Here is a 48,025-nt window from a genome sequence, read left to right as displayed (position 1 = left end):
AGATAGCCGCTTTCATGCGGCAGTTGTCCTTGACTGGCTACAAGGAATTGTCCTCGGATCAGTGCCGAGAAGTCGCCAATTTTGTGGTTTTAGAAACTCGAAACTATGACGAAAGACTCGATCTTCGCCATCTCACGAAAGCTTACGAAGACCGCCGCCAGTGGGAGCATGGCGAATCGCAGACAGCATGGCAGGATCTTGTCCGTACAAGTCTCAAGAAAATGCTGACGAGCCGAGCAACACCCAGGTCGAAGGCGGAAGAAATCGACGAACAGCGTGACCGGGTGAAGCGTGCCATTGAAGCATTTCCAGATGATAGGAAGAAGCAAATGGAAGAAGCAGACCTAAAGAAAAGCACCTTTTACAAACGGCTAAAGGAAGTCAAGTGATAATGGCATGGAAACGTGGAACGTAGTAGAGGCAATTGTCCACGTTTCCAGCTTTCCAACATTTCCAAATCAGTGGTCTCAGTCGGTGTCGAAAATTGTTGCTTTTACATTTTCGTTAATGCACCTAAAGTCATCCTAGGTATTCGTCATATTTTCGCCCTATTTCGCAAGGAGAAGTTATTTAATGAGTGATTTGTTACTTCCAATTGACTCGGTAGTGTGTGGCTCCTCTGAGGAGGTGCTTTCAAGTTTTCCAGATTCTTCAATTGACCTATGCGTGACGAGTCCGCCCTATGACTCCCTACGTAACTACAACGGATATTCGTTCGATTCCGAACGGGTTATTCGTCAATTGTACCGGGTACTAAAACCCGGCGGCGTCGTCGTTTGGATCATAGGTGATGCGGTCAAGAATGGTTCTGAATCCGGTTCGAGTTTTGAACAGTTCCTACAATTTAAGGATCAGGGGTTCCGAATCCATGACACAATGATTTACGAGAAGAAAGGGATTCGTTATCCGGATACGAAGCGGTACTACCAATGTTTCGAATACATGACGGTATTTTCGAAGGGGAGCCCAAAAACCGTCCGTCAAATTCGTGATCGAGAGAACCTATCTGCTGGAAATGTAAATAGGTATACGAGGCGTGAAAAGGACGGCACCCTAACGAAGATCAGTAGGCAAACCACGACGAAGAAGTTTGGCGTACGCAGAAATATCTGGTCGTACGATACCGGGATTTGGCACACGGCTCCTGACAATCTTTGGCTGTCCCATCCAGCAGTCATGCCACTAAGACTGGCAGAAGATCATATCTCCACTTGGTCAAATCGTGGTGACGTTGTCCTTGACGTTTGCTGCGGTAGTGGTCAGGTCTGCCTTGCCTCGTTGATCCATGACAGACGATACATCGGTATCGACTGCTCAGCAGAATACGTGGATCTTGCGAATAGAAGGATCGACCTTTATCAACGAACGCTAGATCATGATACTCTCGAATCCATCATCACACTCGAAGAACTGTGGTGCGAAGCGGATCTCACCTAATAGCGACCTGCAAACGGATCTAGATCGCCAACGTAAACAAATCGGAAAGTCAGCCATGCGATGCTCTTTTGCTAATTCAAACGGCTTTAGAAAATTTCGCCAATTTTTTCGTCAGAAGAACTATTTACTGTGTCCCAAAAGCGATGCTCGGCCACCTCCGACGGTGGCCGAGCAGAAAGGTTTCAATCCATGAATAATCCAAAACTATATATGCAGAAAGAAGTCAGAAAAGACTTCCAAGAATCACTTCGACTTCGAATTTACGATGACTGGTTCGCAGAAAAGCGGTACGTATCACTGCTTGTATTCAAAAACTCGTGTCCGCTCAGTCATCATGAACGACTGACCTATAGCTTTGTTCGCTGGCTGCACTGGATCGATCCAGATCAATCGAAGCCTTATTCTAAAATTGCACCTCGACTCGCAATTAGCGAAAAGGCAGTATCAGGGGCAGCAAGATCCCTTGAGAAGCGAGGGTTACTGTCCGTTGCTAATGGCCCATCGAATCGGGCTGTATTACGTCTCACCGACGACAATCCAGATTGGCTCGTCATTGGAAGTAATGGGCTACCAGCAAGCAATCGGCTATATCAACCTGGGAAGTTCGCTGACTCCATGGTTCGTTTGACAAGCTACGATGCGGCATTGCTCGCATCTTTATATGGGTTAGCGATAAAACGTGGCTCAATGATGATCCAGAACGCTAAGTCTGGATTGGCATCAATGACCTCCCTGTCAACGAAGACCGTTGCATCATGCCTCACCAAGCTTTCGCAAATCGAGCTGGTTCAATGCTTCGGAAGCAAGATCTGTTTGCTTCGCCCTTCGGAACTCGCACTTCGACACTTCGTTGACTGTGGGAACGAAGATAAAGCCCGGCCAACGCCGAACAATTATTTTAGGCTCAAGGACGACTCGTCCATCAATGTCCGACTCAATTGCCATCTTATTCAAGCACAGAACTTGCAATTCAGTTCGGGATGGAATGAGGAGCAAACGTACGCATTCTGGAAAAACGTTCTTGGCAGAGATCTAAAGGGGTTGTCTTTAGATGATCGTCTGTCGTTGCTTGAAGACTTCCTGATCGAGCGATATCCGTCTCTTTGGCTAGCCGCCGAGGATCAACATCGGGAAACGGGAAAGGCCGGAAACTGTCGATACTTATTAGCGGCTTCTACAGAAGACTTAATCACCCGACTCCGAAGAGAGAGGGGGTATTAATGAGCTACGCATCTAAACTACGGAGCCTGCTGACTACGATGAATGATGATCGTTATTACTCCGAGATCTGTCGAGACATCGATAAGCTCGGCTGTCAGATGGAAGAATGCGGACACGCAACTTCAGACATCCGGAAGTTCTTGCGAAGAGTGATTGGGCTTTTTGGTGGACCCCGTATGGGCGAGTACCTGTTTGAATACTTTATTAATAGCTGGGGGGCGAATACGCTTGCCAAAGCTGAAACTAAGTTCGACCGTGCAAATTGTCCAAATAGCTTTGGTTTGTTCTGGAGCCTTACTTTCGAGCCAGATGGCGACTTGGATCACTGTCGGAAGCATGTAGACATAGTCCATTCACAACCGCAGCTTACGTTGGAACAGTTTAAGGCTCGCCGACGGCGAGAAGAAATGCGAATTCGACGCATCTGGGAGAGACGAGGAACGCCATTGCCCGACGACTGGCGTCTCTATCCCAGCGATTAATAGTTCTGAAGATATTCCTAATAGTTACGACAAGATTCGATTCAGTTCCGAGGATATGCCGTTCCAGTTCTAAAGATATGCCCGCAATAACTACCTTAAATAACTACTAACTAAAACCACCAAAATAAGTCCCTACCGCTAGGGAGCGATTTGCCTTCGGCAAAGTACTGGGAGATCTGCTCAGCACAATAGAGGAATCAAGTACTTGCAGTGATGAGTACTCCCATTTCCGAGCATGGTGCAACTACCAGCATTTACCAGAAGACTCGCTCCGCTCGTCCTCCTGCTACTTCATGATGACAAATACTCCAGGCTTGAAGTTGAGGTGCTTGTCACCCTGCTAACAATAGCGGAATTTTGCATCCACGCTATTCCAGGATTCCACATTTCCAGCAATCCACCTTTGAAAAAGCTGGATGTCCGTTGGGACGACTCCACCGGTGCATCTTCGAAGTACGAATGAGGTAATGAGCAGGTTCTTTCTAACTTGTTTTTGTGTAATTGCTTAGGACCCCCTGTATTATTTCTTGGCGGGAAGCAAGGTCTTTCCGCCTGATGATCATTCGAGGTAAGCACATTGAATTGTTTCGAGCCCGTTGGAGTTCAATATCACTCAGGACTTTTGTAAGCCAAACGTAGAAATCTGCACTCGCTCTAATACACTTAAGTTTCCTGTGAATAGAATCTCATCTTCCTCTGATTCATCGCTGCTTTCTCCCCAATACTTTTCAGCAAGACTTCTCCATTGAATTACTGAGCACGTACGCAGCGGCGTTAGATGCTCCTGACTTACCTTATGAATAATTCCTGACACCTTGACCTTGAATATTTTTCGCTCGCCCAGAAACTGAGTACCTTGCTCTTGAGTTTTCAACTCATCCCACCAGTATTTGACACACCTTGGGTCATCTGGCACTAAGAACGAACAATGCATTCTTGAAGGCAATTGAGAATATTTTTCGAGCCGAACCGCCTCAAAAGCATATTCTCGGACACCAAGCACGGATGTATGGATTCCGTCCAATGTTGACTTCAAAAGCAACATCAGCTTCTCATACTCTTCTCGTTCAATTCTGTGTTGCTTTCGTTCAACAAGGTCGTCATAGGTTTTGGTCAGTGCCAGATTCACATATTCAGGCGTGACCGTTTGTGCTGGAGAAAACTTGATCCTTGCTGACTGCCAATCCTTTGTGAACCTATTTCGATCGACGCCAATCGAAAACGTGTCTCCTTCGGCCCATTTAGAGATCCAAGGTTCGATTCGGTAGAAAATTGCGTTGTCAACTTCAGGCATAGTATTTAATGCAAGTGCTTTGAGCGATTTCTAGTTTAGGCATTGAGATAAATACTCCGTCCCTCGCCCTGATAGCTGTCATAGATGTGCTGGTAAACCACGTCGCACTTCTGCTGGTACAACTCAGGGGAGTACGCTCTCGGTAACTCGTCGAGAACGGTCTTAACGGTGGTGTAAACGTCAGCCCGTGTTCGCTGCTTCTTTCGCCAGTCGAGAACGAGCTTGGCTTGTTTCAAAGTTTGTAACAGGGCACGGGCGACCTTCTTGACCTCTTCCTTCTCCTTGTCCGTCATGTCGATTTCGGGCTTGGTGAGAATGTCGAAAAGGGCTAGTTCTTCCTCGGTCAATTGTTCGGAGACGCCTCGCTTCTCTTCCTCGGTCAACTCCTTCACAAAGTCGGTCAGTTTGGCGAAGAAGCCATCGACATCGAGTCCCTTGTTGTACTCTTCAATCAACTTCTTGAACTTTTCCATCAGGTCGGTGCGTGTCTTGTTCAACTGCACCATCTGTTGCAGCTTGGTGCCGACAGCTTGTTTGAGTTGTTCCGCCTGTGTTCGCTTGCGACCTTTTTCAAAATGGGCTTTCAATGCTTCAAAGTCGATCTGGCTGAGGTCGATCAGCGATGTCTCTTCGGTTGTGTGGATCACGTAGCCCTTGGTGGCAATGGACTCATCCAGCAACTCACCGACCTGATTCATGATGTCGTCGATGGTCGCTTCTTCGGTGAAGTTGCGAATCTTTTCAGCAAGGACCGCCAGACAAGTCTTGATCGGGGCGAATTCGTTGGCGGACGGATCGGGCAGGATGGCTTTGAACAAGCGGACGACCTGACTGACGAGCGATAGGAATTTCTTCTTCAACTCGTCGTTGACGATGACTTGTTCCACGGCGTCATCGACCGCTTCTTCAACCTGCTTGTCCACGAGATTCGTGGCAGCATCATCGAGATAAGCGACCTTCTGAAAGCCGTCTGCCTTCAGGATGGCGTCCACATCTACGTCACGGTCTTTGCAGAAGTCCAACGCTTCTGCGATGGCGAGTCGCAGGTCTTCGACCAACTCGTCCTTTTTCTGGATTGGGCATTCGCCCTCTTTGACGCCGCCGCCCGAAGACGAACCGTAGATTGCCAGTGCCTTTTGCAAGTTTCGGAACACGCCAACGTAATCAACGATTAAGCCGTTGTTCTTGTCCTCGAAAACTCGGTTCGCTCGTGCGATGGTCTGCATGAGCGTGTGGTTCTTCATCGGTTTGTCGAGGTAGATCGTCGAAACCGAAGGAGAGTCGAAACCGGTCAACCACATCGCACAGACAAAGACCAAGCGAAACGGATCGTCGGCGTCCTTGAACTTGGTCTCCATGTCCTCTTTGACCATGCGGACCCGATGTGGCTCGATGTCGAGTCCCTTTTCCTTGAACGTCTCGACCTCGTTCTGTTGCGAAGACACGATCACAGCCATGTCGGTTTCATGCATGAAGGCGATCTGGCGTTCCAGTTCAGGTCGCTTCAGTTTATCAGCAACCGCCAGTTGTGCCTTCAATCCACCGAGATACGCCGTCCAGTATTTTTGTACCTTGTCGTACATCTTGACGGCGGTCACCTTGTCGATGCAGATGACCATCCCTTTGCCGCCTTCCTTACGACCCATGAAGTGCGACACAATGTCCTCGGCCACCTTCTCCAAACGGTCGTCACGAGTAATCAGGTGGTACTCTCGTGCAAACTCCCGTTCAAGCTTTTTCTCCTGCTCTTCATCGAGTTCCGCCGCCTCGATCAACGCTTCCAAGTCTTCGTTGAAGTTCTCGTTCGCCAGTTGCAGCTCGGGGATGCGGTTTTCATAGAAGAGTGGGACCGTCGCCCCGTCCTCGATGGACTGCTGGAAGTTGTAGACAGAAACGTAATCGCCGAAGACCTCTTTGGTTTTCTCTTCGCCTGCCATCAGCGGTGTGCCAGTAAACCCGATGAAGGCAGCATTGGGTAGAGCATTCCGCATGTTGAGGGCCAGTGTGTCGTACTGGCTACGGTGAGCTTCGTCCGTCATCACGATGATGTCGCTGCGTTCGGAGAGCTTCGGGTATTTCTCGCCCTTCTTTGCCCCGAACTTCTGGATCAGCGTGAAAATGAACCGATGATCTTCCTTGAGAAGTTGCTTGAGATGTTCGCCACTTTCTGCCTGACAATCTTCGGTAACGATTCCTGTATTTGCGAAACCCTTGTAGATTTGCGAATCAAGATCGGTACGGTCGGTGATTATCAGAAACGTCCAGTTCCCCGGCACGGTTCGCAGCACCTTCTGCGAAAAAAACGCCATTGAAAAGCTCTTGCCGCTTCCCTGCGTGTGCCAGAACACACCAAGTCGCCCCTGATTTTCCTTGATGTCGTCCAGAGCTTGGACAGCATTGTTCACGCCGAGATACTGGTGATTCTTACCGACGACCTTGTACACGCCGCCGCTGGCGTCCTGAAACAGCGTGAAGTTCTCCACAAGATCAAGCAGGCGTTTCTTGTCGCACGTTCCCCGAATCACCGTCTCCAAGGAGACGATCCCCTGTTCCCCTTCGTCGTTGATCCGCTTCCAATCGGCGAAGTGTTCCCAGCCAGCAGTAACGCTACCGACCTTCGCCTGAGATCCATTGGACAGGATGATCAGAGCGTTGAACCAGAACAGTTGTGGGATCGTGCTTTTGTAGTCCTTGAGATTGTGCTTGTAGGCATGTTCGATCTTGCCGTGACTCTTCTTTAACTCGATGAAGACAAGCGGCAATCCGTTCACGAACCCGATCAGGTCAGTTCGCTTCTTGTAAATGCCGCTGGGTGAAGTAATCCAAAACTGCGAGGCAAGGAAGAAGTCGTTGTTCTCTGATTCTTTCCAGTCGATGATGCGGACCGTTTCATCGACTTCTTCACCCTCATCGTTCTCGAAGCTGACCTTCACGCCTTCCTTGAGCAGTTTGTAGACCTCTCGATTCGCCTGCACGAGACTCATCGCCGAGCGATCTTGCAGGAGTTCCTCGATAGCAAGAGTGATCGGTTCGCTGTCGAGTTCAGGATTCAACTTTTGTAATGCGGACCGCAATTTGGGAACCAGCACGACATCCTCGGTCGTTTCCCGTCCCAGAGTCGCCCCACTCGTTCCGACTGTCTCGTGCCAGCAGTTGGCGATTTCGTACCCTAGCTCAGCAAACAGAGCGATGGCAGGTTGCTCAACAAGTGCGTCTTCCGAGTATTCTAAGCTGGACATGACTCGCCTCCCGTGTTTCTCCCCGTACAACGGGCGGAAATGATCTCATCAATTGTCAGACGGAGACCACTACTCGAACCCCAGCCATTCCATTCGTTACTGTGGTAGAAGACCTCCAACTGTGGATCATCCAATGCACTCGTAACGGTACACAGTCGATAGCTCTGTCGATGCTTTTGCATCATTCGGTATTCGTTCGGCGTTAACTCGACGGCGATGTCTGGACCAGATAAACCCTTTACTTCGATCCTCAACATGCGGTCGCCAAGTGTTGCCTCCAAATCCCAGCCAACATTGTCCGACTCCACGGATCGCACGTCGTATCCATTCTCCGTGTAGTATCTCGTAACGGCATCGATAGCAGCCGATTCCACTCGCTGTTTCCGATGCACATCTTGTGTGCGGCCAATGTTTCGCCTTGGATTGATCGTGCCTTGAATGGCAAGGAGAACCTTTTCCCGAACCTCTCGATGAAGCGGAATTTCAGGATCGTCGGCGTACCAAAGATTCGCTTGACCAAAAGTCCCTTTGCCTCGCCGTGGGATATGGATGATTCGTTCATCCTTTAAAAGCAACACGGCCTTTGAAGCAGGGCCGGATGTGATATAGCCAACCGATTCAACTTCCTCCTGATCTGGATTCCGAAATACTCGTCGAGCGTCACCGGGGCTGGCCTGCGGACTACGATAAATCGTTGCGTCGTCGTACCAGCCAACGACATAAGCACCGCCTTCGGGAGCAGTGGCAATCCAGACGGCAACCACCCCATCCAGTGAATCGCCATTTGCACCAGAGTCGATTCGTTGTAAAGCGATCTCACGGAATTCTTCGGTGTTTGGCTTGGTGCCGGGCATCGCCCATCCATAGACCCTGCCATCGAAGGGAAGAAAGTTGAATGCTTCGAATCCGAATTGATGCTTCTCAACGAAGGAGCCGCCACCTTTGATCGTGTCGCCAGCATTGAGTCCTCGATAACGCTCCATCCAACCGATCCGAAAGAAGATCATTGGCTTAGCAAACACATCATCGAGGAAATCAACACTCATGCGGATACTCCTCCAATCTTGGCGGGTTCGCTCGCTTCAAATCCGAAGAGTGGCGAGTCACCCTGCAATGCCGCACTGACCGCCTCCGAAGTCTCTTCGTTCTTCGGAAGTGCTTTGAGCGGTTGGTAGGCTTCCTCTTCGGTCACCGTGATCTCGATGACGTAAAAGGGGAAGTTTGATGGACTTCCGAGTGCTGACCACAAGAGTTCAAGTTGCTGCTTGATGGCGTCGGCTGTGGCTGCTCTCGGGGTGGGTGAGGGCTTGAAGATGAAGTAAGCCAATCGAGGATTCTCACCTGCTGCGGCGGCAGAAGCGGCTCGATGGACCATCTGGTAGATCGACGACTCGAAATCGGCAGGCTTCAATTCCTTTTCTACACGCTGTTGCAAAAGTTGTAACCAGCCATCCAACACCAGCCTGCGATTCGCCTCGTCCTTACCTTTGGGGATCCACTGCCTAACGGTGTCATACATCGGCTCCGTCCATTTTGCTTCGATGGCTAGGGTTTCATCGCTGGACTTGACCATGACATCGGTGTGCGAAGCGTTTCCCTTTCCCAGATCCTGTCGGACGGTGTATTCGAGATAGATGTCGCTCTCGATAGGCATTCCAAGTTCTTCAATGATCCCCGTGAACGTCTCTTGCTGATGAACTAACATCGACAACATCGGAATGGTTGATCTGGTAGGCGATTGAAATTCCTTCGTGCTATAGAGTGGCACGATTTCCTTGAAGGTACTGAACAATGATGGGTTTCCGAAGTGGATGCTCATGTGGTTGCCTCCTCCAACTCCTCGGCCAGTTCGCCGGTATCGATGTCGAGGGATTCAACATCGAGTTGACCAGAGATCAGCTTGGGAAGCAGAAGGTCACGAGTGGCTCGAAGGTTATCGTTCTTTCGATGCAACACTTCCTTCTCTTTTGCCATCTGCATCGCCACTTCCGAGAATTCTTCAACCAAGTGTTTCGGTGGCACCGGGAGTGTAGGAATTGAAAGTGCATCAACGGGAAGCATGTTTATCGTTGTCCCATTAGCGTAACCAGAAACCGCCCGCTGGAATCCCTTGCTATTGAACAAGTGGAGCAGCCAAACAGGAGTCAAATACGTTGCCTCATGTGGTCGCACTATGTACAAGTGATGGCTCGCTATACAATCACAGTCGAACATTTGCGGGATTAGTGCCGCAAAGCCAATCAATCGCCTATCAAACCCCTGCTCTGTGTTAGCGACAACCAGATCGCCAGATCGAACGATGTGTTTGTCCTTGTAGGAACCATCGTAAAACTTTATTCCTGCGTACTTGTAGCCACCACCTTCGAGTACGGAATTCAGGTTATGCATCGGCGTGCCAGTGCTTGCCAAATGTTTGCCCTTGTAGCTAAATCCCCTTGTGGCTTCGACTAGGTCACGCAATCGCCTTACCTCCCAACCTTCTGGAATCTTCCCCATCGGGGAGTCCACGAGTTTGATGTTTTCGTGGCCAGGAAAGCGGTAGTGGACGAACCACTGGCGATAGATCGTCTGAGCCATCTCTTCCAGAATGGCAATACGGCGGGTGTTGTTCTCGATCAGGTTGTCGTAAGCCGAGAGGATCGAGGCGATCTTTCGTTGAGTTGGTAGGGATGGAATTGTCACTTCCATCTCTTTCAGAATCGTCGTATTAATGTTCTGAATAGCCGCTCCGTAAGACGACGAGTGAAAAAATGAGTTTTTCCACAAGAAGAAGTAATAGAGGAAATGCTTGTCGATTCCACGAAAATTACTTGGAATTAACCAACCGTCATGGGCACACCCTTTAACGCCGAGCATTTGCGTGTACCCAAGCGTCACTCCACTGCAAGCAATAATCAATGCTCCTTTGGGCAACAATCGACTATGCGATGCTCCAAGTTCATTAACATACTGCTTCGTCTTGTAGAGGTATTTTCCTGAGCTCGTAGCGTCTGCGATCTTGATCCACGGAATTGTACCACCAACAAAAAAACGCTGGTCCGCAATAGGTCTTGGTGACGAGCCTCTGCATATGTCACATAGGTCGCCCAATTGGTATGTTTGCCATTCGGGGTTGCGTGGGGGCATTACAGCGTCTCCATGATTTTGGTAACGCTGTTCGCAATGCGTTCTTCGAGTTCAGTGGCTTCGCTGTTGAGTACTGTCAGTTCCTCGTTCAGTTCTTCGAGTCGTTCGGCGAAGTCGAAATCGTCTTCATCCCTATCCGCCACGCCAACGTAGCGACCGGGGTTGAGGCTGTATCCCTGCTCTTCGATCTCTTCCAGCGTGGCGACCTTGCAGAGACCGGGGACATCGGCATATTTCAATTTGTGGAACATCGCCTTCAAGTCCGGTTCCTCGCCGGGATGTTCTTCATCTTCACTAGCGATGAATTCTGGCTTTTCGCCCCGATACAAGCGAACGATATTGGCGAGGAACTCGATTTGCTTTGGGCTGAACTTGCGATGTGCCCGATCAACCTGTCGGAACGTGTGACGGGCGTCGATGAACAGCACTTTGTCCTTGCGGTCGGTGTCTTTCTTCCCTTTGTCTAAGAACCACAGAGTGCAGGGGAGCGTGACCGTATAAAAAAAGTTCGGACCGATGGCGACCATCACATCGACAGCCTGTTCCTGCAACAGCTTTTTGCGAATCTCCAACTCAGACTGACGGGCATCTGCCGCCGAATTCGCCATGACGAAGCCAGCACGACCGATCTCGTTGAGCGAGCTATAGAACAACTCGATCCACAGGTAATTGGCGTTGTCGTTGCGTGGCATTCCGAAGGGGAAACGGGGATCGTCTTTGATGCGGTCTTTGTCCACTTTGTCCACGTTGAACGGCGGATTGGCCATCACGAAGTCGAACTTGCCGAGACCGTCATGCAGATCTTCGTAGTAGCTGTTCCCCAAGCGAATGTCGCCCGACATCGAGTGAACAGCGAGGTTCATCATGCAAAGCTGACGGGTCTCACCAACACGCTCTTGACCGTAACAGGAGATTTCCACTGACGGGTTGTTCTTGTGGGCTTTGATGAATTCCGCACTCTGAGCGAACATTCCCCCCGATCCACAGGCCGGATCGAAGATGCGACCGTGGTACGGCTCGATGATTTCGACGATCAATTTGACCAATGAGGTCGGCGTGAAGAATTCTCCACCTTTCTGGCCCTCCGCCATTGCGAAATTACCGAGGAAGTATTCATAGATGCGTCCAAAAACGTCGCCCTCGGCGTCAATCTGAAGTTGGGAGAAGTTTTTGAGCAGTGAGACAAGTATCGAGTTGTCGATCTTAGTGTACGTCTTTGGCAAGACACCTTTCAACTCTTCGTTCTCAGCTTCAACCGCCCTCATCGCCTCGTTGATAGCTTTGCCTACATTCTCGCCTTCTGGGAGTGCGAGCAGATGAGAGAATCGAGCGTCGGGCGGAAGGTACATCACGCCCTTCGCCTGATAGTCCTCCTTGCCGATGGCACGTCTGCCCGAACCTTTGCCAGCCAGCTCCTTCTCGGCAGCGGTGAACTTGTGATCGGCGTAACGCAGAAAGATGAGCCCCAGCACGGGCGTTGAGTATTCCGACGACTTGAGATCGGAGTTCGCCCGAAACTCATCGGCTGCAGCCCACAGCCGTCGTTCTGTATCTGAGTTGTTATTTGCCATTTTGGTCCTAGAACGTCAATGTTCTGCTAATTTGGCACGATCGCATATGCCAACGAAAAAGGTAATCAATTCTACCCGTTTTTCGTGAGGACAGGGAGAGACTGACAGTGATATGCGTCGGCATTACAAATCGGCCCGAATATTCCTGGCGATTGCTCCAATTTATCGACTTCACTTTTGCGGAGCTTCTGGCCACCTGCTGAACAAAAATCGAAAACATGGACGGCGAAAGGGTGAGCTCCGCTTTAGCGAGCATCTGAAATGCAGCGTAGTACAAACCTACTTTTTCATTTAAGCATCTGAATTGACACCTTTGGTCGAAGTCGAGAAGACTGCCGTATCGACTTAAAATCGTTGAATCGGGCTATTGAGGACGACGCCCCCCCGAATTACGGTAGTCACATTATGTTCGTATAATAGAGCCTCCCAGTAGAGCGATTCTATTTACATGTGTTGGCTATTGCCATACAGAGTCTTTGCGTCCTGCATAAGACGGTTAAATGTCCGTCCTAGGACATCGGACGGACGCCAAGTTCGTACTCACCACGCCGTCGAATGTTCATGCAATTTGCCAAGCGACACAAATGCCTCAGTACAACGACTACTCCGAGATTCAGCCAAATAATAGATTCCTTGTTGATCATGCTGTTCTTGTCCAAGCATGGAAGAAGGCTCATTCGTACATACGGTCGCACAACTGGTATGCCGATTCTCTAGAACTCGATCTGTCCACGATCAAGCTACAGTCCCTTATCACCGAATGGGCAGAACAATTGAATGCAAAAAGCATCGGAGCATTTTCGCCGGAACCTATGCGACTTGTCCCGGCCCCCAAATCAACCGAATGGACAACTGCTAACGGTTGGAATCCCAAAAAACTGAACGACCTTCGACTTAGGCCACTGGCTCACATTTCGATTAGAGATCAAGCATTGGCAATGGCCGTTCTTATCTGCCTCGCCAACGTCGTGGAGACCGCTCAAGGAGATCCAAGACTCACGGTAAACCTGAGCAATCAAAAGAGGGTTGTGAGTTATGGACACAGACTTGTTACACGCTGGAGCGGAGACGAAGCCTCATTTCAATGGGGTAATGCCAAGTTGTATAGACAGTATTTTGAGGATTATCAGCAGTTTGTCCGCCGCCCGGAGATAATTCGACAAGAGCTCTTTAGTAGCTCGAACAACTGGGCCATCGTTCAAGCTGATCTCTCCCAATTCTACGATCTGATTCCCCGCTCGAAATTGCTTCTAAAGCTGGAATCCCTTTGCAACAAGCATATTCCTAGCCATCGAGTTCCTCATCGTAGTTTTTTTAAAGTCGTAGAACGAATCTTTGATTGGCGGTGGGACGATTCAGACACTGAAATGGCAAAGGACATCTGTAAAAATAGAGACGGTCATGGTTTGCCGCAGGGACTAGCGGCAAGTGGATTCTTTGCTAACGCCTATCTCTTGGATTTTGACGACTACATGGTCCGCTTGTTTGGCAAGCGACTCAGGAATCGGAATTGGCGGATAGTAGACTACTGCCGTTACGTGGATGACATGAGATTTGTCATTCAGTTCGATGAGGAGCCACCAGCTAATTTTGAATCGGAATTCGAAGCAATGATGGCTCGTCAGTTGAATAAGCGAGCACCAGGCCTCGTATTAAACAAGAAAAAGACGCAGGTGATGTACGGCGATTCGCATTCATCGAATGTTCCAGTCGCAGATGCGATGCAGGCAGTCAACACCAACGTGTCAGGACCATTGGACGTAGAGACTGCTCGTCACGCTCTTGAAATGCTCGATGGGCTATTAGCGGTTTCTAACAGTCGCAAGAATCAACCCGATCCAGTCGGGACTGGTAGCGATGAATTACTGAAGAGAGTTCTGGCAGTAGAACCAGATGTAAGAAACGATACGCTGGAACGCTTTGTCGCTCATCGTTGGCGACGGGTCTACCGCACCTTGCGTGTAATGGCCGACGACGAATCCGTGAGTGACTCCACCTTGCAGATCGGTCGTAGAATACTAGACCAAAGGGCAAGGGCATTTGCTGTTGAGCTACTGCGAAAGTGGATTGCAGATCCGTCGAATGTTCGACTTCTGCGAGTGTCCCTGGACCTCTTCCCCGATCCTGAACATCTTCAGATTGTCTTGAGTCTACTCAGCTTACGACGAAGTAATTCTGAAAGTAACGATAAAGAGCGTTTGACAGCGGACTATATTGCTTCAGAACTCTTGAGGGCAGGAGCCACTGAGACGGGATTCGTCCGGGATAAAGATGAACTTCCAGGAGGAGCAAACATCGAAGTTTATCGAAATTGCCTTCGTGAATTCGCCGAAAGTGTTGTTGCTGATGCCGATTCTTCACCGTGGTACCTTCGTCAGCAGGCCTTGCTCTTTCTCGCAGTAGTTCAAAGTCCGATTAGTGATGCTCACGATGCAACGAAGGAGAATCGTGACTACGCCTATGTCCACGATCTACTCCAAGGAAAATGGCCACGAAAGACTCCGAGTCGGCGAGAATCAAGTGAAGTAGTCGTCCCTCTGTGCGTGATTTCATACCGAGTCAGCGGTGGCAGTAAGATTGTCCCTAAGGTTTTGGCTAAATGGATAAATCGCACGAATAACAGTGTTGTTCAAGAGCAATTGCGTTATATCGTCGAACATGATGAATTGTTTGTGACCACGATGGCGTCCTTGAATCCAGCGAAGCGAGAACTTTGGAACTATAGAGCCTCGACTGCCGGTTACATCTCTAATCCTGATCTACCTGAGTGGAAGGCTACCGAGGATGATCATACTTCGTACCGTTTGGTCGAAGTCATGACGAGTAATGACAATCCATTTCAGCAAGAAACGGCCGCCATCCGATTGCTTCACAAATTGTCAATAGAGTGGGAACATGCGAGAACATTGCTTGGCGGCGTCCTTACGCCCTCACGCATACAAGTGCGTTGTTCTTCGTGGAAGCGGCTCGCCGATCCTGGCGATTCACTAGCTGATATTGAATTCAGCCTCTCGGTCACTCCAGAAAGCAAGTTTGTTGATGAACGATTCCGTTGTCCTTCATGGTGTCGAACAAGAGAACGCTGGAAGTATGAAGTGGGGCAGGTTGTTCGGGCCACTGTCATTGGTAAAACCGACTTCACTCAGATGATGACACATGGGCCGATTGTCAAAGGAATCACTCGCTACAAAGGTATATCAACGGGGTGGTTCAAGAGAAAGCATGGATTATTCAACGACAGGCAGGGGCTTGGACATCGATTGATGCCAGTGTCGCCATGGCTGTCCGAGCTCATCGGAAGGCTTCTGGAGTGGCCTGGAAGTCGGCAGAAAAGAGAACTAGTTCAACTGCCAGATGATTTTACCCGTGCCAGTCTTGGAAGGATTCTTGATCGAAGACTGCAAGAGCTAGACCTTCTATACTGTCGATTATCCAGCCTTCCGTTGTATCCGTTTCCCGTACCTCCGGTTACCGAAAATGGTCGAAATGGTCAATTGCGAGTCGCATTGGTTCAGACGGCATTTCCCAACTCACAACAGTTTGAAGACTCCGATCCCACGCTGGATCATCCGCCAACACGGCGGAAACATCGTCGTCATTTGTCAGCGATGCTTCGGTTGTTCATGAAGCTGACAGAGGTAAGAGAAGGATACAAAGATAAAGCGGAGCCAATCGATCTGGTTCTGTTTCCCGAACTATCTGTTCATCCAGACGATATTTTTCTCTTGGAGCGTTTTGCAGACTCTCTTAAGTGTCTCGTATTTTGTGGCCTCGTATTTCATTCAAGGCCAGATGATGAATCGAAACTGATCAACTCTGGACTATGGATCGTTCCTGTAAATACCGGAGACGGCCGATCAATTCGATTGATTGAACAAGGGAAGCATCACCTTACTCCATCAGAGCTTGAGCTTGGCATTACGTCGTACCGCCCGTGCCAATGGCTCATTGAATATGGACACTCAAGTAAGTCTTCGTACAAACTAAGTTCCTCTATATGCTTTGATGCAACAGACCTGCGACTTGCTGCAGATCTGAAAGAGCACACGGATGCGTACGTTGTGTCAGCATTGAACAAAGACATTGGCACATTCGATGCAATGGTAACGGCACTTCACTACCACATGTTCCAGCATGTGCTTCTTGTAAATTCGGCTGAATTTGGGGGAAGCACCGCACAGGCACCCTATAAAGACCATTTCCGCAAGGTGATTATGCATCATCACGGTGCCGATCAAGCAACGGTTAGCATTTTCACCATTGATTTAGAGAGATTCAGAGATGAATCAGCAAAGTCTATTCCTGAGATAAAATCACCTCCTGCTGGTCATGCTCGGTAGCATCGAAGAGCTACGACCGAATTCGCCTAGCAAATTTACTCACTAGACAAGAACCCAGGAAGCAGTGTCTCTGCTGTTTTGATGCCAATTTGATCTGGTTCAGGCGAAATGAAGAGCCGGACTCTGTTGGGTGAGACGATCAATGATACAGCGACTCAGATATGAAGGAATTACCCCATTCAGCATTAGCGGACCGCCATGGCGGGATACTTATTCAGCAGGGCACTAAGAGCAATACGAAGGTGAAGCTCTTTTGTTCCAAGGATCCGGATCTCTGGCCGTTCTTAAGCTATCACACGCCTTCTAACGGGAGCCGCTGACGAAAACTTGTGAGACTAGTTTAGACCAATTCACTTTTCCGTTCCCTATCTAGAAGGTTCATGTGTTTTCGCTGAACTCTTGGCTCCAGATCGTTTCGATTCGACCAGCCAGAGCTTCTCGCATTTCATCTCTTCCCTGATCGTTGTTGAGATACTTCAAGTACCGATGATGCTTCACATCGAACGGTATGTCTGAGTCCTGCTGTGTAATCATGATGACTGGTTTTCCTATAGTCTGAGCGATCCCCATCTCGTAAAGCACGTTTGGGTTTCGATCCGTCAGATCGCAAATGACCATCGCTGAGCGGCAAATCAACGAGAAGATCTCATCGATAATGGCAGTCTCTTCCCAGATGTCGTCTGCCCGAACACAGTTCAACTCGACGTTCTCGCAAGCTTCCCGTATGGCTTCGATAACGGAATTGAACTTCGCATGGAAAGGCATCATTACCGAGACAAGGTTCGGATCAGTTTCGAGATCGATGGCTTCAGGATGAAAGACCCTTGGCTGAAAGACGAACTTAGTCTTTGCAGAAACGGCAGACGCTCCCTTCGACAATGGCACTTCGTTACTAAAACAGAGTGAAGCCACGCCTTCATCATCTAACTGAACTTCCAATCCGTGCTTTGCCAGTACGTCGTTCAGATACTCGACCCCGGCTTGTTGATCTTGGTTGTTCAGGTTTCCTCGGAAATCAGTAAATGTCTCCCGATCCGCTAAAGCTTCAAGCAAGCCGATCAGTGTGTCGTGAAGCTGGTCGTCATCTTCGCTGCATGTATCCAGATTGCTTATCGCTCGGCACGCCAGTTTGTGCTTGGTATCGTTGTTTCGATAGCTGTCATCAATGTCGTGCTCGTGAAGAAACTTTTCTAGCTTGCTGATGCTTCGACTCGGAAACGGCGTATCCTCTCCGACGATTGCCTTCGCAATTTTCCCGCATGTTGCGATACCAAGCCTCATGAGACCCCATCCATCGATTTTGCGACCATTCTTGACCAACCTGTACCACTACAATACAGTAAATGGGGCGTCCCGGCAATCGAGACACAAGGCGAAGTATGATGCAGTTTGGCGAACGAGTCAGAGAGCTCCGAAAGCAGCGTGGGCTGACCCAACAGAAGCTCGCCGTGCTGTTGGAAGTGAGTCTTTCGTACATCAGCAAAGTCGAGAACGAAAGGCTCAATGCTGGCGACTACCCATCTGAAGCATTCGTGCTGAAGTTGGCGAAGGCTTTGGATGCCGACGAGGATGAGTTGCTTCTCCTGACGGATCGAGTGCCAGAAGTAATTCGGAAGCGGATACAAGAACAGCCAAGGGCATTTCGAATCGTTGCCTCTCTCGATGATGCGTCTTTGGAGCGAATGATTGAGTTCGTCGAGTCCGGTAAACATTCAAAGTGAATGCTCGTATAGATAGGTTGTAATATGAGAATCTCCGCCGTCCTTCTTCGCTGGTACAAGTCGTTCAACCTCAATTATGTTGGCTACCCGGATAGGAAGTCGGGAGTGGCTTCACGACCTTGGAACCAGTTGGCACGCAACACTGATTCTGAAGACGACTATCCCTTTATTGAGATACCTCTAACCGACGACATCACCACAATTGTCGGTGCCAACGAAAGCGGGAAGTCTCACCTGCTCAGTGCAATCAGCAAGGTCATCACCGGCAAAGGGATACCAGATGGTTTCGGTGACGGAAGCGAATTCTCCCGGACTGATCTCTGCCACTACACTTCGCCGAGAAGCAAAACTGCATCCGATTGGCCCAACATCGGATTGCAATTTGGGCATCTTTCAATGTCAGAAATGAAGGCGATCGGAGAGGCGGCAGGTAATGAAACGATTGCGAAGCAGAAGCCAACAACAGATACACGATTGACGTTGGTGATTGCTCCACGCCCAGACGAGAGCGTGTGGGCGTATCTCTATCTGGGTGACAATCAGATCAAGCTCGACGAAGGTCAGCTACAGAAGGTGCGGAAGTGTCTTCCGAAGGTCGAGTTTATTCGATCTGAGACTGCGTTTTCAGACCAAATTCCAATCAGATCATTGCTTGCTGCCTACGAGGGCGATGCCAACGAGAAGAACGAATACTTTGACTTCGTTGCTGCCCAACGTGCAGCAGCATTCCTAAATTCGTTGTCGCTAAAGAAGGGACAAGCCGTCGAAGCTTCTGCGATCACTCAACTACTTGAAGAAAAAGAATCACTTCAAGCATCTCGCATTCATTCGGATAGCTATGAGTTGGAGCTGCTCCTGTTCGAGAAGGTGCTCGGCATACCTTTTGAAACAATTCGTTTCATGAGCGAGCTACGCATGTCAGATCGGACCCATGCTGATGGTCTTGTTGAACGGTGGAATCGAGAGATCGAGGAGCGGCTGAATCTCTCTCACTACTGGACTCAAGATGATTCGTTCGCACTTCGGCTAAATTACAAGCAAGGAATGATTTACTTTGAGATTACTGACAAGACAGGAGCGACATACAGCTTCAGAGAGCGGAGTTCAGGTCTCCGATATTTCCTGAGCTACTACATCCAAGCAAAGGCATTGGAGGCTACATCCCGTGATGGGAACGTCATTGTCTTAATGGATGAGCCAGATTCATTCCTATCCATTATTGGTCAGAAAAACCTTCTCGCAGTCTTTGAGTCTTTGGTGAAACCAGAGTCGTCTGGACAGCGTTGCCAGCTAGTCTACACATCCCACTCCCCCTTTCTGATCAATCGGAACTTCCCACGGCGGCTTCGATTGGTGAGAAAAGGAGATGCTGAGGAAGGTACTCAATTGAGCGACCAGTCAATGCTCCGGCGATATGAGCCAGTGAGGTCGGCTCTGGGAATCGACTGTGCCCAAACCTTGTTTATGGGAGCAACCAACGTATTGGTCGAAGGTCCTACAGATCAATACATCCTTTCCGAGCTTATTCGACATTTCGCTCGTCCAGAAAATATTGGCGAGCTACTTGATCTGAATTCTGTTGTGATGGTGTCAGCCGAGAGTGCTCCCAGCGTTGAAAAAGTGTTGAGTGCATCGCAATGGGGAGATGAAGCGGTGCCTGCTACGGTTGTTCTCTTGGATTCGGATGAAGCTGGTGAGACAGTACAGAAGAGGATTACGGGTAAGGCCCGTAAATCAAAGAAACTAATTGATGAACAATTTGTGTTACGCATCGGTTCGATCCTGACGACTGAGAGGGCAATCGTCACCACAGAGGATATCATTCCAGCCAGCCTATTTCGAAAAGCGGTAAGCAAGTACCTCGAACATTGGTGGTCTGACGCAGATCAAACGTCGGTTGCTCAGATCGAGGAGGGCATGGAAAAGGACTCGTTTTTGGCAGAAGGTATCGTCGAAGGAACGAACGCCCTTTTCCAAGCTAATCTGTTCAAAACTAAGCGGAGTTACGACAAGTACGGCGTTCTCGAAGAAGTCGTGCGTCTAGTGGCAGATGACCAACTGGAAGCTGATGAAGAGAAAGAGCTAAAGGCAAACGTATTTGCCATCTGTGAACAATTACGGCGAGCAATTTCAGCGAGCCAACAGGCAGCACGGCGGGAAACAGGAAAACAGGCGGTTCGTCGTTTGGTGGATGACTTCTTCATTCAGTTCAAGCAGGCGTGCGGCGTCTTCGACCTGATCTTGCTTTTGGAACGTATCCAGCGAGATCTCCAATTACTTGGAGAAGACGGTGAGCGTTTAGACAACACTATTCGCAAGCTCATTTCAGAACTTCGACGTGCTCGCTCATCCGATCAGCAAAAGTTGGTAGGCGACAAATGGAACGCTTGGTCAAAAGTACTTCGTGAGATACGAAACAATCCGTTAATGGTTGATGTACGGATTGATGAGGGCACACCGATACTCATCCAGTCAGACAATACCGAATCAATAGTTACGACCAGCGAAAATAGTAACGGCGTAGAAGTACCGCAGCAGAAAGTAGAACCACTGGTTCAAGAGTAAACTCCTATCGTGAAAGATACGGAAGTAGAGGACGTAGCTTGAATCATGGATGAAAACGAAGAATCGTATGATGCTTACCTTGCCGAGTTTCAGCCTGCTCGTTTCCCCTCCGATATTGGTCTGCCATCTGGCAACGAGCAACAACTGAAGGATGCCGCTGCAGCTGTGCGGCAAGAGTTTCGAGACAGTTCTCGCTGGAAGCGGTTGAACTGCAAGAAGGTCAGTGTGTTCGCCGAACGGGATCGAGGCACGGTCTACGTTGTCCACATCGGCAAGACCGTCGAGTTTGACTGGACGTGGGAAGGTGCCAAAGCCTTCTGTCCAAAATCTCTTGATGATGACCCGGCCTATTCCGATCACTTCTACGAAGAGGCCGAATTCGAAGATGAGATTGTCTGGTCGGGCGAGATTGTCGAAGTCGATGAACAAAACGGTTGTTTGTTCGTCGCTCTCGACGATCTTGAAGCAATCCCCACGGTAGGTCCTTTCTTCGTACGACCTTTTGAGTTCTTGTCAGTTCTCGATGCCGTGTACAACGGCAATGAGTTCGAGACGATTCGAGAGCAACTCCCCGAAAGGCTCAACGCTACCGAGGGCGGTATTCATCCCGCAGTGTCTGTGCCGTCTAGGATTGGCTTGCCGCATCTCCATGACTGGTGGCAACATTCGTGGAGCGTGCTGTGGGGACCGCCGGGCACTGGTAAGACTTGGACGACTGGTCAGCAGATCGCTAGTGTGCTCAGTGATCCGAGGGAACGCATCCTTGTCGTTTCGACGACGAACAAAGCGACGGATGCGGTTGCGTTGTCGTTAGGCGAGGCGGCAAAAGAGAAATGCGTCGATGACTTGGAAAGCGAATTATTGCTGCGAATTGGCAAGGGTGCTTCATACCAGTCCTTCGTTGCTCGTCAACTCGATTCGATGCTGGCAGGAACGGAGTCAGAAGTCCTTTCAAAGATCGACGGGTTAGCACAACAACTTCCTTTATTTGATTCGTGGGAAGAGAAAGCCCTCACACGCAAGCAGATTGGCGAATTAAGAACGACTGGCAACGACCAAAGCCAGCGAGTCTTTGTCGATCCTGTCAAGCGAGTTGTCGTCGCCACTGCATTCAAGGCGATGAGCAACTTAAATGACGAAACCATTCGAAAGATGATCGAGAATGGCGATGCTCCCTTCACTACCATTTTCATTGATGAAGCGGGATTGATTTCAAGGACCGCTGTTGCCGCCCTGTCTTTGCTTGCCGCTCGTCGAGTTGTCCTTGTCGGCGACTCCAAACAGCTTGCCCCCATCAGCCGCATTTCACGGGTGCTTCCTACACGACAGCAAACTTGGCTCGCCAGTAGTGGCCTGAGCCACTTGGAGGAGACGAGTGATGTTCCCGCTGCGGTCCATCTGCTTTCCGAACAACGTCGCATGCACCCCGACGTGTGCAAAGTTGTTTCTTCGTACCAGTACAACGGAGTGTTGAAGACGGCAGCGGAACGAACCAGTCAGGTGTCAACGCTCTCACCATTCCTAGCGGACGTATCGAGAACAATTTGGTATGTATTGGACGAGGAAGACTGTGACCTCGCCGCTATTCGGGCCAGCCGTGGACCGGGCAACAAAAGCTGGGTTCGGCGAATTACTCAATCTATCTTACAGAAACTCTTCAGCAATCCCGACATTCGTCAGGCAAATGGGTTGTTCATCTCCCCCTTCAAGGCACAAGCCAATGCGGTCGGCGAATGGCTGGGGGAATGGGGAATGAATTCCTGGGAAGCCTCGACAGTCCACAGCCAGCAAGGTTCGGAAGCCGACATCGTAGTATTCGATACGGTCAATGCCGGAAACCATACGTGGGGCATCGTCGAATGGAAGCGACTCGTGAATGTCGCCCTGAGCCGAGCACGGGAAGCTGCCATCGTCATCGCCAGTCGAAGCGAAATGGACGAGCCTTATCTCCGTCCGCTCAAGCGTCATCTGAAGTCGCTAGTCTTAGTAAAGGCTGGAGCTGAGTACAAGTGGAGTGAGAAGGGGCAGAATGACTCCACAGCTGACAAGAGTGATTCTGAGGATCGCCCAAGCTCTCGCATGGGTGATCAGTTTGCCGTACGCAAGGGAATGAAGCCACTGTTCTCACAGGAGCAGCAACGCCTAACCAATCTGGAACTTGATGGAAAACCTCGACTGGTTCGTGGTGTCGCTGGTAGTGGCAAGTCGCTGGTCCTGTGTAACTGGCTGGCGAAAACAGCAAAGCGACTTCGTGGAAGGAAGGATGCTCGTATTTGGGCCGTCTATGCCAATCGAAGTCTCCACAAACTGCTGTGTGACTCGATTGAGTCAGCATGGGAAGGCGTCAGCGATGGCGACCTGCTGGATCGATCTGACTTCCCTTGGGAAAGCGTCGAACTGCTTCACGTGAAGGATGTATTGTCTGGAATGTTGCCGAGCGTCCAAATGACTATGGAACAGTTTGGTTTCGACTACGACCGTGCAGCAGAAGAGTTCTTGAATCGACAAGATGCCCAGAAACTTGTACCTCGGTGTACGGCATTGTTCATCGATGAAGCTCAGGATATGGGTCCATCAACTTTGAGGCTCTTGTTGTCCGTTGTTGAGCAGGCAGACGAAGCAGACGCCAATAGCCGGTCTGCTCACATCTTTTACGACAACGCTCAAAACGTGTATGACACCAAGACCCCAAAGTGGTCCGAGTTCGGTCTCGACATGCGTGGCCGCTCGACCATCATGCGAGAAAGTTTCCGTGGAACTCGACCCATCACGGAACTTGCCGTCAACGTACTCCACCGACTTTCGGGAAGCACCGGCAGACACGATCAGCAGGAATTGATCTCGCTGGGGCTGCTCAAGCATACAAAACGCAATTGCGAAGAATGGTTGGAAGCAAGGTTCAGTCAGATCGACGGACCGAAGCCCATCTTTCGTAGTTTCGACCGACGCAATGATGAGATGGCCGCAATCGCTGGACACTTGCGGCACCTGATCGAAAACGATGGGATTTCTCCGACCGACATCTGCGTCACTTACAATGGCGGGGCGGGACGGATTCTCGAATCACAACTTGCCCCGAAACTGGCCGAGTTCGGAGTGGAGTTGTCTCTTCAGAAGAATCGGTCCTTCGAACGCAAGTCGAATACCCTGCTCGCCACAACACCACACTCCTACAAGGGCTACGAGTCGGAGGTCATCGTCATTCCGTGCGTCGATCACTACGTTGCCCCTGAAGGGAAGCTAGTTGCAAATGGTCTTTACGTTGCCATGACTCGTGCTCGATCACTCTTGGCGATGTACGGCATCAACAACGGTTCGGACGCAAGCCGAAAGATCAGTGAGGCAATTGCTGCGTGCGTGGAGACACAGCGAACAGCACCACGAGTAGATTGCGAGGATGAGGAATGAAGATTCTCTTCCTACATGGCTGGCATAGTGTTGTTGGCGGCGTTAAGCCCACGTATCTGAAAGACGCCGGTCACGAGGTCATCAATCCGGCACTTGATGATGACGACTTCGACATAGCGGTCCGTACTGCTCAAATCGCATGCGATCAGCAGAAGCCCGACGTGATTGTCGGCTCCTCTCGTGGTGGTGCAGTCACCATGAATATCGAGTCCGGCAAGACGCCACTCGTACTGCTTTGTCCCGCATGGAAGAATTGGGGTACCGTCAGAATACTCAAGGCGAATTCGGTCATCCTTCACAGCCGGAAAGATGACGTGATCCCCTTCGCTGATTCAGAGGATCTTGTTGCCAATAGTGGTCTGCCACCGTCTGCATTGCTTGAGGTCGGCAACGATCATCGGTTGGCTGATCCTGAGTCATTGCAGGCCATGTTGCGAGCGGCTGTTGAAGCCTGTATTCCAGAATTAACCGACGATCCCAGCGAGATGCTTCGTCAGAATTGGAGCGGCCTATGCTTTACAGCGGCGAAGCGATGGGTGTGTCCAGTAGAAAATTCAGATTGGAATCTCGTTCATGGATTTGTTTTTAGCGAACGGCTCGGCAAGCGGGTGGCACACGCATGGTGTGAGCATGATGATCGGGTCGTTGACCTGACGTTACCAGTCGGATCGAGGATTCTTGACCGTGAACTCTATTACACGTCCGCCCAAGCAGAGGCAGTCAAGAGGTACACGTCTGAAGAGACCTTGATCTTGGCGATCAGGAATCAACACGATGGACCTTGGGAGGCATTCGGCGAAGGTTAGAACATGATATACGAAGAGCAATTTGAACGCATTCGTCGTTGGTTCAGCCGGATTTATCCGCTGATGTACGAGACAACTACTCGTTTTGACCGAGACGCCGAGTGCTACGCTGACGACTTCCATGCTTTCTTCGTCGAGTGTCACTCGATGGCCGAGTGGCTCAGGAACGACCCAACATTTGAACGTGCTAGCAAAGTAAGCAAATTCATCAGAGAGACACCGAGTCTCCAATTCTGCTCAGATCTCGCCAATGGTAAGAAACACTTGCAACTGATCGACGGCAAGCGTTGGATCAAGAAGGAACATGTTGACGGACTCCTCTTCCAATTTGCCGTATACAATGGCGGCAAAGCAACTGTTGATACTGGCGAAGGTCCGCTTGGTGCAGCAAAAGCGAATCAGGTGCGAGATAGGTGGTTAGAGTGCGGTGTTCACCAAGACGAAATAACAATAGCCGTCTTTGCAGACGTTATCGTAGACGACTCGCCAACCGGCAGTCCATTTGACGGTGCTGTTGACCTTGCGGGAGACGCCTTTGACGCTTGGTGTAGATTCTTGGGAATTGAAACTGATGGAAGCTCAAAATCAGATCAAACTTGACATCGATGCTTGGCTTGTCGTCTCTCCGATTGTCACACCGCTTCATCCTGAGGCTAACTTCATAAGTGCGTTGAAGTGCCTAACGGAAATCGCTACACGGCTTCCCGGTTTCAAATTGATGCACAGCCAAACCCGGTTAATTCTATCCAGCAAAGTGGCATTGAAACTGGATGGAGTACCTGTCGCACTCTCCGTACCCACTTGTCCAGAATGCGAAATTGAAATGGAGTTGCGGCGATCAAAATTCGGAGCCTTTTTTGGTTGCCCGAACTACCCAGGTTGCAATGAAAAGGTGAAACTTGCAGACCAACTCGTCCTGAAATCGATGGCAAGTCTTCAATCGAAGGGGATGGTGTAGCACCGCCTCATTCATCGGAACTAGCTCGGTTTCTTGTACCGACGCTGTCGCAATAGGTAGAAAGTACGTTCTTACGTCTCCTTGGACCATGGTTATTAGCCATCGACAACCTCAACCACTCAGGAGACGAGCGATGGCAACGTCCACCAAGCAGATTCAAGAAGAGATTACGAAGAAGATTATTGAGTCCCTCAAGGAAGGCACGATCCCCTGGCGAAAGCCTTGGAGTACCTCGCCCAACATTGGTACCCCGACCAACCTTGTCAGCGGCAAAGCGTATCGGGGAATCAATCCGTTGTTGCTTGCCCTTCATCAAGACCAACACGGTTTCTCGTCAAAATGGTATGCCACCTTCAATCAGTGGCGTGACCTTGGAGCACGGGTCGAAAAAAGACCAGATCACGTGAAACCGGGTGAGTGGGGAGCGGGAATTATCTTCTATGCTCCTATCACGAAGACCAAGGAGGACCCGACAACTGGCGAAGAGATAGAAGTCCAATTTGCGATGCTCAAGCAGTATACGGTGTTTTCTGCGGAGCAGGTCGAGTTGCCAAGCAATCTGCGGCATCTCGTCGATGTCGATCCGGAAACGAAGAACGATGAATTCGTCGATTTTGCTACGGCAGAAGTTGCCATCGCAGCAACCGAAGCCAATATCAAATTCGGTGGAGACAAATGCTTCTACTCACTATCGACGGACCATATCCAAATGGTCAAAAAGGAGCGGTTTGAAAAGGAGAAAGAATATTACTCGACTCTGCTACACGAACTATCGCATTGGTCGGAGAAGCGATGCGAATGGACAGGTAGCTACGCCGAAGGCGAGCTCCGTGCGGAAATTTCAGCGGCATTCATGTGCAGTGAGCTTCAGATACCGCAGAGCGACGATCTGACAAATACTCAGGCTTACCTGCAATCGTGGTTGAAGAGTCTAGAGAACGATCCACGGTTCATTTTCAAAGCATCTTCTGCCGCATCAAAAGCCTCAGACTACGTGTTGAGCTTTAGCAGAAAAGAAGAACCAGTCTCCGTCTGATTGATTAAAGAGCCAGCGATTTCGGTCGCTGGCTCTTTTCGTTTCTACACCAACCCATGCCGGACCAAACTCTGTTCACCGTAGCGGAAACCCAACCCAAACGGAGAACGAATAATGGCGACGGCAACGCATCTTGGCGACATGACCATTGAGGAAGCTGCGAAGGAAGCTACCGGCAACTGGCGGACCTTTGAGTGTTTTGTGTGGTGGCGTAAGGACGACCTTGAATCCCCCAATGAGTGGATGATCCACTACACACACCATCGAGATAGCGGACTACTAGATCAATCTAACGCAAAGCAGATCAGGGAGATGTTAGCACCATTCACTGCGGCTGATGATCCCGACGTGGTGGAAGAATCCCACAGTCATTGGGCAGTCGGCCACATTGACGGATTCAGCTTGCGAGTCTTCAAGGACGGCCAAATCACCGAAGCTTTTCGGACCTTTCACAAATTGATGGAGTCACTGGCGACATACCCGATCCTCGATGAGGAAGACTTCAGCAAACGGGAATACGAAGCAACTGTCGAAAACATCGTCGATGCCGCTTGGCGGCTGCATGACGAATACGACCTTCCAGCTGAATGGCAGTACGAAGTTTACGGCTGGTTGTCAGACCACAAGTGCAGCGAACTCGAAAGCACCGGCGACCAAGGAGGGTATCCGTCTGAGGAATCATTGCGTAGGGCTATGGATTCACTCTTCCAACGAGTCGATGGCGAGTAAGCGGACCAACGGCGAAGGGCATCGATCAACTTCGGGCGGTGCCTGAAACATAAAGAGAGAATCACATGTCAGAACGAACGCTCAAGAAAGCGATCCGAGACAATCGGCGGAACTACAAGTACGAACGACTGCTCCGACGACTTCGGCTTCGGATCTTTGATTATGAAGATGCTGGAAGTCTAGACAAGGCTCAGCGGGTCATCGGCAAGTGCAAGAAGATTTGTGGACCACGTTGGAACAAGAGGGCTAAGCGACGTGAAGACGAAGCTCTTCACAAGATATGGAACAGATAAGGACTTGACAAAACCGACAGGGACCGGACCAATGGGTCCCCGAAACAGGAGACGAAAGAGTGTCAGAACCAGTTGTAAATAGTCTCGATCACGTCGTCGGGCAAACGAGAGCCGTGGCCGTTCTGAAAACGGCACTCGATGCCTAGTGGCATGATCGTTCCAAGAGTGGAGGCAAGGAGGCCTTCCCTCACTTATTGATGTGTGGACCAGGAGGAACTGGCAAGACGCTATTGACCGAATTGATTGCCAAGGAGCTTTGCACCGAATGCCACGTTGAGTTGGCTCAGAACATTGGCAACATCGGACAAATGCAGGGCCTGCTCATGATGCTCGAAGCAGAGCATATCCTACTGATCGACGAGATTCATGAACTGAGCGAAACGGTGCAGGTATCGCTTTATCGAGCTATCGAAGAGCGAAAGCTCTTCCTTGGCGGGAACAGGAAACCGGTGACACTTCCTCCGTTCACCCTGATTGGGGCGACAACTGACGAATACTTGCTCACGACCAGCATGAGGGACCGCTTCAAAATCCTGCTTCGACTGGAGCACTACTCCGATGATGAAATGATGTTGCTCGTGTCGCAACGTGCGGTGCGACTTGGGTGGGAAGTAGACCTTAGATCCGTACAGGAAATAGCGTATCGAAGTCGTGGAATTCCTCGACTGGCCGTCCGGCTCTTGGATAGTGCGAAGCGAGTGGCGTCGTCGAAGTCATCAGACCAGATTGATCCAGAGCATGTTGAAGAAATGCTGGCAATTGAGGGTTTCGACTCGCTTGGTTTTGATCCAACTGAACAGAAGTATCTTCAGCTCCTTAAGCAGCACCAGGGACCAGTACGACTCAACGTTCTCGCCACGCATCTTGGTCTTCCAAAGCAGACCATTGAGATGTTCGAGCGTGACTTCATCCGCCTCGGACTAATCACCAAAGGGGACAAGGGACGAGCATTAACGCCGATGGGAATTGAACACTTAAACGGGCCAACTACCTGATTGTTTTGTGCCGGATCAGTCCGGTTTCTGTGAGGAGATCATTTCATGAATGTAGGGACCATGACCGACAACCAACCGAAAGCTGCCATCACCGTGAGCAGAATGTGTTCGCTTCTGGAGATGAGCCGAAGCCAATTCTATTGGCACGTCAAAAAGGGGACGTTTCATGCTCCGCTCAAACTGAGCAACGGACGCCCTTACTACAATGCCAGCCAAGTTGAAGACAACCTCAAGGCACGAGAACTCGGAATTGGTGTTAATGGCGAGTACGTGCTGTTCTACCAACGGGACACCGACACGCCACAGGTAACTAAACCAACGAAGTCGAAACCGACGCCCAAGCAAGACCACACCGACTTGCTGGATGGTCTCTCGGCACTTGGACTTTCTGGCTTGACAAGCTCGGTCATCGCCAGTGCCGTTGACCAGTGCTATCCGAATGGGACAAGCGGTGAGGACGAAAACGACATTCTCCGAACTGTTTTCCGACACTTGAAGCGTGCGGGTGTTGGTTGAATGTTATTTCGATTGTGGCTTGGGTCTGTTGGGAGACTGCCAAACTCCGTTTGGACCATGCTTGAAGAGTGTCAGAGATTGAACGAAGTGCGTTCGATCTCCGTTAGATGTGTGTTTGAAAGCTGTTCGATTGTTGCAAGAAAGGCGTGCTAAAGATGACAGAAAGCCGATCCGAAAACTGTTCGGAATTACGCAAGATAAGTCCCGTTATCTTGCGTTCGCCCGAATTCAGCAGCGAACCCATTAATCCGCCACCCCAACAGGCGGACAGTGACGAACAACTCATCGAGATCTGGTTGCACGGTCGTCCGAGGAATACTCAGCAAGCTTACCGCCGTGAAGTGCAAAGGTTCCTCGACTCCGTGAACAAGCCGCTTTGCTCCATCAAGTTGCTCGACATCCAAGATTTCACAGACAACATCCCTCCGTGTTTGAAGGAATCATCTGTCAAACGAGCGTTGTCAGCAATCAAAAGTCTTTTCGCCTTTGGATACCGACTTGGGTACCTTTCGTTCGACATTGGCCGTGCAATGAAGTTGCCAAAATTCCGTGACCAATTAGCAGACCGAATTCTCAGTGAGACGGATGTACTGCGGATCATCAGTCTCGAACCGCAGCCTCGAAACCGGGCATTACTCCTGACGCTCTACGCTGGTGGGTTCCGAGTCTCGGAAGTCTGCTCACTCAAGTGACGTCATTTACAGGAGCGAGACTCCGCAGGCCAGATCACAGTCTTTGGCAAGGGCGGAAAGAGTCGGACCGTGTTGATGCCCCAATCGGCCTGGGAAGCTCTGATGAAGTTGAGAGACAGTGACGCACTAGAGGCACCGGTATTCCGCAGTCGTAAGAAAGGGAACTTGGACGAGTCGGCGGTGTGGCGAATCGTCAAGAAGGCATCACAACGAGCTGGTATTGATAAGGACGTTTCTTGCCATTGGTTTCGCCATGCCCATGCGTCACACGCCCTGGATAGAGGTTGTCCAATTCACTTGGTGCAGGCCACTTTGGGGCATTCTTCTATTTCAACGACTGGGCGTTACCTTCATGCTCGCCCTAGCGAGTCGAGTGGAGAATATTTGGGAACTACGAATCTTGGATAGCCCCACTTTTAGAATTGTCAAAGAAGTGTTATTTCAATATCGCTTCTAACTCAAGCGTGTCACTGGACAACTTTGTATTCATTACGCCAAAAAGTGACACTGTTGCGAACAATGAAGTCTTTAGTTTAATCGTTTTCCTTCTGCGTGGTGACAAAACAACTTGGACTACAGTCTGCTCTCCGAACATAGGCGTCCCGCCAAAAGGACGCTCGAAAATCCATAGGCTTTCGTTGTCTCCACCACCGACCGCCTGAACTGTCCGACTAATCAAGCTAAAAGAAACCCGCCCTACGAGGGATACTTCTGGAGAAAACGTTAGTCGCCCTCCTGCAGTTAGTTCCTCAAATTCCAAGAGATCATTTAGTGCACTTTCTGGTACAGCGAGCCGACCATCTACCGCAATGTCTGCCTCAATACCCGCTCCAAGCTTCAGGTGAGTTACAAACTCGCTCTTGGGTAAAACGTTTAATACTGTAAACCGAGGCGAGGTTGGAAGCGACACATGAATGCCAACCTGCTCGACGTGCTTATACCCACCCATTTTCACAACACTAAAGGTATGTTCGATAAGCCAAATGTCGTAGGCATCGAACACGCCAAAGTTGTCAGGTATCGTCTTGCTTGACTTGGCCAGCAACGATCTAAAATTGTAGGCTACTGGTCGCCGATGTATTCTAAATCGAATGTCCTCAAGTGGAAGATCACCGCCATCCTCTGAGCCAAACTTCCGAGCACTAGGAGCAACAAGCAAATTCTCGTCGAATGCCTCTCTAGCAGAGAGTGAAATATCAAGAAATTCTTCGTCCATTACTACCCCATCAATACTGGCTGCCAGTTGTCAAAACTGTTCATGGAAACTTGATTCACTGACTTCCTTATCTTTTTGATTTCCACTTTCTGAACTTCTGTCTCATTTGGATCCGTCAACGCCTCTTCAACCGCCTTATCAAGAAGTTGCTTCACTTTGAGGGACTCTGTCTTGTTGTCTTTGAGGATTGTTGCAAGGCTTACAAGCACACTCTCAACAGCAGAGGGGCTAATTGTATCTTTAATGAAGACAATAGCTTTTGGTGCATTCTCGTGCCGCAAAAGCGTACTGTTCATGGTTTCATCACTAGTTTCGTAGCAAGAGTAAACAACCAAGACCTTATCTTTAATCAAACCAGTTTCAACAATCGTGGACATGTACTCTCGAAACTTCTCATCTTTATGGCCTGTAATTGCGATTAGATTTGGTGCAAGAAACGCATTTCGTCGTCCAAGGTTTTGTATATTCATGTCCCGGAACACGGCCACGCCACACTCAGACACCACTTCCTCAATATTATCGATGATTCCAAAATCTCTCACGGGAAATGACGCCTTATCGGAAATAAGTGCTAGATCTTCAGGCCCTCGGACGGTTGGGGCTGACTGTACTCGACTTTTTACGAGCGGGCGAAAATCATCAAGATAGCAATTTCTTTTATTTCCCAAGGCAGTATCAAGTCGAATGACACACTCCGCAATTGAATATTGTGCCCGATATGGCTTACCATTTGCCTCGATGTAGTCAGTGCCTTGAGACAGCTTAAGAGGATCACGCCACATCACAATATTTGCTGTCGGTGGTAGGAGATCGACTTCCCGCCGGATCGATTCTGGCAATTCACCACCCTCCATGAATTTATTAAATTCATCTAGGGGCAATTCAATAGCCTTCTTCCCTAGTTGTATTCGTACTCCGTCTTCACCAAATCTTGGAATGTCAATCCTCGTTAGCACGAAGTTGCCATCGGAGTTCTTCGCCGTAATTCTATTTAACGTGGCAGAAAACTCGTCTATTGCCTTCCGTCCTTCGGCGATTCTTTCGACCTTGCCCTTCCGTACTAGTCGTAGTTCTATTATCGGATTCATTCTAGGATATTCGACTTGGCCTAGGACAAATGTATCATCGCCATCTCGGACAAAAGTCTTGACACCACTCCTTTTTTCGGATCCGAGAATGTATTCTTCTGCAAACTTACCACTGATAGAGGCATGTAATGCAGAGTTGTCCAACCAAATCCTTCGTTGATTTTCTGAGTGGCTACTGTCGCTACTTGAAGGCGGAACGTCTAGCACGACATCGGAGAGTTTTTTATGGGTTTCTGAGAAAACAGCGGCGGACTTAACATTGATCTCAAGGTTCTGGTCTGATTGATTGACAAATCGAACGTGCTCTCCATCCCCCTCTGCAATGTCCTCAATTATCCATTTTCTCAAAAGCTTAAGCGTGCCAGTGCTTTCTTCTTTGTGAGCTGAGATGTACTTCTGCAATGCTTCTGGTGCGTCTGTGAATTGCTTGGACTTTAGATCTTTATACAAGTCACTCCATTTGTTCCCGAGAGATAATTCCCTAAGTGTAAAATGAACGGTGAAACTTGCAGTCCCGTCGTCAAGCACTTTCTCAACCGTTTTATCGGCATTCTTTGACGTAGCTTCGATTCTTAGCAGGTTCGATTCAAGTGCTTCTGCAATGGTGAATGTTTTTCCAGCGTTGTCTCTAACAACGATCTGTGACGGAGCAGTTAACACATTTCCTAGAGATGTTTTTGGCTTAGGGGCTGGGACGCCAAAGTCCATGCAGTACCCTCTCACGCTCTTAGAGCCGTTAGGTTTCAGGCTGAAAGAACCTGCGGGAATTCCTAGCCTTTGACTTTGGCCGAGTACAGGAAGTGGACAGAGAAGTGTAAATGCAATGAGAAGAATGAAGATACTTCTTGTCATAGGACCATCCTAAAAAAATTAGGGACTGCAAGATTCTTTCTCCTGCACCCACTACCGTGAAACGATTGCAACGTACTTATTTTGCCGTTGAGGAAAGAAGTGCGGACAAAGCGTTTAAGCGAGTTTTACCCTCTCCGTGATCAATGTACTGACTAGCTATTCGCATCAATGCGTTGACATTGGTATGCGATGCGTTGTCCATGTCGTCATAAGCGTCTTCGAGCCTTGTCTGGAATCGGAAGTATTTATCGGGGTCAATTAGTTGCGAAGAAATGTAATCAACGGAGTCTGCAGATCCATCGAAGAGCACGTCAACGACGGGCAAAGCCCACTCGGCTGCTCCCCATTCCTGCGACTCGCCAATGGAAATTGATCGGGTCGATTCGCCAGTTCCAAAACTCGCAACTACAAAGTCATTGAGTTCACAGGGATCGGGGTTGTTTCGAGGGCTATTCAGTTTCATGCCTTCTGCGATTGCACAAGCTGTCGGATTGTTGGCAACAACGCCGCCATCGATAAGCGGTATATCGATCCCATTCACCTGAAGAACGTGTGAGGGAAAGTAGCTAGGAGCTGCAGCCGACGCTTTGCACAATTCCCAAACTCGAAGGCTGTGGTATTCAGGGCGATCATTTTTGAAAACTACAGCCTCTCTTCCGAGGACATCGTATGTAGTGATCAGCGTAGGCTTAATCTTCAGACTTCCGAAAACGGTAGTTCGAAAAATGTCTTTTAGAACTTTTTCTAAGCCTTTCCCATCGTATTTCGGAGCACTGGTTCCATCTGAAAATAGGCGAGTAGCTCGGCTCCAAAGCTGCGAGGGAAGCGAAGGAAATACTTCACGTCCTCGTTCAACGTATAGTTCGACAATACGGTCAACGTCGATCCCCTTAGAAATCCCACAAGCAAGAATCGCCCCGGTAGAAGTTCCGGCAATCAAGTCGAAATAGGTATGCAGTGGCTTCTCTAGTTTCTGCTGAAGTCGTTTTAACCATAGAGCCGTAATAAGTCCTCGAATTCCACCGCCATCGAGCGAAAGAATTCGATATTGCTGTCCTGCCATCGATATACTCCAGGTGCGTGTCAATTCTTCTATGGACGAAAGGCGATAGCGACTAGTCGAGGTAGCACAGACTTTGCTACTCTTGTTCGTCTGCCATCTTTTTGAGTTGCTTAATGTTCTGTACGCTCAGATCCGGATAGGCACTATAAAACGGTTGGACGGCACCGAGATCGTGAGCTTTGACGAATTCTAAGAACTCGCCAATGTTGTCTTGTACACTGACATTGCCTGCCTCGTCCTTCATGCTGTCGGCATCTTCAACGTGTGCCAGAATCAGATTAAACACGTCGCCGATTTTTTCAGAGAATCGCACAATGTAAGACTCAAAGTCCCCGTCGTAAGTAGTGATTACCATGACCTGACGAGACTTATTCAGAAAGACAAACCTTGCGAAGTGAACGTTTCCAATCTCATCCAGGGCTTTGTTGATTGGGTTGTCATCTCGCCCGAGCAAACCCTCAACTTTTGTTTTCAGCTGGTTAAAAGCCTCGTCGGTTGGGCATGTCATCACCAGGGTCAGTGCATTTGCGACCATTTCATTTTCCTCAGGTGCGAGATTAGTTTCTGAATCAGAGAGATAGTGTTCGTTAATGAAATGAGCTGACTCTGCCGCTTCGTTGGCCGTTCTCATCGTGACAGTAGGTTCCATTTTTCCGAAGCTTTTGAAGCCCCAGCCAAAGTTTCTTACGTTCCACACATCTTTTGGAAGAACATCTGGATTTACAGCAGATATTCCTTCCGGGAGCTTAAAGGCAAACTCTGAAAACGCCCCATCTAGCTTGGTATGACGAAGAGCACTTTCCGAGTGACAACTCACACAGTCCGTTGTGAAGAAATGAGACAGCTCTGGATTAGCAACTATGTCAGCAATGTGCTTGACCTTAACTGTCGAAAGCATGGAATCCGTTGAATCCGAAAAAAGTTTTCGCTCAGTGTTTCCAGGCTGAAAGAGATGACTAGTCGATACGCCTACGAGCGGGCCAAACTGATGATTGCGAGGTATTGGAAACACCGTATTGTCGGTGACGAAGCTGAGAGCCTGACCTGCTGAAGGATTCAGGGAAGGATGAACCGATACCAATTCAAATTCACCCGACTGAGCATTCTTACTAGTGGCAAAGAAAACCCACGGCTCTGCTCCTGATTCAATGCCCATGAAAGCAACGGCGTTCAAGCGACTCGATGCGAGGTGCGATTTTAGAAACTCTCTCAGCATTTCTGTCAGATGAATGGAGTCTGTCTCGAAGCCAGGATGAATTCCCAGCTTGGCTCCGCTTGTTTCAACATTCGCTGACTTGAGCTTTTCTTTTATCTCAACTAAGTTATCGACGATCTTTCGAAATTGAATTTCGTCAGCCTCAAATGGACGTTCTGTGTTACGCACATAAGAGAATACGAAGTGGATCGTGAAGTCATGTGCCTTTGAAGCCTGTCCTGAGGTAAGCACAGGTTGAGCGATTAGTCGTATCTGGGCAGTCGATCCAAAATTATCGTCAACTCGGATTTTGCTGCTACAGCCAGGAGCGGAAGGATCGATACGTATCCCGGCGATTTTCCAGTTGCCAATATCCTTCAACTTGTCGTCCAGGAAATCGATCCCCACCTTTTGACCTTCGTCATCGAGTTCGAGATCCTCGGCTAGTTCTATCAGTCTCTCAAACAACGCCTGAGAGCAAATACCATTTCCGTCTTGAGTAAGATTCTCATTAATTGCGATTAGTTGATTCGCATCATCTGCTGTTTCTGGGAGAGGCCAAAGAAAGGAAACATCGCAAACGTCTAGTTGGACTGACTCATCAGCACGCAAAACTGATGAGCAGCAGAACAACATGAGCAGAGTAAGCAAGCCAGAATGTTTCATTGTTAGGTACCTAGATTTTCAGGTATTACCACTGGGATGAGGGATTGATAACGCAGAAGTATCTGCTGTAGCTGCGTTATCTCTATGAAGGCAAATCGCCGCTTAATCGATCTCTTGAACAGCTTCCCGTAATTCCTTCAGTTGGGCTTCCATCGCTTCAATTCGAGTGAGAATTGCTTGAATTCGATCATCTTCGTTGCCAGCAGGCATCACTGGAGAGTCATCCTCATTCGTAGGAGCAGCGACCATATGTAGGACAGCATCGACTGGACGATGGTCAGGAGTCGTGCTGTTGTCATCGAAGTCGAGTTCCGTTGCGACCTGATCTCCTTCTCGGTCAAGAATTCGGGACTCGCCAGACCACCCAATTGTTTCGTTCGTGTAGAAGAAGAAATCTAGGACAGTGACGAAACTGTCACTATCTTCCGTCTTCACGAGAGATACGGGACGCAGCCACTTAACGAGTCCGCCTTCGATGAGATTGTCGAAGGCCTGATCTCTAACTCCGGAATCTCCATTGAAGACGTGAAAGTCGGCGTTGAAGTCACCGCACATGATCACTGGTAGGCCTTGGGCTATTGCCCACTGCCGAAGTTTCGTCGCTTGCTGATGACGAAGAGCTACATCACCTCGGTTGAGATGGACGACAACGAATTTGAACTCTTGGCCAGTTGCCTTTCCTTTGAAGTGTCCGACAAGCGGTATGCGTTGTCTGGAAATAGAGGCGAGATCATCAAACTCGTCTGTTAACTCTTCGGAATCAAGGAGATCGAGCTTATCGCTGTCATAGACAATCTGGAGCCGGATGTTATTGCCAGTCGTACCTAAAATCGACTTAAACTCACCGCTTTCATCGGCACCAATAGCCTCAGCGTATTTTTCGGCTCTGTTCTCTCGAACTTCAACCAAGCCCCATAGGTGGACGCCATCCTTCTCTTCGAGAGCCTCTTCTATGAAATCGAGCTTAGCTTGTCCGTTTCCTTCTAGATTCCAGCAGACCATACGGATGTCTGCCTGGGCATAACAAATTGAAACGAAAAACAACTGAAACAGAGCTGAAATGCAGATAGCTTTCATAACGTTCCCCGATGCCATGATGGAGCGTGAGTAGCCACGAAGGGTGGGTTGCTTAACCAAGCAAGAGCGTACTGCTAAGTGGGGGGAACTTCAAGCATTTGAATATGTAAATTGAATAAATGTTATGTGTAGAATCTTATGACTCAACTCAACGCAGACTGTTATGGATATAGATGAGATGGCGATGAAATAGACGCCAGCACGCTAGATGGAAATATGGGCCAAATGGAGAGTTTGAGTCGTGGTGTTGTGCGAGCAACAAGTTTGAATATTTGCATGTTTAACGCAAATAGAGCCGCAAATCCGTATGGAGGCTGCCCAAATTAAATCCTAATGGTGAGCATTAATGTGTACTGAATTGGATGCTGCCAATAAGCAATTCTTAAGGTGTGCGGACCTAACATTCGGATTCTTTTAGAGTTGGCGAAGCAACTTGCGGAATTGATCACTGCAGCACCAGTAGAGAGCGAATTGACGGCAATATGTAAATCTGTAACGATTCTGCCGAATTCATAGAATTTGACTGCTCCCAATCAGCGGACATGACGATCCCTCATTCAGGGAAGATACACTCTGAGAGAGGGGAGAAATGCGTAGTGCAATCGCATTAGTCGCTGTTGGATTTCTACTGCTTACACTTGGGTGCCAAGCTACGTCACTGGCGAAGAAGGAAACACATCTTCGTGATCGAGTTAATGACTTGTACGTTGACCAAGCCATGGATGCATTGGTTCGTGCTAAGACGTATCAGCCGTTCGTCATAATGGATTACAGTGATTTTCAGTTTACCGGTACTGACTCAATCGGTGGTGGTGCAGGATTCGGATACGAACATGCCAGCATCATTTCTAGAACGTTCAACCTAAGTGCGGCTGCTGAGCGAAAGGAGTTGATCGGATTCAGCTCGAATCCCGTCGTAGATCGCAACGACATGTATAAGAGCTACATGGAATTTGCACATACGCCTGGATTGCTCAATGTTACGTCCCAACGTCCGGCCAATCCTTACCTGTGTAAAGAGCATTGCGGCACCTACTATTGGATTCCCTGTGAAGCAGCACCTGTGTTCATGACTCTTGTGATGAAAGGGAGTCTGATGCTTGAAACGGTGCCTCAGGTGCCCATCGGAGCATACGAACGTGAGATTCTCCACGTCGAAGAAATGGACCCATCTATCGACCCTGGAGAAGGCATTGTAACGGCATCGATTACTTTTGATGATTTGATTCCGGCAAGTCCTGGCACAATGATTGGTCAGACATCTGGTGGAAAGACGTTCCGTATTCGCATCGATAAGCCATCTGTTGAGTCGCCGAACGACGGCGAATTGATCGGTACTTTTGAGGCCCAATGGAATATAGATATTCAAGGGACCGATGTGGGGCAACTTAAAGGTCAAGTCGTTCGGGTTTATTCCGATCTGTATCCGTTGGAAGAGCCTGAGGAAAGAGAGCCTCTGGATGAGGTGATTGGTGAACTAAAGGGCATTCGTACATTGCAGTTTCTGCAGGGCGGGAGGCTACAATGACAGAAGAGTCTCCAGAATGGGTGAAGTGCAAAGGGTATCGAGTGACAATGTCGGAGCCAGCGAGTACTTCGTCCCCACGCAGATACCGATTTACCGCCTTTAGTACAGGACGGTCAAAAGAATACGTCGCCTCACTATCAAATGCAGCTGACGAACAATTGTTAGCCAAGATTCTTGGTGTGCTTTCAGAAGTATACCCGGCCAAGGAAGTGGAAATATTGGCAGATTCACATCGAGTTGTCTTGGATATACGTCCCCCATCTACGACTGAAGTCGGATCAGAATGAGCGATTGGGCTTTTGTCTATAGGTCCTTGTAATTGTTGAACCTAGACTTGCGTAGAACGATCAAGTTGTGAGCCTATGAATGGCTTGAATCAGATCTAGTCAATAAGCACTTCGATGCTCGCCAAAGACTGCGAGGATCGACAATCGATTTCATTCCAAGCTGTCGTAGGACTCGTCGTAAATCGGCATCGGTTCAACCTCGATATCGATCAGCAGGTCATTGTAAGCCGGAAGGCACCTCCAGATCTTGGACCGGATTCTCCTAAGGGTGTCTTCCGCTTGTTGTTCATCGTAGATCTCTGAAAACGTTTCGGAAACGACATCTCGCAGCATTTTGACGAGCTCATCACCGGGCCATTTTTCTATCAGTCGGTGGAGTGAGCGTTTCCTGCCCTCGTATTGCACTTGCATCTTGAGCTCGTCGTCTTTCACGAAGAAATAGCGAAACACGTGAGCATTGCGTCTCGCCGAAAGTGGTCGAGGAATTGGAGCTAGCTTTAGGTCCTCTAGGATCTGAGGGATTTCAACTAGTGCCTCAACACAAAGGCGACGAATTTCCGTGACGGCCTTTTCTGTTCCATCGATGAATGGGTTCTCTGAGAAAGTGAGGGAGAAAATCCGTCTAAGAGATTCAAGTACCGGGTCAGCAATCGGGCATTCCAACTCGTCTGCGAGAGAGCCTTCGACATCTTCTTCGAGGTCAAGAACACGCTCAGGTCCGATACAGCACAGGATACTTGAATCGACGATCACATATTTCGATCGCTTTCTAGAACGTGCCATCGCTCATTACCTCAATCTCTGAATCCAATTTCATCTCGCCTGTCCGTACAAGCGGTGGACCCGGAATTCGTGTCATCAACGAATTCCACTTTCCAGCATATGAGATGAATCATGAAAGACACATTTTGCAAACGACAGGGACAAATCGAAATTGGCGTCATCGAACACCAAGGACAGGCATTTACCGCTATCGGTGCTACTGTCATTGGACGACACATCACAGCCTATACGAACGCAACTTGCCACGGCATCACGCTGACGAGTTGGTGCGGAAAGATCATGTTGGACTGCCGCTGCGAGATTGTCGAGACCTACTGGTCGGGATCACTCGCTCTGATGTTCCGTCTCACTCGTGGCCGCTTCATCATCGGCTACGCCCTTGGCGAAAGCGGAATGCTCTTTCGTGGCGAGTTGATCGACGATTACACCGACGATGATGCTCGTCGTCAGGCGGCTCATCTCGCTCAGTTCTTCGGTGATCTTGATGCCGAAGACGAGGAAGCGTTCTATGAGGAACAAGCTGAGACATAATCGGACCGAAGCCCTGCTCATGTACTCAACCCCCAACAGGAGACACGTGCATGGCGACGATCACAGCAAACGGAACATTTCACGGCCACGAACTTAAGGACATGCCGGTCATCAATCTCGGCGATTGGTTCGGGAAGACATGGCTTGTCGAGATCGGCGGCAGTTACTCGCCATTGTTCCTCATTGTCGAAGCAGATAGCGAGTCAGACGCCATCGACGAACTGGCGGACAATGAGAAGTACGGACACCTCATCATCGTGGACAAAGCGGACCTCGGCGACTACCCAGAAGAAGATCGACATTATGGCCCCAGCGGTCAAATACTCGATCTGGATCACCTGATGATCCACGGACAGGAAGGAAGCAACACTCCGTTTTCCTGCACGTATTTCGGAGAAGTATTGCCACCTGAAGGGGTGAAGTCAACGGAGTTCTGCTGGGATGAACTCGAAGCGTAGTGATCAACGGAAGGGTGCGAGCCGTGGCAAGGGTGTCCCGGCTTTTTTCGTTCATAGCGTTGGCTGTGAATGCAACCGGACCAGTCAGTTGAAGCATCAACACCCCCTTCAACACAGGAGACACGATGATTACCACGAACGACAAGAAACCACGTTTTGCATTAGGACAGGTTGTCGCTACGCCGGGAGCACTTGAAGCACTCGAATCGAACGAACAGACGCCAATGGAACTAATTCGCCGACACGTAGTTCTCGATCCTGGCGTGCTCGGTCGAGAAGACCAAGAAGCTAACGAGGATGCACTGGACGATGGCGGCAGAATCTTTTCCGCTTTCCTACTCGGGGACGAGACCAAGATTTACGTCATCACTGAGGCGGACCGATCTTCGACCTGCATACTACTTCCCGACGAATACTGAGCGATGGGTAAAGGGTTCGTTGATACAAGTCAACGGACCCTTTGTTGCATTTTGTCAAATGGAGAAATTCCAGCAAAAACACTCTTAACGAAAGAACCCTAGCTACGGTCTGTAGCGGCTTCCGCTGTTGCATTTTTATTTGTTCTCGAATCTGAATTCTGATGTTGGAGGCTGAAGCCTTATGAGAAAAGGCGAATCGAAAAATCGCCGCCGAGCTTTGCTGCTCTACTCCTATTAGGCTTCGTTATCGGATCCGTCTCAACTGAACAGAATGATATCGTTTTGTCGCTGTTGCGGAGGGCTATACTCTTCCCTGTCATTTCGTAGAAGGTTGGAGTCCTAATTGTTCACACTTTTGCAACAAATTGCTGTATCGGAGGATGATCGTCCAGAAATCCGTTGATCAAATTCCTCATCTCATTCATTGTTGCCTCGTAGATTTTGCGTCCCTTGCGACGACGCTCTTCAATTTTGGCATTTTCCTCATCGATTTTTGAGTTGAGGGCCAGAACTCTGTTTTCCTCATTTCTTTTGTCGATTTCCCACTGCTTGAGCCGCTGCGAAAATTCTTCCCGCTTCCGTTCATCCAACTGCGTCTGCTCTGTCCGTTTCTTGAAGAACAGGGCGACCATTACTCCACCGACAGTTGCGAATGGGAGAACACATACAAGTCCACCTAGTCGTCCAGGATCTCTGTCAACGATGGCCATATTGATTGCTATGATGACCATCAACACTCCCCAAAGAAGCATCAGCCCTCCACATCCGACCTGCAATCCAGAAATGACTTTCTGCTTGGTCAGCTGTGCTTCTGTGTTCACATGGCCAGAACCAAATTGCTCGTTTTCATCGATATTAGGTCGATATCGGAATTTCTCGGCTAATGACTCGTGTTTTCGGAATGGAAACACTTGATCGGCATCATAGCCATCGGATTTTCTCTGAAGGTAGATTCCATATAGTTTCTCGAAGTGATCAAGGCGTTCGAAGTCATTGTTAGACAGGGATGTCAGGGCTTTCTTAGCACGAGCAATAAGTGCATCGAAATGACGCTTGTCGTCAAGGTCTGACAGATCGGCCGTGGTGAATCCATTGACTGGATGATCGACGATATCAAACAGTCTCTTCGTGCCGTATGCAGCTGAAACTGGATCGCTGACTCTCTCGGTCTCATCCATAAACTTTTCAAACTGGAATGCAACTTCTTTTAAAGATCGCTCACGTTGAACCTGATCAAAATGAGTTTGCTGAAGTGAGGCAATTTGTTCGATTGTCCCTGCAATGTGGCGAAGTGCTTCGTTCGTATGGCAGGCTGCTTCGAGGTTTTGAGACAGCAGCTGATTCGTTTGGAACTGTTGGACGTTGAGACCAACCAATAGTCCAATCTTCGCCCAATCAGTCATTTGTTGTTGTCGAATCTGACGCTGGAATTCCTGGTCATTCTTGATAAGAGATCGCTGGCTCATACTTGGTGTTCCGTCTAAGACTTCGAGTGCTAGTGGTTGCCGAATTCAGAGCATCGGCCCAGTAGCGAATACTTCATCAATCGGAACAGCGAGTGAAAGACTGCGACTGGCTCAAATCTGGGACGCTTTCATAGAATCTTCACACTAGTTTTGAGCCAGTCAGGTAAGTAAACACGCTCATTGTGTTAGCGAAGTACTTGAGACCTATCGGCAGCGAGGAATCAATGAGCACAATCGAAGAGACATTGCCGCACGTATTACAGGTATTGGCAAATCCGGTCACTCCTCACACGGCACCGGAACTCTGGTGTCGAATTAGGAGTATTGGTTGGACCGAATGTCTTCCGATTCTTTTGGAGCAGTTGCGTTCCGGAAGCACAGATGTTCAGAGGCTTGTCATGGACATCGTGTCAGAAGAGGCAGAGCAAATGGGGGTCGTCGATGCCCGACCATTTATTCCGTCGATCATCTTAAAGCTGGGGCATGAGGATCGACTTGTCCGAATATCGGCGATATCTACGCTTGATGCTATCCGAGCTTTGGATAGCGATGTAGTCGCTTGTCTTTTTGACATGGTTCAGCAGGATGAGTCGGCGGTTGCAAGAGAGGCTCTCATCGTGCTTCTGAGAAATGATGGCGACACGCTCACTCGAACATTGGAGCTCTTTCGTTCGAGCAACGAGTAATCACTCAGTCATTCTCGTATTTAACGTCTTTTCGGTGGATCGAGTGGCTTTAGCATTGGCAACTCTTCTTCATCAAAAGTGCCCTGACAACGTACTTCCTCTGAATCAAAATTGAGGGGAGCTCCAAGTGAGTCATGAAAGGGGTCGCCGCCTGCTTCGATTATTGTGTTGTAATCATCCGGTCCTATAGCGTAGGTGAACAAATTAGTGAGTCCCCAGATTACGAACCAAACGACTGTCAAGGTGATAAAGAAACCCAGCAGAAACGGGCCGAGCCATGGCGAAAGAATGCAGCCAAGTGGGATAGCAAACGGTGATGCCAACAGTAGGTAACGAAGAAAGATAGTAAAATGGGAAGTACGTGGTGCCGTCATCAAACGTGGCCCTTTCGGTAGAAGCTGTCCGTTGGTTAGAAAGGAATTTCGCTCTGGTCCGAAACGTCGAGCAAGTATCCGATGCTATTACAGGCGGGACAACGTTCGCCTTGGTGGGAGGTCTCTTCTTCATTGACTGACCACAGGACGCCTTCTCCATCGCAATCAGAGCACATTGAAATAACTGGATGACCGAGTATTGTTTTCAATTCGTCTGGGATAGGGTGAGAGTGAAGGTTTAATTCCCTGCAAATCACCGCTGCAGTTTCAGAATTCAGGCCACGCTTTCCATCTGTTCTATCGAGTAGTTCGTTAAGCACACGCTCACATCGGAATAGCAAAACCCTCTTGGTTTGTTCAGAAAGCCCAGAGACTCGCTCTTGCGTGGATTTGAGTTCAGTCGGTGACTCAATTGCGACTCCTTCAGACTGTAGAAGACATATGCATGTCAGCACGCAGGCTTCGTTGATGTACTTTTTCACCTGAACGACACATTCCTCTAGATCTGATAACGCAAGAGCCCAGCTTCCGAGCTTTGTCCTGAGTGCTGCTCTGAAAAGTCGGGCTTCTGGAAAAGGAACGGGCTTATAGTCTTCTAGTACCTCAAACTGCAAGTCACGAAGAGGTTCGCCAAAGGCAATACAGGTCTCTGCTGCCTTTAACGCCTCCTCAATTCCGCCTTGCGATGCGAGAGAAATACTCAGGCGAATCATAAATGCATCGCAACCACGCACTAGCGTACCGGATGGAAGAAAATTCCAATGGTCTCCAACCTCAGTCACCGCATGTCGCCAGTCTCCCTCACAGTTTCCACCGTTCATGTACATTTCTGAAAGCCGAATGAGAGATGCGGTCGCAGGTGAGCTTCCTTCTTCAGGATGTTGTGGCAGGGAGTCGACACATTCCTGCATATACTCAGCCGCTTTGTCGAATACTCCTCCATCAAAATAAAGCCAACCAATCCATGCCAAGAGACGAGTGAGATCAACTGGACCATGCCAGTAGGTCCAGCATGAACTTGTTGGGCTTTCGATGGCAGCGACAAGTGCATCAGCAGAGAGCTCTGGCTGACCATCTAAATAGTAGGCAAGGGCAAGTCTGTCCAAGGCTACGCCAATGAAATCGAGATGCTCATCGTCGCCAGTCAGGGGAATGCAAGGATCGAATTGAACTGAGTGAAAAGCATTCCAGGCAAATCCGAAACACGCCCAAAACTTCGTGTCAATTGGAAGTCTGAATTCCAGCTCATTGCTTACCAACTCAAAGCAAGGACGATGTGTAGACCGCAGAAAGGCGGAGAAGTAATTTACAACCTTATCTGTAAATTCACGTCCAGCTGTGATTTGATTGGCTTTTGTTGGAAAGTCATTTTCCCAGAATTGGTCACTGTAAAACATCCCAAGCAGAAAGTTGACAATTGGATACCACTCTGGTTTTGGACCTGGCTTCAGTTTTCTAAGTAGCTCTTCCAACTTGGCGGCAGTGTCTTCACGCAGTCGCCAATCATTCTGTTCTGCAGCCAATAGTATTTCTTCGACGTGGACTGTCACTGGCCAAGATGCCTTTCTGATTAGAGGGTGCTTGCTTTACCCCAATTGAGCGAGAACCACTTCGTAGATAGCTCACCCTTCATAGATTCTTCAAATTTCTTTGAGCTACTTCCTGCCCGACACTCGCCCATTTCAGTAGAGGTGGACCACATCGTCCCGTTCGATATGGCCTGCTAACGGGAGTGGAGACTTGGGACATACGACGGATTTGCGTAATCAGCTAAAGCGGCTTTCTGAAGGGTGTCCGGAAAGCCGTCGGACCATCATCGAGCATTGTTGCGATCGGTTAAGAACGATGGCTCGGAGAATGCTAAAGAAATATCCAGGTGTCGGCAGATGGTCAGATACCGACGACGTTCTACAGGAGAGCCTCCTGCGATTGCATCGGGCCTTGGTGACAGTAAAGCCAGAATCAGTCCGCAAATTCTATGGACTCGCTGCAACTCAAATTCGTCGGGAACTGATCGATTTAGCTCGCAGTCATTTTGGCCCGCTTGGTGTAGGCACCAAGCATGATACCGATGCTGGCAATGCTGCACAATCTCATCCTGATGTACATTTCGAGCCGGACACCATCGCTGCCTGGACCGAGTTTCACGAGGCAGTCGAAGAGCTTCCCGAGGCCGAAAAAGAGGTTTTCAGCCTGCTTTGGTATGACGGATTAATCCAATCCGATGCCGCTCGTGTTCTCGGGATTTCCCTGGCGACTTTGAAACGCCGCTGGGTATCTGCACGGCTGCTGCTAAACGAACGTCTTCAGGGAGGTTGGGATCTTGACTGAAGAAGATCGAGACAAAATCGCTGACTTGCTGGTCCAATGGGAAGAGGCGTTTGAGGGTGGTAAAGACATTCCAGCTCAAGAACTCTGTTCAGACTGTCCTCACCTCACTCAAGAGCTACAAACAAAAATCCAAAGCCTGAAGACGACTTCTTGGACGAAGAAAGATCCAGCACGTCCGCTAACTGATCTGCGTGAGTCAGAGGCAAAGGATATTAGCGGTGAAGTGTTGTCTGAGCGATATCGCCTTGACGCTTTGCTCGGTTCAGGTGGCTACGGACAAGTTTATCGTGGCCTTGACCTCAAGCTGCAACGGGCAGTAGCTGTCAAGATTGGCCATGCCCGTACATCCAGTGATCTTCTGCTTGATGAAGCAAGACGTGTTGCAAAATTAAAGCATCCTGGGATCGTTGCAGTCCATGACTGCGGCGAACACGAAGGGCATCTTTACTTGGTCTTCGAACTAGTCGAAGGTCAAAGTCTAGCTGAGTTGAGTCGCACTCAAAAACTATCGGTGCGTGAATCTGTCTCCATCGTGGTCACCGTGGCGGATGCACTCCATTATGCACACCAGAAGGAATTGTTTCATCGGGACATAAAGCCAGAGAACATTCTAATCGATGCGAGCGGTAATCCACTAATCGCTGATTTTGGGATTGCCTGTACTCTGGACGAGCTCGAAAAAGGGCGGAGCATCTCCAGCGGTACATTGGCGTACATGGCTCCGGAGCAGGTCGCCTCTGAGACACAACTGCTTGATGGTCGTTGTGATGTTCACGCACTCGGCATTCTGTTATTTGAATTGTTGGCAGGCAAATCGCCATTCCCAGCTAGAAACTCGTCGGAATTGCGAGAGCAGATTCTTTTCCGACCTCCATTACCATTACGAGAAGTCGATTCATCGCTTCCCAAGGAATTAGAAGACATCTGCTCCAGAGCGATGGCTAAGCATCCTGGTGACCGTTTCGCATCGGCAGAAGTTTTTGCAGGAGAGCTTCGATCATGGCTTCAGCGTTCACAACGGCGTCAGTGGGTAGCTTTTGCGACCATTGCCTTAGCAATCGGTCTACTTAGTGCTGTTGGCCTATGGATCGGATTTATGTCACTCGGTGATACCCAGTCGGCAAGATCAAACGCCGTTCAGTTCGACGGAAAGACCAGGATTGTCACCGATGTTGAACGAGTGTTACCTGTCACGCTCGAAGCATGGGTCAAATTTGTAGAGTACGAAAACTACAACTGCCAGTTCATCATCGGCAGTGATGTACCTGGAGAGCAGGGGATCGGAATTGGAGTCTGCGGCACCGCTGTTTCGGCAGAAACGATGAGCGGCATGGTCAATTCCGATTCGGTTGTTGAGCCCGGGAAGTGGACGCACATTGCTGGTGTCTTTACTGAGAATGAAACCCGTCTCTACCATGATGGAAAGCTCATCGCTAAGGGCGATGGAGCACCGACGACACCGGATACAAGATTCGTGATCGGCTGCGTGGGTGAGAAAAGCGTCATGGATTTCTTCAAAGGTGAAATCCGTTCGGTCAGGATAACGATGGGAGTGAAGTACTCAAACAGCTTTGCA

The 48,025-nt window shown here is 49.3% G+C and carries 40 protein-coding genes (2 of these 40 running past the window's edge); 24 read left to right on the top strand and 16 right to left on the bottom strand.

What is annotated here, in order from left to right:
- The 4 genes from LA756_RS21995 to LA756_RS21980 all read left to right on the top strand — a co-directional run.
- Nucleotides 1-389, top strand: the 3' portion of a protein-coding gene (locus LA756_RS21995; RefSeq protein ID WP_224436873.1) for an ATP-binding protein. Its footprint begins 502 nt before the window's first position; the window shows 389 of its 891 coding nt (coding positions 503-891); its start codon lies off the left edge, out of view; its stop codon occupies nucleotides 387-389.
- A 184-nt stretch (nucleotides 390-573) separates the two neighbouring features.
- Nucleotides 574-1,437, top strand: a complete 864-nt coding sequence (locus LA756_RS21990; protein WP_224436872.1) for a site-specific DNA-methyltransferase — start codon at nucleotides 574-576, stop codon at nucleotides 1,435-1,437.
- Nucleotides 1,438-1,626: 189 nt separating this feature from the next.
- Nucleotides 1,627-2,658 (top strand): hypothetical protein, encoded by a 1,032-nt coding sequence (locus LA756_RS21985; protein ID WP_224436871.1) that lies wholly within the window; start codon nucleotides 1,627-1,629, stop codon nucleotides 2,656-2,658.
- A complete protein-coding gene (locus LA756_RS21980) occupies nucleotides 2,658-3,140 on the top strand; it encodes a hypothetical protein (protein ID WP_224436870.1) in 483 nt (160 codons plus the stop codon). The genes LA756_RS21985 and LA756_RS21980 overlap by 1 nt, the downstream gene beginning before the upstream one ends.
- Nucleotides 3,141-3,753: 613 nt before the next feature.
- Here the strand turns inward: LA756_RS21980 and LA756_RS21975 are convergent.
- From LA756_RS21975 to LA756_RS21950, 6 genes are read right to left on the bottom strand one after another with little or no spacing between them, the layout of a single operon-like run.
- The gene (locus LA756_RS21975) at nucleotides 3,754-4,434 is read right to left on the bottom strand and encodes a DUF2441 domain-containing protein (RefSeq protein ID WP_224436869.1); all 681 of its coding nucleotides are present in this window, start codon (nucleotides 4,432-4,434) and stop codon (nucleotides 3,754-3,756) included.
- Nucleotides 4,435-4,469: 35 nt separating this feature from the next.
- Nucleotides 4,470-7,673, bottom strand: a complete 3,204-nt coding sequence (locus LA756_RS21970; RefSeq protein ID WP_224436868.1) for a type I restriction endonuclease subunit R — start codon at nucleotides 7,671-7,673, stop codon at nucleotides 4,470-4,472.
- Nucleotides 7,661-8,719: a DUF3883 domain-containing protein gene (locus LA756_RS21965; protein WP_224436867.1), complete on the bottom strand. Its 1,059-nt coding sequence runs from the start codon at nucleotides 8,717-8,719 to the stop codon at nucleotides 7,661-7,663. The genes LA756_RS21970 and LA756_RS21965 overlap by 13 nt, the downstream gene beginning before the upstream one ends.
- The gene (locus LA756_RS21960; RefSeq protein WP_224436866.1) at nucleotides 8,716-9,492 is read right to left on the bottom strand and encodes a hypothetical protein; all 777 of its coding nucleotides are present in this window, start codon (nucleotides 9,490-9,492) and stop codon (nucleotides 8,716-8,718) included. The genes LA756_RS21965 and LA756_RS21960 overlap by 4 nt, the downstream gene beginning before the upstream one ends.
- Entirely contained in the window at nucleotides 9,489-10,799 is a 1,311-nt protein-coding gene (locus tag LA756_RS21955) for a restriction endonuclease subunit S (protein ID WP_224436865.1), read from the bottom strand. The genes LA756_RS21960 and LA756_RS21955 overlap by 4 nt, the downstream gene beginning before the upstream one ends.
- Nucleotides 10,799-12,370, bottom strand: a complete 1,572-nt coding sequence (locus LA756_RS21950; protein ID WP_224436864.1) for a class I SAM-dependent DNA methyltransferase — start codon at nucleotides 12,368-12,370, stop codon at nucleotides 10,799-10,801. Before LA756_RS21950 ends, LA756_RS21955 begins: the two co-directional genes overlap by 1 nt.
- A gap of 584 nt (nucleotides 12,371-12,954) precedes the next feature.
- On the opposite strand from LA756_RS21950, the gene LA756_RS21945 reads away from it, so the two are divergent.
- Nucleotides 12,955-16,710, top strand: coding sequence for an RNA-directed DNA polymerase (locus LA756_RS21945; protein ID WP_224436863.1), 3,756 nt, complete (start codon nucleotides 12,955-12,957; stop codon nucleotides 16,708-16,710).
- 378 nt (nucleotides 16,711-17,088) lie between these two features.
- On the opposite strand, the gene LA756_RS21940 is transcribed toward LA756_RS21945, so the two are convergent.
- Nucleotides 17,089-17,991 carry a hypothetical protein gene (locus LA756_RS21940; protein WP_224436862.1) on the bottom strand — a complete coding sequence of 301 codons (903 nt, stop codon included), beginning with the start codon at nucleotides 17,989-17,991 and terminating at the stop codon, nucleotides 17,089-17,091.
- A gap of 98 nt (nucleotides 17,992-18,089) precedes the next feature.
- On the opposite strand from LA756_RS21940, the gene LA756_RS21935 reads away from it, so the two are divergent.
- From LA756_RS21935 to LA756_RS27370, 12 genes are all read left to right on the top strand, one after another.
- Nucleotides 18,090-18,431 (top strand): helix-turn-helix domain-containing protein, encoded by a 342-nt coding sequence (locus LA756_RS21935; RefSeq protein ID WP_224436861.1) that lies wholly within the window; start codon nucleotides 18,090-18,092, stop codon nucleotides 18,429-18,431.
- A 105-nt stretch (nucleotides 18,432-18,536) separates the two neighbouring features.
- Nucleotides 18,537-20,996 carry an AAA family ATPase gene (locus LA756_RS21930; protein WP_224436860.1) on the top strand — a complete coding sequence of 820 codons (2,460 nt, stop codon included), beginning with the start codon at nucleotides 18,537-18,539 and terminating at the stop codon, nucleotides 20,994-20,996.
- 45 nt (nucleotides 20,997-21,041) lie between these two features.
- Complete coding sequence (locus tag LA756_RS21925) at nucleotides 21,042-24,404, top strand: AAA domain-containing protein (RefSeq protein ID WP_224436859.1); 3,363 nt, start codon at nucleotides 21,042-21,044, stop codon at nucleotides 24,402-24,404.
- Entirely contained in the window at nucleotides 24,401-25,210 is an 810-nt protein-coding gene (locus LA756_RS21920; RefSeq protein WP_224436858.1) for a hypothetical protein, read from the top strand. The genes LA756_RS21925 and LA756_RS21920 overlap by 4 nt, the downstream gene beginning before the upstream one ends.
- 3 nt (nucleotides 25,211-25,213) lie before the next feature.
- On the top strand, nucleotides 25,214-25,810 hold the full coding sequence (locus tag LA756_RS21915) for a hypothetical protein (protein WP_224436857.1): 597 nt from the start codon (nucleotides 25,214-25,216) through the stop codon (nucleotides 25,808-25,810).
- Complete coding sequence (locus LA756_RS21910) at nucleotides 25,782-26,168, top strand: topoisomerase DNA-binding C4 zinc finger domain-containing protein (protein ID WP_224436856.1); 387 nt, start codon at nucleotides 25,782-25,784, stop codon at nucleotides 26,166-26,168. Before LA756_RS21915 ends, LA756_RS21910 begins: the two co-directional genes overlap by 29 nt.
- 133 nt (nucleotides 26,169-26,301) lie before the next feature.
- Nucleotides 26,302-27,204 carry an ArdC family protein gene (locus LA756_RS21905; RefSeq protein WP_224436855.1) on the top strand — a complete coding sequence of 301 codons (903 nt, stop codon included), beginning with the start codon at nucleotides 26,302-26,304 and terminating at the stop codon, nucleotides 27,202-27,204.
- 114 nt (nucleotides 27,205-27,318) lie between these two features.
- A complete protein-coding gene (locus LA756_RS21900) occupies nucleotides 27,319-27,933 on the top strand; it encodes a hypothetical protein (protein ID WP_224436854.1) in 615 nt (204 codons plus the stop codon).
- Between the two features lie 523 nt (nucleotides 27,934-28,456).
- A complete protein-coding gene (locus tag LA756_RS21895) occupies nucleotides 28,457-29,221 on the top strand; it encodes a Holliday junction DNA helicase RuvB C-terminal domain-containing protein (protein WP_261362054.1) in 765 nt (254 codons plus the stop codon).
- Between the two features lie 45 nt (nucleotides 29,222-29,266).
- On the top strand, nucleotides 29,267-29,737 hold the full coding sequence (locus LA756_RS21890) for an AlpA family transcriptional regulator (RefSeq protein ID WP_224436852.1): 471 nt from the start codon (nucleotides 29,267-29,269) through the stop codon (nucleotides 29,735-29,737).
- A 155-nt stretch (nucleotides 29,738-29,892) separates the two neighbouring features.
- On the top strand, nucleotides 29,893-30,429 hold the full coding sequence (locus LA756_RS27375) for a site-specific integrase (protein WP_224436851.1): 537 nt from the start codon (nucleotides 29,893-29,895) through the stop codon (nucleotides 30,427-30,429).
- 75 nt (nucleotides 30,430-30,504) lie between these two features.
- The gene (locus LA756_RS27370) at nucleotides 30,505-30,837 is read left to right on the top strand and encodes a tyrosine-type recombinase/integrase (RefSeq protein WP_369123655.1); all 333 of its coding nucleotides are present in this window, start codon (nucleotides 30,505-30,507) and stop codon (nucleotides 30,835-30,837) included.
- A 28-nt stretch (nucleotides 30,838-30,865) separates the two neighbouring features.
- Here the strand turns inward: LA756_RS27370 and LA756_RS21875 are convergent, their stop codons facing one another.
- The 5 genes from LA756_RS21875 to LA756_RS21855 form a co-directional block, all read right to left on the bottom strand.
- Complete coding sequence (locus tag LA756_RS21875) at nucleotides 30,866-31,645, bottom strand: hypothetical protein (protein ID WP_224436850.1); 780 nt, start codon at nucleotides 31,643-31,645, stop codon at nucleotides 30,866-30,868.
- 2 nt (nucleotides 31,646-31,647) lie between these two features.
- The gene (locus tag LA756_RS21870; protein WP_224436849.1) at nucleotides 31,648-33,585 is read right to left on the bottom strand and encodes a hypothetical protein; all 1,938 of its coding nucleotides are present in this window, start codon (nucleotides 33,583-33,585) and stop codon (nucleotides 31,648-31,650) included.
- Between the two features lie 76 nt (nucleotides 33,586-33,661).
- Nucleotides 33,662-34,672, bottom strand: coding sequence for a patatin-like phospholipase family protein (locus tag LA756_RS21865; RefSeq protein ID WP_224436848.1), 1,011 nt, complete (start codon nucleotides 34,670-34,672; stop codon nucleotides 33,662-33,664).
- A 52-nt stretch (nucleotides 34,673-34,724) separates the two neighbouring features.
- Nucleotides 34,725-36,509, bottom strand: coding sequence for a hypothetical protein (locus LA756_RS21860; RefSeq protein WP_224436847.1), 1,785 nt, complete (start codon nucleotides 36,507-36,509; stop codon nucleotides 34,725-34,727).
- Nucleotides 36,510-36,611: 102 nt separating this feature from the next.
- Entirely contained in the window at nucleotides 36,612-37,586 is a 975-nt protein-coding gene (locus tag LA756_RS21855; RefSeq protein WP_224436846.1) for a hypothetical protein, read from the bottom strand.
- Between the two features lie 589 nt (nucleotides 37,587-38,175).
- On the opposite strand from LA756_RS21855, the gene LA756_RS21850 reads away from it, so the two are divergent.
- Nucleotides 38,176-39,114 (top strand): hypothetical protein, encoded by a 939-nt coding sequence (locus tag LA756_RS21850; protein WP_224436845.1) that lies wholly within the window; start codon nucleotides 38,176-38,178, stop codon nucleotides 39,112-39,114.
- Nucleotides 39,115-39,551: 437 nt separating this feature from the next.
- Here LA756_RS21850 and LA756_RS21845 read toward each other — a convergent pair whose 3' ends face one another.
- A complete protein-coding gene (locus LA756_RS21845; RefSeq protein WP_224436844.1) occupies nucleotides 39,552-40,154 on the bottom strand; it encodes a hypothetical protein in 603 nt (200 codons plus the stop codon).
- Nucleotides 40,155-40,295: 141 nt separating this feature from the next.
- On the opposite strand from LA756_RS21845, the gene LA756_RS21840 reads away from it, so the two are divergent.
- The 3 genes from LA756_RS21840 (at nucleotide 40,296) to LA756_RS21830 (ending at nucleotide 41,592) form a co-directional block, all read left to right on the top strand.
- Complete coding sequence (locus tag LA756_RS21840) at nucleotides 40,296-40,715, top strand: hypothetical protein (RefSeq protein ID WP_224436843.1); 420 nt, start codon at nucleotides 40,296-40,298, stop codon at nucleotides 40,713-40,715.
- 50 nt (nucleotides 40,716-40,765) lie between these two features.
- Nucleotides 40,766-41,173 (top strand): hypothetical protein, encoded by a 408-nt coding sequence (locus LA756_RS21835; RefSeq protein ID WP_224436842.1) that lies wholly within the window; start codon nucleotides 40,766-40,768, stop codon nucleotides 41,171-41,173.
- Nucleotides 41,174-41,298: 125 nt separating this feature from the next.
- A complete protein-coding gene (locus tag LA756_RS21830) occupies nucleotides 41,299-41,592 on the top strand; it encodes a hypothetical protein (RefSeq protein ID WP_224436841.1) in 294 nt (97 codons plus the stop codon).
- A 347-nt stretch (nucleotides 41,593-41,939) separates the two neighbouring features.
- Here LA756_RS21830 and LA756_RS21825 read toward each other — a convergent pair whose 3' ends face one another.
- Nucleotides 41,940-43,058, bottom strand: a complete 1,119-nt coding sequence (locus LA756_RS21825; protein WP_224436840.1) for a cytochrome C oxidase subunit IV family protein — start codon at nucleotides 43,056-43,058, stop codon at nucleotides 41,940-41,942.
- Nucleotides 43,059-43,282: 224 nt separating this feature from the next.
- On the opposite strand from LA756_RS21825, the gene LA756_RS21820 reads away from it, so the two are divergent.
- Entirely contained in the window at nucleotides 43,283-43,744 is a 462-nt protein-coding gene (locus LA756_RS21820; RefSeq protein WP_224436839.1) for a HEAT repeat domain-containing protein, read from the top strand.
- Between the two features lie 20 nt (nucleotides 43,745-43,764).
- Here the strand turns inward: LA756_RS21820 and LA756_RS21815 are convergent, their stop codons facing one another.
- Both LA756_RS21815 and LA756_RS21810 read right to left on the bottom strand, forming a co-directional pair.
- Complete coding sequence (locus tag LA756_RS21815; protein WP_224436838.1) at nucleotides 43,765-44,118, bottom strand: hypothetical protein; 354 nt, start codon at nucleotides 44,116-44,118, stop codon at nucleotides 43,765-43,767.
- Between the two features lie 35 nt (nucleotides 44,119-44,153).
- Nucleotides 44,154-45,668: a M48 family metallopeptidase gene (locus tag LA756_RS21810; protein ID WP_224436837.1), complete on the bottom strand. Its 1,515-nt coding sequence runs from the start codon at nucleotides 45,666-45,668 to the stop codon at nucleotides 44,154-44,156.
- A 190-nt stretch (nucleotides 45,669-45,858) separates the two neighbouring features.
- Between LA756_RS21810 and LA756_RS21805 the strand changes: the two genes are divergently transcribed.
- A complete protein-coding gene (locus LA756_RS21805; protein WP_315858325.1) occupies nucleotides 45,859-46,449 on the top strand; it encodes a sigma-70 family RNA polymerase sigma factor in 591 nt (196 codons plus the stop codon).
- Nucleotides 46,442-48,025, top strand: partial view of a protein kinase gene (locus LA756_RS21800; RefSeq protein ID WP_224436836.1) — the 5' portion only. It continues 54 nt past the right edge of the window; only the first 1,584 of its 1,638 coding nucleotides appear in the window; its start codon is at nucleotides 46,442-46,444; its stop codon lies beyond the right edge, outside the window. The genes LA756_RS21805 and LA756_RS21800 overlap by 8 nt, the downstream gene beginning before the upstream one ends.

Source organism: Bremerella sp. TYQ1, from assembly GCF_020150455.1.
Classification (GTDB): Bacteria; Planctomycetota; Planctomycetia; order Pirellulales; family Pirellulaceae; genus Bremerella; species Bremerella volcania_A.
This window is presented reverse-complemented; position numbering and strand designations above follow the sequence as displayed.

Excerpts from the sequence above, each read along its gene's own strand:
- LA756_RS21990 (WP_224436872.1), top strand. The coding sequence starts at position 574 with ATGAGTGATTTGTTACTTCCAATTGACTCGGTAGTGTGTGGCTCCTCT.
- LA756_RS21985 (WP_224436871.1), top strand. The coding sequence starts at position 1,627 with ATGAATAATCCAAAACTATATATGCAGAAAGAAGTCAGAAAAGACTTC.
- LA756_RS21980 (WP_224436870.1), top strand. The coding sequence starts at position 2,658 with ATGAGCTACGCATCTAAACTACGGAGCCTGCTGACTACGATGAATGAT.
- LA756_RS21975 (WP_224436869.1), bottom strand. The coding sequence starts at position 4,434 with ATGCCTGAAGTTGACAACGCAATTTTCTACCGAATCGAACCTTGGATC.
- LA756_RS21970 (WP_224436868.1), bottom strand. The coding sequence starts at position 7,673 with ATGTCCAGCTTAGAATACTCGGAAGACGCACTTGTTGAGCAACCTGCC.
- LA756_RS21965 (WP_224436867.1), bottom strand. The coding sequence starts at position 8,719 with ATGAGTGTTGATTTCCTCGATGATGTGTTTGCTAAGCCAATGATCTTC.
- LA756_RS21960 (WP_224436866.1), bottom strand. The coding sequence starts at position 9,492 with ATGAGCATCCACTTCGGAAACCCATCATTGTTCAGTACCTTCAAGGAA.
- LA756_RS21955 (WP_224436865.1), bottom strand. The coding sequence starts at position 10,799 with ATGCCCCCACGCAACCCCGAATGGCAAACATACCAATTGGGCGACCTA.
- LA756_RS21950 (WP_224436864.1), bottom strand. The coding sequence starts at position 12,370 with ATGGCAAATAACAACTCAGATACAGAACGACGGCTGTGGGCTGCAGCC.
- LA756_RS21945 (WP_224436863.1), top strand. The coding sequence starts at position 12,955 with ATGCCTCAGTACAACGACTACTCCGAGATTCAGCCAAATAATAGATTC.
- LA756_RS21940 (WP_224436862.1), bottom strand. The coding sequence starts at position 17,991 with ATGAGGCTTGGTATCGCAACATGCGGGAAAATTGCGAAGGCAATCGTC.
- LA756_RS21935 (WP_224436861.1), top strand. The coding sequence starts at position 18,090 with ATGATGCAGTTTGGCGAACGAGTCAGAGAGCTCCGAAAGCAGCGTGGG.
- LA756_RS21925 (WP_224436859.1), top strand. The coding sequence starts at position 21,042 with ATGGATGAAAACGAAGAATCGTATGATGCTTACCTTGCCGAGTTTCAG.
- LA756_RS21920 (WP_224436858.1), top strand. The coding sequence starts at position 24,401 with ATGAAGATTCTCTTCCTACATGGCTGGCATAGTGTTGTTGGCGGCGTT.
- LA756_RS21915 (WP_224436857.1), top strand. The coding sequence starts at position 25,214 with ATGATATACGAAGAGCAATTTGAACGCATTCGTCGTTGGTTCAGCCGG.
- LA756_RS21910 (WP_224436856.1), top strand. The coding sequence starts at position 25,782 with ATGGAAGCTCAAAATCAGATCAAACTTGACATCGATGCTTGGCTTGTC.
- LA756_RS21905 (WP_224436855.1), top strand. The coding sequence starts at position 26,302 with ATGGCAACGTCCACCAAGCAGATTCAAGAAGAGATTACGAAGAAGATT.
- LA756_RS21900 (WP_224436854.1), top strand. The coding sequence starts at position 27,319 with ATGGCGACGGCAACGCATCTTGGCGACATGACCATTGAGGAAGCTGCG.
- LA756_RS21890 (WP_224436852.1), top strand. The coding sequence starts at position 29,267 with ATGAATGTAGGGACCATGACCGACAACCAACCGAAAGCTGCCATCACC.
- LA756_RS27375 (WP_224436851.1), top strand. The coding sequence starts at position 29,893 with ATGACAGAAAGCCGATCCGAAAACTGTTCGGAATTACGCAAGATAAGT.
- LA756_RS27370 (WP_369123655.1), top strand. The coding sequence starts at position 30,505 with ATGCCCCAATCGGCCTGGGAAGCTCTGATGAAGTTGAGAGACAGTGAC.
- LA756_RS21875 (WP_224436850.1), bottom strand. The coding sequence starts at position 31,645 with ATGGACGAAGAATTTCTTGATATTTCACTCTCTGCTAGAGAGGCATTC.
- LA756_RS21870 (WP_224436849.1), bottom strand. The coding sequence starts at position 33,585 with ATGACAAGAAGTATCTTCATTCTTCTCATTGCATTTACACTTCTCTGT.
- LA756_RS21860 (WP_224436847.1), bottom strand. The coding sequence starts at position 36,509 with ATGAAACATTCTGGCTTGCTTACTCTGCTCATGTTGTTCTGCTGCTCA.
- LA756_RS21855 (WP_224436846.1), bottom strand. The coding sequence starts at position 37,586 with ATGAAAGCTATCTGCATTTCAGCTCTGTTTCAGTTGTTTTTCGTTTCA.
- LA756_RS21850 (WP_224436845.1), top strand. The coding sequence starts at position 38,176 with ATGCGTAGTGCAATCGCATTAGTCGCTGTTGGATTTCTACTGCTTACA.
- LA756_RS21840 (WP_224436843.1), top strand. The coding sequence starts at position 40,296 with ATGAAAGACACATTTTGCAAACGACAGGGACAAATCGAAATTGGCGTC.
- LA756_RS21835 (WP_224436842.1), top strand. The coding sequence starts at position 40,766 with ATGGCGACGATCACAGCAAACGGAACATTTCACGGCCACGAACTTAAG.
- LA756_RS21830 (WP_224436841.1), top strand. The coding sequence starts at position 41,299 with ATGATTACCACGAACGACAAGAAACCACGTTTTGCATTAGGACAGGTT.
- LA756_RS21825 (WP_224436840.1), bottom strand. The coding sequence starts at position 43,058 with ATGAGCCAGCGATCTCTTATCAAGAATGACCAGGAATTCCAGCGTCAG.
- LA756_RS21820 (WP_224436839.1), top strand. The coding sequence starts at position 43,283 with ATGAGCACAATCGAAGAGACATTGCCGCACGTATTACAGGTATTGGCA.
- LA756_RS21815 (WP_224436838.1), bottom strand. The coding sequence starts at position 44,118 with ATGACGGCACCACGTACTTCCCATTTTACTATCTTTCTTCGTTACCTA.